General features: G+C 43.5%; 54 protein-coding genes and 2 pseudogenes (2 of these 56 cut by a window edge). 19 read left to right on the top strand and 37 right to left on the bottom strand.

Annotated elements, in window-relative coordinates; all coding sequences use genetic code 11:
• The 3 genes in view from C2M32_RS07170 to C2M32_RS07160 are tightly spaced (each overlapping or abutting the next) and all read right to left on the bottom strand, a layout consistent with a single transcriptional unit that may run on beyond the window.
• Window positions 1–389: the 5' portion of a flavodoxin gene (locus C2M32_RS07170; protein WP_105167773.1), read on the bottom strand. Its footprint begins 55 nt before the window's first position; 389 of the gene's 444 nt are visible here — the first part of the coding sequence; it begins with the start codon at window positions 387–389; its stop codon lies off the left edge, out of view.
• Complete coding sequence (gene truC / locus C2M32_RS07165) at window positions 389–1,123, bottom strand: tRNA pseudouridine(65) synthase TruC (protein ID WP_105167772.1); 735 nt, start codon at window positions 1,121–1,123, stop codon at window positions 389–391. Before truC ends, C2M32_RS07170 begins: the two co-directional genes overlap by 1 nt.
• A complete protein-coding gene (locus C2M32_RS07160) occupies window positions 1,117–1,452 on the bottom strand; it encodes a YqcC family protein (protein ID WP_234401250.1) in 336 nt (111 codons plus the stop codon). The genes truC and C2M32_RS07160 overlap by 7 nt, the downstream gene beginning before the upstream one ends.
• Window positions 1,453–1,579: 127 nt before the next feature.
• Between C2M32_RS07160 and C2M32_RS07155 the strand changes: the two genes are divergently transcribed.
• Window positions 1,580–2,608, top strand: a complete 1,029-nt coding sequence (locus tag C2M32_RS07155; protein ID WP_105167771.1) for a DUF3549 family protein — start codon at window positions 1,580–1,582, stop codon at window positions 2,606–2,608.
• A complete protein-coding gene (locus C2M32_RS07150; protein ID WP_105167770.1) occupies window positions 2,609–2,914 on the top strand; it encodes a DUF3301 domain-containing protein in 306 nt (101 codons plus the stop codon).
• Window positions 2,915–4,193: 1,279 nt separating this feature from the next.
• Here the strand turns inward: C2M32_RS07150 and C2M32_RS07145 are convergent.
• Window positions 4,194–4,844 (bottom strand): GNAT family N-acetyltransferase, encoded by a 651-nt coding sequence (locus C2M32_RS07145; protein ID WP_105167769.1) that lies wholly within the window; start codon window positions 4,842–4,844, stop codon window positions 4,194–4,196.
• 102 nt (window positions 4,845–4,946) lie between these two features.
• Here C2M32_RS07145 and C2M32_RS07140 point away from each other — a divergent pair, with 102 nt between their 5' ends.
• Genes C2M32_RS07140 through C2M32_RS07130 form a run of 3 tightly spaced genes read left to right on the top strand, consistent with a single transcriptional unit; the run spans window position 4,947 to window position 6,261 of the window.
• On the top strand, window positions 4,947–5,174 hold the full coding sequence (locus C2M32_RS07140) for a DUF2789 domain-containing protein (protein ID WP_105167768.1): 228 nt from the start codon (window positions 4,947–4,949) through the stop codon (window positions 5,172–5,174).
• Window positions 5,175–5,222: 48 nt separating this feature from the next.
• A complete protein-coding gene (locus C2M32_RS07135; protein WP_105167767.1) occupies window positions 5,223–5,486 on the top strand; it encodes a hypothetical protein in 264 nt (87 codons plus the stop codon).
• Window position 5,487: 1 nt separating this feature from the next.
• Window positions 5,488–6,261 (top strand): Zn-ribbon-containing protein, encoded by a 774-nt coding sequence (locus tag C2M32_RS07130; protein WP_105167766.1) that lies wholly within the window; start codon window positions 5,488–5,490, stop codon window positions 6,259–6,261.
• A gap of 1 nt (window position 6,262) precedes the next feature.
• On the opposite strand, the gene syd is transcribed toward C2M32_RS07130, so the two are convergent.
• Window positions 6,263–6,802: a SecY-interacting protein gene (gene syd / locus C2M32_RS07125; RefSeq protein WP_105168029.1), complete on the bottom strand. Its 540-nt coding sequence runs from the start codon at window positions 6,800–6,802 to the stop codon at window positions 6,263–6,265.
• Between the two features lie 61 nt (window positions 6,803–6,863).
• On the opposite strand from syd, the gene queF reads away from it, so the two are divergent.
• Complete coding sequence (queF, locus tag C2M32_RS07120; protein ID WP_105167765.1) at window positions 6,864–7,709, top strand: NADPH-dependent 7-cyano-7-deazaguanine reductase QueF; 846 nt, start codon at window positions 6,864–6,866, stop codon at window positions 7,707–7,709.
• On the opposite strand, the gene C2M32_RS07115 is transcribed toward queF, so the two are convergent.
• From C2M32_RS07115 to C2M32_RS07105, 3 genes are read right to left on the bottom strand one after another with little or no spacing between them, the layout of a single operon-like run.
• Window positions 7,696–8,568 (bottom strand): peptidylprolyl isomerase, encoded by an 873-nt coding sequence (locus tag C2M32_RS07115; protein WP_105167764.1) that lies wholly within the window; start codon window positions 8,566–8,568, stop codon window positions 7,696–7,698. The two genes, queF and C2M32_RS07115, sit on opposite strands and share 14 nt — an antisense overlap.
• A 55-nt stretch (window positions 8,569–8,623) precedes the next feature.
• Window positions 8,624–12,301: an autotransporter assembly complex protein TamB gene (gene tamB, locus C2M32_RS07110; RefSeq protein ID WP_105167763.1), complete on the bottom strand. Its 3,678-nt coding sequence runs from the start codon at window positions 12,299–12,301 to the stop codon at window positions 8,624–8,626.
• Window positions 12,301–14,037 carry an autotransporter assembly complex protein TamA gene (locus tag C2M32_RS07105; protein ID WP_234401249.1) on the bottom strand — a complete coding sequence of 579 codons (1,737 nt, stop codon included), beginning with the start codon at window positions 14,035–14,037 and terminating at the stop codon, window positions 12,301–12,303. The genes tamB and C2M32_RS07105 overlap by 1 nt, the downstream gene beginning before the upstream one ends.
• A gap of 163 nt (window positions 14,038–14,200) precedes the next feature.
• On the opposite strand from C2M32_RS07105, the gene C2M32_RS07100 reads away from it, so the two are divergent.
• Window positions 14,201–14,530, top strand: coding sequence for a ribonuclease E inhibitor RraB (locus C2M32_RS07100; RefSeq protein ID WP_105167762.1), 330 nt, complete (start codon window positions 14,201–14,203; stop codon window positions 14,528–14,530).
• Between the two features lie 33 nt (window positions 14,531–14,563).
• Here the strand turns inward: C2M32_RS07100 and C2M32_RS07095 are convergent, their stop codons facing one another.
• The 4 genes and pseudogenes from C2M32_RS07095 to pyrC all read right to left on the bottom strand — a co-directional run bounded on the left by C2M32_RS07095 (window position 14,564) and on the right by pyrC (window position 18,500).
• The gene (locus C2M32_RS07095; protein WP_105167761.1) at window positions 14,564–16,309 is read right to left on the bottom strand and encodes a DEAD/DEAH box helicase; all 1,746 of its coding nucleotides are present in this window, start codon (window positions 16,307–16,309) and stop codon (window positions 14,564–14,566) included.
• Between the two features lie 115 nt (window positions 16,310–16,424).
• Window positions 16,425–16,730 (bottom strand): H-NS histone family protein, encoded by a 306-nt coding sequence (locus C2M32_RS07090; RefSeq protein ID WP_105167760.1) that lies wholly within the window; start codon window positions 16,728–16,730, stop codon window positions 16,425–16,427.
• Between the two features lie 202 nt (window positions 16,731–16,932).
• Window positions 16,933–17,141 (bottom strand): annotated as a pseudogene (locus tag C2M32_RS07085) (cold-shock protein).
• Window positions 17,142–17,459: 318 nt separating this feature from the next.
• On the bottom strand, window positions 17,460–18,500 hold the full coding sequence (gene pyrC, locus C2M32_RS07080; RefSeq protein WP_105167759.1) for a dihydroorotase: 1,041 nt from the start codon (window positions 18,498–18,500) through the stop codon (window positions 17,460–17,462).
• Window positions 18,501–18,687: 187 nt separating this feature from the next.
• Between pyrC and C2M32_RS07075 the strand changes: the two genes are divergently transcribed.
• A complete protein-coding gene (locus C2M32_RS07075) occupies window positions 18,688–21,063 on the top strand; it encodes a bifunctional diguanylate cyclase/phosphodiesterase (protein ID WP_105167758.1) in 2,376 nt (791 codons plus the stop codon).
• A gap of 63 nt (window positions 21,064–21,126) precedes the next feature.
• Here C2M32_RS07075 and metE read toward each other — a convergent pair whose 3' ends face one another.
• Window positions 21,127–23,400 carry a 5-methyltetrahydropteroyltriglutamate--homocysteine S-methyltransferase gene (metE, locus tag C2M32_RS07070; protein WP_105167757.1) on the bottom strand — a complete coding sequence of 758 codons (2,274 nt, stop codon included), beginning with the start codon at window positions 23,398–23,400 and terminating at the stop codon, window positions 21,127–21,129.
• Window positions 23,401–23,687: 287 nt separating this feature from the next.
• Between metE and C2M32_RS07065 the strand changes: the two genes are divergently transcribed.
• Both C2M32_RS07065 and C2M32_RS07060 read left to right on the top strand, forming a co-directional pair.
• On the top strand, window positions 23,688–24,575 hold the full coding sequence (locus C2M32_RS07065) for a LysR substrate-binding domain-containing protein (protein ID WP_105167756.1): 888 nt from the start codon (window positions 23,688–23,690) through the stop codon (window positions 24,573–24,575).
• Window positions 24,576–24,634: 59 nt separating this feature from the next.
• Complete coding sequence (locus C2M32_RS07060) at window positions 24,635–25,384, top strand: ElyC/SanA/YdcF family protein (protein WP_105167755.1); 750 nt, start codon at window positions 24,635–24,637, stop codon at window positions 25,382–25,384.
• A 24-nt stretch (window positions 25,385–25,408) separates the two neighbouring features.
• On the opposite strand, the gene C2M32_RS07055 is transcribed toward C2M32_RS07060, so the two are convergent.
• A complete protein-coding gene (locus tag C2M32_RS07055; protein WP_105167754.1) occupies window positions 25,409–26,161 on the bottom strand; it encodes a Nif3-like dinuclear metal center hexameric protein in 753 nt (250 codons plus the stop codon).
• A gap of 154 nt (window positions 26,162–26,315) precedes the next feature.
• Here C2M32_RS07055 and C2M32_RS07050 point away from each other — a divergent pair, with 154 nt between their 5' ends.
• Window positions 26,316–26,705 carry a hypothetical protein gene (locus C2M32_RS07050; RefSeq protein ID WP_105167753.1) on the top strand — a complete coding sequence of 130 codons (390 nt, stop codon included), beginning with the start codon at window positions 26,316–26,318 and terminating at the stop codon, window positions 26,703–26,705.
• 76 nt (window positions 26,706–26,781) lie between these two features.
• Here the strand turns inward: C2M32_RS07050 and C2M32_RS07045 are convergent, their stop codons facing one another.
• From C2M32_RS07045 to C2M32_RS07030, 4 genes are all read right to left on the bottom strand, one after another.
• Window positions 26,782–27,321, bottom strand: coding sequence for an SRPBCC family protein (locus C2M32_RS07045; protein ID WP_105167752.1), 540 nt, complete (start codon window positions 27,319–27,321; stop codon window positions 26,782–26,784).
• A 178-nt stretch (window positions 27,322–27,499) separates the two neighbouring features.
• Window positions 27,500–28,108 carry a transglycosylase SLT domain-containing protein gene (locus tag C2M32_RS07040; protein ID WP_105167751.1) on the bottom strand — a complete coding sequence of 203 codons (609 nt, stop codon included), beginning with the start codon at window positions 28,106–28,108 and terminating at the stop codon, window positions 27,500–27,502.
• Between the two features lie 123 nt (window positions 28,109–28,231).
• Window positions 28,232–29,809: a glutamate--cysteine ligase gene (gene gshA, locus C2M32_RS07035; protein ID WP_105168027.1), complete on the bottom strand. Its 1,578-nt coding sequence runs from the start codon at window positions 29,807–29,809 to the stop codon at window positions 28,232–28,234.
• Between the two features lie 59 nt (window positions 29,810–29,868).
• The gene (locus tag C2M32_RS07030) at window positions 29,869–30,807 is read right to left on the bottom strand and encodes an NADP-dependent oxidoreductase (protein WP_105167750.1); all 939 of its coding nucleotides are present in this window, start codon (window positions 30,805–30,807) and stop codon (window positions 29,869–29,871) included.
• Between the two features lie 202 nt (window positions 30,808–31,009).
• Between C2M32_RS07030 and C2M32_RS07025 the strand changes: the two genes are divergently transcribed.
• Window positions 31,010–32,557 carry a methyl-accepting chemotaxis protein gene (locus C2M32_RS07025; protein WP_105167749.1) on the top strand — a complete coding sequence of 516 codons (1,548 nt, stop codon included), beginning with the start codon at window positions 31,010–31,012 and terminating at the stop codon, window positions 32,555–32,557.
• A 77-nt stretch (window positions 32,558–32,634) separates the two neighbouring features.
• Here the strand turns inward: C2M32_RS07025 and C2M32_RS07020 are convergent, their stop codons facing one another.
• The 4 genes from C2M32_RS07020 to rluD all read right to left on the bottom strand — a co-directional run bounded on the left by C2M32_RS07020 (window position 32,635) and on the right by rluD (window position 38,210).
• Window positions 32,635–33,405, bottom strand: coding sequence for a response regulator (locus C2M32_RS07020; protein WP_105167748.1), 771 nt, complete (start codon window positions 33,403–33,405; stop codon window positions 32,635–32,637).
• 429 nt (window positions 33,406–33,834) lie between these two features.
• Window positions 33,835–36,408 carry an ATP-dependent chaperone ClpB gene (gene clpB / locus C2M32_RS07015; protein ID WP_105167747.1) on the bottom strand — a complete coding sequence of 858 codons (2,574 nt, stop codon included), beginning with the start codon at window positions 36,406–36,408 and terminating at the stop codon, window positions 33,835–33,837.
• An 89-nt stretch (window positions 36,409–36,497) separates the two neighbouring features.
• Complete coding sequence (pgeF, locus tag C2M32_RS07010) at window positions 36,498–37,223, bottom strand: peptidoglycan editing factor PgeF (protein WP_105167746.1); 726 nt, start codon at window positions 37,221–37,223, stop codon at window positions 36,498–36,500.
• 9 nt (window positions 37,224–37,232) lie between these two features.
• Complete coding sequence (rluD, locus tag C2M32_RS07005; RefSeq protein WP_070992559.1) at window positions 37,233–38,210, bottom strand: 23S rRNA pseudouridine(1911/1915/1917) synthase RluD; 978 nt, start codon at window positions 38,208–38,210, stop codon at window positions 37,233–37,235.
• Window positions 38,211–38,333: 123 nt separating this feature from the next.
• On the opposite strand from rluD, the gene C2M32_RS07000 reads away from it, so the two are divergent.
• On the top strand, window positions 38,334–39,092 hold the full coding sequence (locus C2M32_RS07000; protein WP_105167745.1) for an outer membrane protein assembly factor BamD: 759 nt from the start codon (window positions 38,334–38,336) through the stop codon (window positions 39,090–39,092).
• Between the two features lie 83 nt (window positions 39,093–39,175).
• Here the strand turns inward: C2M32_RS07000 and glnB are convergent, their stop codons facing one another.
• Entirely contained in the window at window positions 39,176–39,514 is a 339-nt protein-coding gene (gene glnB / locus C2M32_RS06995; protein ID WP_070986635.1) for a nitrogen regulatory protein P-II, read from the bottom strand.
• A gap of 142 nt (window positions 39,515–39,656) precedes the next feature.
• Between glnB and C2M32_RS06990 the strand changes: the two genes are divergently transcribed.
• Window positions 39,657–40,193: a GspH/FimT family protein gene (locus tag C2M32_RS06990; RefSeq protein WP_158678157.1), complete on the top strand. Its 537-nt coding sequence runs from the start codon at window positions 39,657–39,659 to the stop codon at window positions 40,191–40,193.
• An 83-nt stretch (window positions 40,194–40,276) separates the two neighbouring features.
• On the top strand, window positions 40,277–40,795 hold the full coding sequence (locus C2M32_RS06985; RefSeq protein WP_105167743.1) for a GspH/FimT family pseudopilin: 519 nt from the start codon (window positions 40,277–40,279) through the stop codon (window positions 40,793–40,795).
• A gap of 1 nt (window position 40,796) precedes the next feature.
• Here the strand turns inward: C2M32_RS06985 and C2M32_RS06980 are convergent, their stop codons facing one another.
• The 13 genes and pseudogenes from C2M32_RS06980 to murJ all read right to left on the bottom strand — a co-directional run bounded on the left by C2M32_RS06980 (window position 40,797) and on the right by murJ (window position 55,401).
• Entirely contained in the window at window positions 40,797–41,216 is a 420-nt protein-coding gene (locus C2M32_RS06980; RefSeq protein WP_105167742.1) for a type IV pilin protein, read from the bottom strand.
• Complete coding sequence (locus C2M32_RS06975; RefSeq protein WP_105167741.1) at window positions 41,203–44,235, bottom strand: pilus assembly protein; 3,033 nt, start codon at window positions 44,233–44,235, stop codon at window positions 41,203–41,205. Before C2M32_RS06975 ends, C2M32_RS06980 begins: the two co-directional genes overlap by 14 nt.
• A gap of 1 nt (window position 44,236) precedes the next feature.
• On the bottom strand, window positions 44,237–44,710 hold the full coding sequence (locus tag C2M32_RS06970; RefSeq protein ID WP_105167740.1) for a pilus assembly protein PilX: 474 nt from the start codon (window positions 44,708–44,710) through the stop codon (window positions 44,237–44,239).
• Window positions 44,698–45,690 carry a PilW family protein gene (locus tag C2M32_RS06965; protein WP_105167739.1) on the bottom strand — a complete coding sequence of 331 codons (993 nt, stop codon included), beginning with the start codon at window positions 45,688–45,690 and terminating at the stop codon, window positions 44,698–44,700. Before C2M32_RS06965 ends, C2M32_RS06970 begins: the two co-directional genes overlap by 13 nt.
• 4 nt (window positions 45,691–45,694) lie before the next feature.
• The gene (pilV, locus tag C2M32_RS06960; RefSeq protein ID WP_105167738.1) at window positions 45,695–46,252 is read right to left on the bottom strand and encodes a type IV pilus modification protein PilV; all 558 of its coding nucleotides are present in this window, start codon (window positions 46,250–46,252) and stop codon (window positions 45,695–45,697) included.
• A 98-nt stretch (window positions 46,253–46,350) separates the two neighbouring features.
• A complete protein-coding gene (locus C2M32_RS06955) occupies window positions 46,351–47,016 on the bottom strand; it encodes a LytR/AlgR family response regulator transcription factor (protein WP_105167737.1) in 666 nt (221 codons plus the stop codon).
• Entirely contained in the window at window positions 47,013–48,038 is a 1,026-nt protein-coding gene (locus tag C2M32_RS06950) for a sensor histidine kinase (RefSeq protein ID WP_105167736.1), read from the bottom strand. Before C2M32_RS06950 ends, C2M32_RS06955 begins: the two co-directional genes overlap by 4 nt.
• An 18-nt stretch (window positions 48,039–48,056) precedes the next feature.
• Window positions 48,057–48,986 carry a 4-hydroxy-3-methylbut-2-enyl diphosphate reductase gene (ispH, locus tag C2M32_RS06945; RefSeq protein WP_105167735.1) on the bottom strand — a complete coding sequence of 310 codons (930 nt, stop codon included), beginning with the start codon at window positions 48,984–48,986 and terminating at the stop codon, window positions 48,057–48,059.
• The gene (gene fkpB / locus C2M32_RS06940; RefSeq protein WP_105167734.1) at window positions 48,986–49,426 is read right to left on the bottom strand and encodes an FKBP-type peptidyl-prolyl cis-trans isomerase; all 441 of its coding nucleotides are present in this window, start codon (window positions 49,424–49,426) and stop codon (window positions 48,986–48,988) included. Before fkpB ends, ispH begins: the two co-directional genes overlap by 1 nt.
• Window positions 49,423–49,922 (bottom strand): annotated as a pseudogene (lspA, locus tag C2M32_RS06935) (signal peptidase II). The gene fkpB and the pseudogene lspA overlap by 4 nt, the downstream one beginning before the upstream one ends.
• Window positions 49,923–49,931: 9 nt before the next feature.
• On the bottom strand, window positions 49,932–52,757 hold the full coding sequence (gene ileS / locus C2M32_RS06930) for an isoleucine--tRNA ligase (RefSeq protein WP_105167733.1): 2,826 nt from the start codon (window positions 52,755–52,757) through the stop codon (window positions 49,932–49,934).
• Between the two features lie 21 nt (window positions 52,758–52,778).
• Window positions 52,779–53,705, bottom strand: a complete 927-nt coding sequence (gene ribF, locus C2M32_RS06925) for a bifunctional riboflavin kinase/FAD synthetase (protein WP_105167732.1) — start codon at window positions 53,703–53,705, stop codon at window positions 52,779–52,781.
• A gap of 127 nt (window positions 53,706–53,832) precedes the next feature.
• Entirely contained in the window at window positions 53,833–55,401 is a 1,569-nt protein-coding gene (gene murJ, locus C2M32_RS06920) for a murein biosynthesis integral membrane protein MurJ (protein ID WP_267894524.1), read from the bottom strand.
• A gap of 373 nt (window positions 55,402–55,774) precedes the next feature.
• Here murJ and rpsT point away from each other — a divergent pair, with 373 nt between their 5' ends.
• The gene (rpsT, locus tag C2M32_RS06915) at window positions 55,775–56,035 is read left to right on the top strand and encodes a 30S ribosomal protein S20 (protein WP_070992575.1); all 261 of its coding nucleotides are present in this window, start codon (window positions 55,775–55,777) and stop codon (window positions 56,033–56,035) included.
• 64 nt (window positions 56,036–56,099) lie between these two features.
• Here rpsT and C2M32_RS06910 read toward each other — a convergent pair whose 3' ends face one another.
• A complete protein-coding gene (locus C2M32_RS06910; protein ID WP_105167731.1) occupies window positions 56,100–56,483 on the bottom strand; it encodes a response regulator in 384 nt (127 codons plus the stop codon).
• 93 nt (window positions 56,484–56,576) lie between these two features.
• Between C2M32_RS06910 and C2M32_RS06905 the strand changes: the two genes are divergently transcribed.
• The 3 genes from C2M32_RS06905 to smrA all read left to right on the top strand — a co-directional run.
• Complete coding sequence (locus C2M32_RS06905) at window positions 56,577–57,041, top strand: hypothetical protein (protein ID WP_105167730.1); 465 nt, start codon at window positions 56,577–56,579, stop codon at window positions 57,039–57,041.
• A 100-nt stretch (window positions 57,042–57,141) separates the two neighbouring features.
• Window positions 57,142–57,381, top strand: coding sequence for a hypothetical protein (locus tag C2M32_RS06900; protein WP_070992577.1), 240 nt, complete (start codon window positions 57,142–57,144; stop codon window positions 57,379–57,381).
• Window positions 57,382–57,447: 66 nt separating this feature from the next.
• Window positions 57,448–57,671, top strand: the beginning of a protein-coding gene (gene smrA / locus C2M32_RS06895) for a DNA endonuclease SmrA (protein WP_105167729.1). 358 nt of this gene lie beyond the right edge of the window; the window shows 224 of its 582 coding nt (coding positions 1–224); the start codon lies at window positions 57,448–57,450; its stop codon lies off the right edge, out of view.

Here is a 57,671-nt window from a genome sequence, read left to right as displayed (position 1 = left end):
AAATGCTCACAGGCATCTATATCTAAGCGCTCCACGGGAACTGTTGCATTCAGCTCTTGTACCAAAGCGTCAATTTGACGCCCCGCACCACAAAATGTTTCTCCGTAGCTAATATCGCCTAAGCCAATCACACCGACTTTCTTATTGGTCAGCATAGGAAATTGACTTTGCATTTGCGTAAACAAAGGCTGTAAGTTATCCGGTAAATCACCTGCCCCCGTCGTTGAAGAAATGAACAGGATATTGCTGGCATTTTGTAGCTGTTCCAGCGTCCCTCCTTCATACACAGTCGCTTCATGACCAAGGCTCTGTAATTTGTTTTTTACTTCAATTGCTAAATTATCGGCATTGCCGTACACACTACCCACAAAAATAGACACTGACGCCATTATTCATAATCCTTTTCAGTATTTGGCCAACCCAATTGTGCACAAATTGACAACATAGGTTCACCAAGGCTCGCTTTAATCGTTATGATTTTATTGGTATAGGGATGAACAAACTTAAGTGAAGTTGCGAACAACATCAACCTTTGTAAGCCAAAGTGTTCGAAAAAGAAATGGTTATGCTTGTTGTCACCATGATTCACATCACCAATAATTGGGTAAGATAAATGTTTAAGATGACGACGGATTTGATGCTTTCTCCCAGTTTTTGGAAAGCACTCCACCAGCGAATATCGAATGCTCGGGTATTTACCGAATGGAATAGGTAAACTCGCCTGATACAAGCAATTGAACTGTGTCTGAGCTTCTTGAGGCGCTTTGTTTTGATCCGCAAACTTGTCTGCTATTTTATCCAATTCTTCTTTGAGCGGCCTATCCAAATATACAGATTCTGGTGCATAGCCTCTGACCAATGCTAGATAACGTTTTTCAATATTACCTTCGATAAACACTTGATTCATATCACGCGCGGCCTCAGAACTCAGAGCAAATAGCAATACGCCTGACGTGGGTCTGTCCAAACGGTGTATAGGAAACACATGCTGGCCAAGTTGGTCTCTAAGCATTTGCATCGCAAATTGCGTTTCTCTTTTATCTAAAAAAGAACGATGTACCAGTAAGCCTGATGGCTTGTTAATCGCTACGTAATTCTCGTCTTGATATATAATCTCTAGCATATTTCACCCTGAGATAAGCTCTGATCTAATCTGGCAAGAATATGCTTTACGTCAGCAAAATGAACATGAGTATGTAATGAGACATCCGCCATCGGTGCCAATGCAATATTACTTGGTAAATCAGCTTGGTGGCTAAGCAACTCCAACATTTTAGGAATAAATACAAATTGTAGCCATTGCTCAAAACTCAATGTGTCACAACAAAATGGCTGAGTAGATTGCAACAAACTGGGGTTAATTGGCTGTACTTGCCACAACGCAGCAGACTTAAGTGTTTGTTCTAACTCTTGTACAAGTGTCATAATATGTTGATGAAACGAACTGTTCATTATCAAAACTCAATGTCGTATTAATGGCGCAATTATACCTAAACTGACAATCTTTACCCATAGCTCGCTTATCAGATCCACTAATAACGGGTATAATCTCGCGCTCTAATCATTAAGTGGGTGAATCATGACAGCGCAAATTTCTACTTTAGGCGAACTTTTGAGTGCCGCAGGCACGCAGTGGCGAGTATATGATATTGGCCGCAGGATCACGAAAATAGATAAACAGCACTTTGCGCAAATTGAAACAACACAAGCTCCCTATCCTTACCCTCTGGGTGGGCATGCATTGCTGGCTATTCAATTTTGGGACAACCAGGCAACCTTAGACCCTTATGTTTGGTTTTTAAAGTTTCCTCTAGATGAACAAAGCAAACTAATTGTCGCCAGTCGAGATCATTTTGCAAGCATGGTATTAGAGGCTTTAGGAACGGAATTAACCGGGCAGCAAGCTGATGGAAAGCTTGACAATAACCCCTATGTTTTTACCCCAAATGCCAACAAACTAGCCGCTTTCAATGCATTGCTAAAAACAGAGTTAAAGCGTCCAGCATCTCAGTACTATGAGTACAGTGAGCTGTACTTTTCTGGCAAATTACCTTTAGAAGATTGGCAAAGCCTAGCCATTCAAGGCCTAGCAGACTTTGCGTTGCGACTTAACCATGGCCAAAACAGTGAAAACTTACAAGCTATTTGGACATCACTACCTCTTGAGGTGAAACAACCACTGAGTGCTATGCTTGAGCACGTCGCTATCGACATCAGCTTCACAGAGAAGCTGAACCATGAGATAAACAATAGTATTAGAGCGCAAGAACTTGATGCTCTGATCTGTAACCTTAGGGCAATCTCTGGCACGAGTGCTCAAGGCCTGCTGGCACAAAGCGTGGATACTATACTAAGCAGTGAATACAGCAGCGAATCCGACGTATTACTTACTTTGGCCGGACGTTGTTGGGAAACGTTTTCAGACTCACAAAGACTCTTTAAATTTTTAGAGTGCGCCGCACAAAACACACAAGTTGAAGGTTTATTTGCAAGTATTTTCGCAGATTTAGTTGCAATTCCATCATTGCGCCCACATGTTTTAGGCATTCTAAGAGCAGAAAATCGCAGTGACAATTTGTCTCGCGCTATAGGTAGGTTATTTTCGTAGATGGCGACACTTTGGCTTTTTATTCTCGTAGGTGCGGTGATTGCACTATTTTGGACCAGTCGACAAGCAGCTGAAGCCGCTAAAGATCATGCCCAACATCAAACTGACAAGCTGCAAGTCCAGCTTATCAGTGTCGCGTGCCAAAAACGTCAGTTGGGCATACTCAGAAATGGCAAGCCGGGTATCAAAAGCCAGTTTATCTTCGAATTTAGTTCAGATGGAGAGACTGTCTACCAAGGCATATTACATATGGAAAATAACCGTCTGGTCAAAGCCGATATTCCACCTCACCGTATGGCATCATAGAGGCAAGAATATAGTGATTGTTAATATAGAAGCTGAGTATTTTCGTTCGCTTTTTGGTGACGTCACCTATTTACAATCTGCCCGGTCATAATCTTTTCCAATCTTGGTAAGATCAGATTTTCCACACACAGTAGGAAGCATAAAACAAGATGGAGGCGCGCAGTTTTATGACCCTTAAGTACACGCTGATGATACCTATACTGTGTTTTCAAATCTGTAGTAAACGTCACTCTTTCTTCAACTGCACTCTAAAGGCGTGTTGTACTCTAAAATACCTAGATTGATACATGCTAAGTGAAACGCCCAAGCAATAGATAGGTTACTCAGAAAAGCGTCAGCTTAACGACGCACAGGCCCCGCGCACTGTTGTCAACTGTAATGGACCATCAACAATGGTTCAAGTTCGGCCAGTAGTATGACTATGTAAAGCGCTAGCAAAGCTGTATTAAGACAGCTAAACCTCCACCTCAACTACTTGCGCATTATCCAGCTCTAGTGCCTATCATAATTCATCGACGGGAAAATGCGGATCATCTAGGGTAATACGCTTTTTTATCAAATATGAAGCCCCAGGTATCACGGCTGTTCATTACTCGATGTCAAGTTGCTCTAAACCGCAGTTTCATGGACCTAGCTTTTTTAAGAATATTGCGAAGATATTTAAAGATTAGAGAAGGATATAAAGACATTATTAGAGTATCGGACAGCAAAAAAAACTAAGGCGCAACCTTTGTCGCGCCTAGTTCTGACTACATCCATGATGGGTTTTCCGTTCCCAATGCGTGAAGCCACCTTTTTCTTCATCCCCTGAACGGGTATACATCCTAGCCATACCCCAACTTCATCCTTGCTTGCTTTCCGTGTCACTTCCTATGACTTATCCACTTGCCAGCTTGGCCTCCACTTCACTCATCCTGAGCGCTCCTTAAGCAGCACCTCTTGTGCCTGTCCTACCTTCCTTGTGTATACCTTCCTGATATACACCCACATCCTGTGAGTTCCTAAATCAATCCTTGCTCCTTTATGCTCCTTGCGATTGCAGCTTACCCTACCCTCTGCACTCCACTCCTTTTGCGATTCCTATCGCTTTGTCTTCCTGACATGATTAAGTTTACGCTGTTATTCGAACTTCAAAAGGCAGAAAATAGAACATTCTCACTGAAATATTATTGCAAAAAAAATAAAGTTAAGAAATTACAATATCTTAAATTAAAAAACACGTCGAATGACAACAAAACAAAACACCTTAGCGCACATTCATGTAGGAAAAGTCTTACAACTAACTTTCCGATCCGTCTGTTAGTTGCTTCTTAAATAACAACTCCCCCGTCACTTTCTCAAAAGAAAGCTGCTTTATCACCTGATACCCATGTCCCAAAAAGAACGCTTTCTGAGCAGTCTGAGTAATAAAAACAGCCATTCCGCTAATGTCGTGATTGCTCGAAATTAAATCGTCCAATCCGCTAAGCAAATAATGACCAAGCCCTTGCCCTTGGACGTGTGGATCGACTGCAATAAAAGCAAGAAAGTAATAATGTCCATATTCTTCTAAAGCAGCCCTGATGGTATTTTCTTTATCGATTAATTGCTGGGTCTGCAAATATCCCGCACTTAACATTAAACGCAGTCGCCAATGCCAGTATCGCGATGCCTGTAGTTCGGTCTCGGATTCTAGTACACAGGCAACCGCATATAAGTTTTCTCCCTCAAACAACCCCACCATAGGCTGGCGTCCCTGACCAAAGCTGGCGAGCTCTTCTCTAATAAAGGCTCTCAGTTTCATTTCATAGCTACTGTCATCTTTTGCGGATAATACACTGCGCAACACATCGTCATCATGATACGCCTGATACAATAGGCTGGCTGCGACACGCATGTCTTCTGGTGTTAGGTATTTTACTGTTAAGTTTTGCTGCTGTAGAACGCGCATAATTTCCCCTTATGTTGTTGTTATTAGGGCGAACGGATTGTTGTTAAGTGCACTGTCTACTATAGTTACAGAGTGTTTTTTAGGCAACTTACGGAGTGATTTATGGATACCAGCAAGCACAACCTTGCCACTTTATTTGCTCAATTAGGATTAGATAATTCACCTGATCAGATAACAAAGTTCATTAACAAGCATCGTATCGCTGACGATATGTTGCTTGCTGAAGCGCCCTTTTGGAATGAAGGTCAGCGGCATTTTATTGAAGAATCTCTGCGCGAAGATGCGGATTGGTGTGAACTGATTGACGAGCTAGATGCCATGCTACGCTAACAATTTGAGCTATGGTATGATGCGCTTTATTTGTGTGGAGTAAAGCGCATGCATCCTGCAGTACAAAAGGCGATAGCAGAGCTAATTGCAGAAGGTAAAACCCCAAGTGTGGCATTGACCAAGGCCCGATTAAGTGGCTCTGTTGCCATGCCAGTAATTATCGCAGGACTCAGTGCCTATAAAAATAACCCAGATATAGTAACACAGCCTTTGCCGCCGCATTCTGAGCAAGATACGCCCTCTCAAAAGAGCCAACTTGATCGAATTGAGCAAAAGCTTGATAGACTATTAGCCCTATTAGAGAAGCGCTAACATGTTTGTTGTAGATTTAACATTCGATTGCTATCAAGACACGACCCTTGACATGGCAGAAGTTGCTATTAACCGGGTAGTTAATGCACTTCGCTTTAATGGCCAAATAATCGGTGATGAATTCCCAACGGTGCTAAAAGATGGCTACTTTATTACTCGGGTTATGTGTCCTCTGGAAGATGCTCTACACCCACTGAATCACAGCCCATTCGTCAAGCATGCCATCGACCAATTGCAAAAAGCTGGATTGCTTGCACCCAAAGTCAAAGTCATAGGACAAGATATCCATGCGAATGGGGCTGATCAGTGTACCCAGCCCTCTAGCTACATCTTATATACTACCTATGTACATACGTGTAGTCCGTTGTATTGTGGTGATGATTTTTTACCTGTACCGCTATACAAAATTCCAGCCATTGCCAACGGCGACTACAAAGCACTCATAAAGTGGCAAGAGGATTGGCAAGCGTGCGACCAAATTCAGATCAACGGTGCAACGCGTTGCGAGTTTGCAGCATTAGAAGAAATATCTAGTATTAGCAGTGATTTATTTCGAAGAGGCATGGATCTGTCAAAACGGATCCGTTTTTTGACCCAAAAACCTGTTTACTATTACATATACCGCGTAGGCGGCGAGAGTCTTGAAACCGAAAAGCAACGTAAATGCCCTAGTTGTCACGGTGAATGGGCACTCGATGAACCTTGGTTTGGATTATTCGACTTTCGCTGTGACAACTGTGAACTGGTATCTAATATTTCTTGGGATTTTCAGTAAATTAGAAACTTACTTGTTGCAAAAAATCAGCTAAGTCTAACGCTAGCACATGGTGTGGTGGTTTACCGACATACTCGAGACACACCTCACCACTGTCTAGCTTTACACTGATCAACAAATCATCTTGCTGTGTCAAGCCTATAAATACCGTGTCTTGTTGTTTCAACTTTCTCTTCATCAAAACATGGCCGGTTATATTTTGTTGTAGCCTCTCATAGTCTTCCTGATTCCAAGCTTGTAACAACTCAACTTGGTGTCCCTCTACTTGCCCGATGATATTACCTGCAAAAAAAGTACTGTAGTACTCATCCAGCGCAACAGGAAAAGTACATTCCAGTGCCATCGCCAATTGCTGCAAATTATTTTCATTGGGCTGTGCCGATGCTTGCCATTGAATACGCTCATCATCAATAGGATCACCTACTTCACATGGACTTGGCCACTGTGGGTCATAGTACATACATGGTAAAGATAGGTGTGCTTGCTGGTAATGTGCGGCAAAGTTTTCATGTAGTTGAGATAAAATCTGGTTTATAGCCATATACTGCCAACCGTGTTGAGATCCGTTATAATGTTGCCATTGTAACCACAAATGGTGAAACATGACAGATTACACAAATGCTCCCGAGCTAAAAGCTTCTCTCTTAGGTAAGACGACTGAATATGCGTCACACTATGATGCCACTTTGCTGCACCCAATCGCACGCAAGCTCAACCGCGACCAAATAGGCGTTGATGAATCAGCTCTCCCTTTTAAAGGGGAGGATAGTTGGACTGGGTATGAGCTATCATGGTTAAACCTTAAAGGAAAACCACAAGTGGCCGTAGCAAGCTTTGTATTTCCTTGCCAAAGTTCACACATTATTGAATCAAAGTCTTTTAAACTGTATTTGAATAGCTTTAATCAAAGTAAATTTGCAAGTGCTGAAGCTGTACAAAGTATACTGACTCGGGACTTATCAAAAGCAGCCAATACACAGGTAAATGTGACACTTTATCAAGCGGATGATTACGCTTGTTTGCCATTCACGCAGATGCCTGGTGAGTGTATTGATGAACTTGATATTGAAGTAAATATATACAGCCCACAGGCAAATATTTTAAAAGGAACGGGCGTCAACAGGGTGACCGAAACGCTACATAGTCACTTATTAAAATCAAACTGCTTAATCACATCTCAGCCTGATTGGGCCAGTATCGTTATTTCCTATACTGGCACTCAGATTTGCCGTGAATCGCTGCTACGCTATCTAATTTCTTTTCGCAGTCATAACGAATTTCACGAGCAGTGTGTCGAACGCATTTATTGTGAACTGATGAATACCTTTTCGTTTGAAAAGCTAGATGTGTACGCCAGATATACACGGCGCGGCGGTTTAGATATCAACCCTTATCGTTCTAGCGAGCAAGATCAAACAGCCTTTCAGATCCGTACTAATCGACAGTAAAGCTGCGTACCGGCACTTTAATTGCGCAGACATCTGCATAATCTGGCTTGGCCACAAACCAAGCCTCCGGTCTGTTTTTTCTTGCTTCTATCAACGCTTTGAAGTCGTTTGAGTCAGTATTAAACACTTTAAACCTTAGCTTATCTTCTTTATACACATCAGCTAATACTTGCATGCGGATGATAGGGTTATACACCTTACCAGGTTCTGGCTTGCGATAGAGTCGCTGAATATGCTCCATGCCATGTAACACTTGACCAAATACCGTTGTATTTCTATCTAAATAACGCTGCGGCGTTAGCGCGATGTAGAACTCGGTGCCACCGGAATTAGAGTCATCTTCTCGTGCCATGGCAAACGCACCCGTACAATGGACTTGCCAAGTGTGCTTTGCGTTAGCATTTTGCGCAACAGCAAAGCCACCAAGAAACCCCGTTCGAGCAGCGTAGCCATCACTCATATTAAGCGCTGTGATCCTCAATGGAGCTTTACTTTTATGGATAAATTCTGCCGGTAATTGTTTTTTAGCTTTGGTAGGCAGCTTGTTACCACTTTCATCACCTCCCTGCGCAACAAACCCCTCTACAAATCGATACACAGTTAAGCCATCATAAAACTGCTCGCGGGCAAGTTGCTTGATATTCTCAACATGCAAGGGCGCAAGGAGTGGATTAAGCTCAACATAGAGCGCACCTGTCGCCAGTTGAATTTTCAAGACATTGTCAATGTCTACTTCCCGCCATGCTGATTCACTGGCTTGCGCCACTATCTCATGTGGTGCAGCTTGGCTTTCCTCAGCCTGCCCCTGTATAGCGGGCAGCGCGAGCATACAGGTTGCTAAGTAACGAACAATAGACATGATGTATTCCTTTTTATTGTTATTTTTATTATCTAAGGGTGTTTGCGATATAGTTTCAATCCAAATCAAACTTATACAGTAAATCAATACTGTCATATAAACCACTGGTTGCTTCAATGTAAAGCTTTGAAAAGACTCTATAACGTACCGCTATCTCACTTAACGAGTCAAACACTCCCACGCGATAACTAACTTGTACACTGGGGGTCAAATACCCAGACACTTCCACCTTAGTCGACTCTCCACTTCCTCTCGCACCGAGTGATACGTCACTGAATCCTAGCTTTTCTCCCGTTTTTGCCACTAGGTTTTCGCTGCGATTTAAACCCTGAGATAACAATAATTGCGTCAAAATAGCGTTGTTTGAGCTTTCCCCTTCGCCAAGCGGCTCTCCATTGAGCAAATATGCAAGCGCTTGAGATTGGTCCATTGCAGGTTGAGAATATATCGAAAAGCGCGGTGTGCTGATGCTTCCAGATAGCTCAATACCCGCCTCGACTCCGTCGGCTGTCACCTCTGGATTGCGAATAGCACGAACGTTTAAATAAGGTTTGTCTAATGCTCCATTAAAGCCAATTTGCCCGGTTTTTATAAGCAAATCCTGACCAAAGGCTCGGTAGCGTCCCTCTAGTAGAGATAGCTCTCCACTCGCAAGAAGCGCTCTGGCTGGCACTTTTGTCACATCTAGGTGGCCGGTAATATAACTGTCTAAACCCAACGCCTTTATTCTGAAATCATCGCCCACTAACACATCAACGTCTATGGAATAAGCAATCGGCGAGCGACTGACACGCTCTTTTTTAGCATCAACAATGATCTGGTCGTCAGACACCTGAATCGCTTCCGCTGGTATATCCTTGATTTCAATACGGCCATAAGGTACCAATAATTTACCGACTACCGAGGCTTGATTATTCGCATACTCAACCGTGAGATCTGGGGAGATTGTCAGTTCGATATTTGTCTCAGGTGAAAGTAAAAAATCTTGTCCCTTAGCTGTAATTCGTGCGGTTAGCTCGTTCTTCCAAGCCATAGCACCATCCAAGGTTAAGTTACCACCCTGCTCACCTTGTAATTGCCCGCTAAGGTAGCCTTGCTTACCTGCTAATTTAATACCCAATGTCGACGATACCAGAGAAATGGGAGACACAGGACTGGCTAACGCAATATCTTCGATATTGATTTCGCCTACGACTTCTGGAGTGCGCACATCACCAGATAGCGAAAGCTCACCACTAATGTTGCCCGACAATTTTACCGGTTGCTGTAGATTTTTACTTAAAATGGGAGCCAAAGGTGACAGTGACATGTGGACGATTTCTACCGTCGCACGAACTGAGTCGGTGTTCTTTGCTAACAAAGGAAACTCTAGTAATCCTTGGAGTCGTCCCAATATCGATGAATTAACCTGCCAATCCAACTTTGCTAGCTGGTTGCTACTAGTCAGTTGTGTTTGTAAATTCTCAACTGGCAAAGTATGAGTCTGCCCATCTTGTTGGCTATGCACCTTGAGTTGCTGCATTTGTAATTGACCGTCCACCTTGGTTAGTTGGCCATCTTGCCAAGCTACAGATAAACCACCATGTGCAAACCCATCTAGTCTCGCTTTATTAGCAAGCCAATGATTGGCGTCCTCAAGAATAAGCTGTTGCACGTCTGCAACTGCGCTGCCTGCACCACTGACGATATTCTGCTGCGCCCCTATACAAACCTTGCTATTGACCAGTTGCCAACAATGCTTGTCCACATTTGCAAAGCGTTTTGACACCTTGATATTCGCTGATTCCAGCAGCGTTAGCGTTTGCTGTTGATATTGCAGTATTGCATCGCTTAGTTCACCTTGCCATTGCTGGTTAAGCCAGCTTCCTTTGGCCGTCAATGAAGCTTCTAAGTCACCTACTGTGTCTATCGTTATCTTATGCTGAGACATGTCGCCTTGAAGCGCCACACGAACATTATTCAGTTGCGAAGCACCATATTGAATATAATTGGCATTCAGCTGAGCATTTGTGGCCCAATTGGCTGCACTATTGGTCTGAAGATCTAACTGCACATTTTTGACAATCAAGCTATCAACGCCAAATTGTTGAATATCTACATGCGCCTCAACTTGCGGCTCACTATGCGTGCCGCTAATCACCAAACTGCCTGTTGAGACCAAGTCCACTGGGATTATGGCATCATGCTGATGATTAACGTCTATTTCTCCAGACAGTGCCAGTTGTTGCCCAAGAGTACCGGACATCAACAATTTACTTTGTCCATATCTCAAGGTCAGCGCATTAAGCTGTCCCTGCAAATGTTGATCTAGTTTGAGTTGCGCGTGGGCACTAAGATCTTTCCCCAACAGCTGACCGGACACTTCTAATGCGTCGATATCAAATTGCCATTGTTCCCCATCTAAATTAAAGTCAGCTGTCAAATTTGCACTAAGTTCTGTATTGGCATAATCCGGTAAAAGCATTTGCATTGGCAAAGGGCTAAGCTGCGTTTCAATCTTTCCCATTATCCCTTGTTGCCAACTGAGTTGTGCTACCAACGTTGCCACAGACTCAGCCCATTTTAACTGTGCAGTGTCGATAGTCAGGCCAGTTAATGTGCCGTGAAATTTCGTCGTGAACTCAATAGGCGCTTCTGGCGATGTACTTCCTTCAACTGCCAGTTGTGCTGAATAATCGTTAACATCACCAACTAAGTTAATTGAGGCTTGCTGAAGTTGCAATTGCTGCAATGGGGCTTGCAATAGGCCCCCAAGGTCCCACGAGTGAGCGTCAAACTGCATGTAAAATGGCCAGTTCTGGCTAGTTAAGTCTATTTGCCCTTGAAGTTCACTTGGATACGTTCCACGACTTTTAAGTGCCAACTGCAATTCAGATAAAGGCCCAAACGCATCAATTTGTAGCTGGTTATCCCCCTTGTCCAACAGTAAATTCACTTGCAGCTGCCATGCATCTGACCAGTTTATTGTACCTTGTGAGTCGACGGTAATATCCATCGCTTTTACCGCAAGTGTATGCCACTTGAGCTGTTGAGAAGTCACGGCTCCTTGCAGCACAAGTTCATCAATCACAGTGGTTTTCTCGCCTTGTAAGATCTGTATTTCGCCAACTTTCAGGTCAGCTAGCCTGACATCCAAAGGCACGAACACTGGCGGCAACGCTAATCCGGCTAAACTGGTCGGTATAGTTTGAGATTTGTCTTCTGCTGCTTCAGGTAGGTTTAGGCTTATTCGATCAACAAGTAACTTACTGACATTGATGTGTGAGTCTTGCCACTGAATCGCACTTTGCAGCTTTTCAATAGAAATCTGTTGTTGGTCGAGGGCCACATCAATATGCGCTACATTAAATTCATTAACCCCAAGAGACAACGGCAAGCTGATAGAAGTTGTCGCTGATGACGGCTCCGTTGCAGCCTGTGTAGAACTGCTCGCGGCGACTTTTAGCTGCTGTGCCGATATATCTAGACAAAGCGTTGCACAACTAAACCATTCGAGCGACACGCTAAGCGCTTGCGCATTAAAAACCAATTGTTCACTGTTATAGTCCACATTTATTGGTGTACCAGATAACAACCGCCCATCAGCCAATTCTACTTTCAAATCAGGTACCGTATAGTTTGCTATCCCCACTAATAGCTGATGACCAGGCGCAGTGGCAATAATACAAAAAATAACCACCCCGATAGCCGCAAAGCCACCGAGTATTTTTTTAAAGCGTGACATAAAAGACATTAAATTTCTGGCCCTATAACAATACTTAGACGTGTACTTTTGCTTTCTTTACTCAGCCCCCACGCGTGATCAATACGAATAGGGCCGACGGGCGTAATATAGCGAATGCCGAATCCAGCCCCCACTGACCACTTCTCAGAGAAATCGTTTGTTGCCGTACCGGCATCAACAAATACAGCAGCACGCCAACTGGGCAAAAACTGATAGTTATACTCCAAGGAGCCTGTCACAAGATACTTACCCCCCACTTCCTTATCGCCTTCTTTTGGACCGATAGAACGATAAGAAAATCCACGAATACTCTGATCACCACCTGCGAAAAAGCGCATATTAAACGGCACTTCATGAATATCATCCGCAACAATAGCACCAAGATTAACGCGGCTAATCACAAAGTGCTGCTGCTGGTAATTGCGTAACCAAGCATTGTTCCAGCGTACTTTTAATAACGATGTCGATGACACCAAAGCATCACTGGCCATTTCCAATGAAAACAATCGCTCATTCGCCCAATACGGCGTCGTTCCTCCCATCGTCTGCTTTTTAGCGTAACTTATCCCAGGCAATAACATTTCAGTTTCTAAACGTTCACCATCTTGCTCAGTGGTTTCATGCTCTCGCTTAATAAAAGCAGTGCGGATCCAGTTATCACTGGTTAACCATTGTCGCTGCAATTGTACATTCCAGATTTTGCTGTTGATCCCTTGTTGAATATCATCGTTGAATTGATAACCACCCAGCACACGCCAAACATCGTTATTTGGGTCTGCTACAGGAATTGTATAGCTGCCGATAATATCTTGACGACGTTCAGAGACAGATAGATTGCTCTCTAAAAAATGACCATCGTCGGTGATCCAAGGCTTTGTCCATTTTAAACGAGCCTTTGCTCCTAAGTCTGTGCTATACCCACCACCCACTTCAAAGCTGCTATCAGGCTTATCAACTACATCTACTCGTACTGGTAATAACCCATCGTGACGGTCTTTAAGCTGCGGGTAAACTTTGGCAGAATGAAAATAAGGCGTTGCATTTAAAGCTAGTGTGTAATCCGACAACAAGGCTCCTTGAAATGGCGTCCCTTGCTCAAAGGTTGATAAAGATCGTATGTACTGCGTTGCTTTCGTATTTTGGCTCACCTGCAGTTCGCCAAATTGATAGCGCTCGCCACCATCCAGTTGCCACTTAACCCTGGCTGTGCGTTCGCTTTTATCAATGAGTAAATCACTACGTTGCCATTTAAAATCAAAATAGCCACGCTCAAGTAACAGACTCTCCAAGCTTGATTTAGCCTGTTGATATTGATCATGACGTACCGTTTGTCCAACAGCTATCGGCAAATCTGCGAGCAAGCTATTTAACGCTTTGTCGTAATGAGCAGAGCCAAGCAAATGTACTGAAACTTCGTTCCAACTGAGCGGTTGGTCCGCTTCGATATTAATCTGTAGGGTATTGTTGCTTGGTGTGGCAATGAAAGAAATCCGACTATGATAATAGCCCAGTGCTTGCATAGCTTGCTCGACCGCTTCGCGCAGTGGCTCTAATTGCCGTTGGGCAAAGGGTTGATCTAAATAGTGACCGATATAGCGACTAATATTATCTTCTACGCTACTCTCTACGCCCTCTATCTTAATATGCTGTAATTGCCAATGTTCAGGCACTTGAAGTTGCTCCTGAGCATTACACTGCATATTCACCAATGCTGCTAACAGCACAAATATAACGGCCTTAAACACTTACCATATATTCCTTATTACACACTCAGTACATTCTATCATATTCATTCACAACGCCCTATGAACATTACATGCGCTATTTGGCCGCTAATTTCTCTCCACCTCTTTTTATTTGCTTGCGAATAGCCGACAATAGTCGCAATTGAGTTACTTGGACCTAAATATGCAATTCCCAGATGATGATAACGGCCAACTTCTAGCTGAAATGGCAGAAGCAGGCATTGACCTTTCACAGTTTCACACGGTCGATTTTTTCATTCTCTTTGAGCAAAAACCTCAGGCAGAATCGTTTATAAAAGCGATTGCAGAAGATGAACTTGCGCCACATACACAACTACAACAATGTAAAGACACAGGTGTTTGGGAAGTGATCACCTCTGTGAAAATGGTGCCAGAGCATCAGTTGTTGAGCCAGACGGAGCAATACTTAGAAAGCATCGCAAATAGCCACGAAGGTTATGGCGACGGCTGGGGAATAATGGCTTCTGAATAAACGAGTTGAATCCTAGAGCCCAATGAGTGGCCTCTAGGATTTATCTGCGACTCGATACTGACCTTGATAATCAAAGATTTTTTCGCTGACCTGCCAGCCGTATTTCTTATGCTGCTTAGCCACGACGAAATCAGGTGCCTCTAGTAGGTGAGACATTTCTTCCACCTGCTGCGCATTTTGCCAACTAACTTGTACATTTCTGCCCTTCACTCGTCGGCTAAATTCACGATTAAAAACAAAGCGGCTTTTCGGGTTTGCAAAATCAAAAACTTCATCACAACTTGCACCATCCTCATCAAAGTAGGTCACTTTGAGTTGTTGGGCTTTGAGTAAGGTGACACTTAACCCACTACATCTCAGCACCATGGCATTTTTTAAATTTAATGCGGCACGTAACTTATCATCAGGATCTGCCATGATTTCGCCACATTGCAAACACTGCCTTGCTGCAATATCGTTTTCACAGCCACATGCTTGGCATTCTTTAAAACGGAAACGATAGTCACACTGTTGTTGCTCAGGAGGCTCTCCTAGTAGGCCCTGACATCGACGACCATAGTGCTCAAGCAACTCCCCTTGTTCGTTAAGTTGCCCCCAAAAAATGTTTGCAAAGCCGCAGCCAGGACAAATAACTTGTACAGGCTCGCTCTGTGAGTTTGGCTTTTTACTGCCAACTTCGGGATGAAATAAATTAAAATCGTTACCCGCGTAATCAAGTACCAAACAATCTTTTTTCCCCGGTGATAAACGCAACCCTCTCCCAACTATTTGCTGATATAAACTCACCGACTCCGTTGGACGTAAAATCGCAATAAGATCAACATGAGGTGCATCAAACCCCGTAGTTAACACCGACACATTTACTAAATATTTTAACGTCTTATTTTTAAAATCTTTAATTATATTATCTCTGTTAACAGTTTCTGTTTCGCCAATAATTAATGCCGCACTACCTTGGGGTAAATAACTAAATATTTCTTTTGCATGCATTACTGTTGCTGCAAATATCATCACCCCACTACGCTGTTTACTCTGTTCAATAATATGAGAAACAATACTAAAAGTTGCACGAGTCTGAGCGGATAGCAAAGTATTCATATCTTCCTGAGAATACCTTCCATATTGGTCACTGTTTAGAGAAGAAAAATCATAATGACTAACGGCTGGGTTAACTTCTTTTGGGGGAGTTAAATAGCCATTTTTGATCATATAACGTAAAGGCAGTTCATAAATACAGCGTTTAAAAGGACTCTCGGACGTTCCTCTAGCAAAGCCGTGATAATGATATTGGTATATCCACCCTGTTGTAAGTCGATAAGGCGTGGCGCTAAGGCCCAGTACCTTTAAGTTTGGATTATGGACTTTTAACGCGTTAATTACTTTACCGTATTGGCTTTCATCCTCACCACTTACACGGTGACACTCATCAATTATGAGCAATGAATAATAGTGAGTAAGTTGATCTAAGTTTCGCGCTATTGACTGAACACTCGCAAATGTGACTTGCTCAGATAAACTCTTTTGCCCTAATCCCGCTGAGAATACGCTAGCTGATAAGCCAAAACTGGTATACTTTTGCGCGTTCTGCTCTACCAACTCTTTCACGTGAGCTAAAACAAGAATTTTGTGACGTGCGAGCCGAGCCAACTCGGCGATGACTAAACTCTTCCCCGCCCCCGTTGGTAATACGATCACCGCTGGATCATCATTCAGTCGAAAATGGGCAATGGTATTTTGTACGGCTTCTTTTTGATAAGGTCTTAGCGTGTAAATACGCACCTCTCAATATTGGGGACTGAGAAACGATTACACGATTATACACATAATAAAATTAGGCTTCGAGACAAAAGGCCCATAAGGGCCTTTAGAAAAATATGATTGTTTAATTTTTCGACTAGATGGTGTAGTCGTCTAAATTAACACCTACGAATGCTTTTGGTGTTTTACCACGGCCAGTCCATTCAAATACTTCACCATCTTTTTCAATTCTATATTTAGGTTTAACTTTTGCGCGTTTATCAACTGGTACGCCAGCTACAAGATCATCAAGGGTTAAACCTTTTTCCTTGATCAGTGCTAATACTTCCTCTTTTACTTGCTGCTGCTCACGCTGAGATTCAATTGCGTCATTTATTAATTCAGCTGCTTTCTCTAAGTCATTAAAACTTGCAGATTTGATAAAAGATTTAATTTCTCGCATTGACTGTTCTCTTAAATTATCAGGTTAATACCTAAAAAAGGTATATTATAATCAAACTTTAAAAAGTGTGTACTCTTATACAATTACTATATTTTTACATATAAATATAATAAAGCAAATAATATAAGATGGTTCTGATAAAATAATGAGGAATTTTATAAAAATAGGAGCAACAGAACGTTACTCCTCAGGTATAGTGAAGTTATAACGCAACTACATTTTCCGCTTCAGGACCTTTTTTACCTTGCTTAATATCAAACGACACGGCTTGACCGTCAGTCAAAGTGCGAAAACCTTCACCAGAAATGGCACTAAAGTGTACAAACACGTCAGGACATTCTCTTGCTCAATAAAGCCGAAGCCTTTTGATTCGTTAAAAAACTTTACTTTACCTGTTTTAGAATTAGACATACCTATTATTCCTGTAAGTCAGATCAATTTAACACTCGCCTTAGAGGCTTCCTCCCTGAGTTCACGCCGCAACCCGTCGGAATAATAAATACAGCAAAAAACACCTTACGCTCACTAACCCAAAGCTAATGAAGCTTCCTTACCGCAACTCTTACATCCATAGAACAGCAAAAACTCAAAGCATTCTAAGCCTAACATATAAAATGACCAACAGTACAAATTCCAATCAAAATTAATATTTAAATAATATGCTTAAATAAAAAAAGCGCACCTAAATGTGCGCTTTTCATATTTAATTCAAACTGTTACTGAATGCTGCTAGACGACTTTCCAAGCAATTGTTGCACCTGCTTTAATTGGCACAACGTGACTATCTCCCAACGGGTAGCTCTGTGGAACAGTCCAGCTATCTCGTTTTAACGTCACAGTATCTGAATTACGAGGTAAGCCATAAAAGTCTGGACCAAAATGACTAGCAAACCCTTCTAACTTATCCAACGCTCCTGCGTCTTCAAACGCTTCGGCATATAATTCTAATGCCGCATGTGCAGTGTACGCACCTGCGCAGCCACATGCGGCTTCTTTTTTGTCTTTCGCATGAGGGGCTGAGTCAGTACCTAAGAAGAACTTTTTGTTACCACTGGTTGCTGCCGCTATCAATGCCTGCTGGTGAATATTACGTTTTAATATTGGTAAACAATAATAATGTGGTCGAATGCCACCGGCTAACATATGATTGCGATTATACAACAAGTGGTGCGCCGTAATTGTTGCCGCTACATTATCTGAAGCACTCTCAACAAATTCTACAGCATCCTTAGTCGTGATGTGTTCGAGTACGATTTTGAGCTTTGGAAAAGCAGCAACCACTTTAGCAAGCTTAGTCTCAATGAATACCTTCTCTCTATCGAAAATATCAATCGCTGAATCTGTTACCTCACCATGAACCAGTAGCAACATCCCAACCTCTTGCATTGCTTCAAGAACAGGATAAATATTCTCAATATCTGTTACACCAGAATCAGAGTTTGTCGTGGCACCAGCGGGGTATAACTTTGCAGCAACAATATGGCCACTCGCTTTGGCTTTTTTAATTTCTTCTGGTGTGGTGTTATCTGTCAGATAAAGTACCATCAGAGGTGAAAAATTCCCCTGTGGCTGAGCAGCCATAATACGTTCTCTGTACGATAACGCAGTTTGTGTACAAGTAGCCGGAGGCACTAAATTAGGCATGATAATAGCGCGACCCATGTAACGGCTAATGTCTTTAACCGTATCTTTGAGTTGTACACCGTCACGTAAGTGAACGTGCCAGTCATCAGGTCGAGTAATCGTAAGGGTGTCTACTGTACTTGTCATTGCTCTTTTTTCCATGGCTGAATTTGCCCGATCATAGGCAGTTAACAACCCAGAGTAAAGTTTTTGCGTTCACTCTCGCCGTATAAATAGCTTATTTGTTTCTAAAATGCTTTTTTTTGCGCAATAATGTGTCGTTTGTCTTACAAGTAAGTTAAATTGTTCCTAATTGCATATATGAGTGATGTGAATGCTTCCAAACAACAAACTAGAATCAAAAACTGAGCAGCTTAGCATCATAAATCAATTTTCTTCATCCTTGTTGCAGATCACTCAACTTGATGAATTATTTGATTATGTTACATCTCAGGTGGTAAGCCGTCTGGGTTTTGTTGATTGTGTGATCTACCTCGCTGACGAGCAGGATGAGTTCTTAGAAGAAGTCGCCAGCATGGGCGTTGCACACCAAAGTAATGACTACAAAGTTGCACAAACCAAAATACCCATCGAACAGGGGATCACGGGGCACGTTGCCAGAACCAGACAAGCCTTTGTATCTGGAGATGTGTCAGTTGAGCCTATGTATATCGCAGACTCACGACCCGCTCTGTCTGAGATCTGTGTACCTCTCGTATACGAAGAAACCTTGCTTGGCGTCATAGATTGTGAACACCCACAGCGAGATTACTTTACTGAAGGACATCTACAAATTCTCTCAACGGTTGCGCATTTATTAAGTGCTAAAATTAATCAGGTAAAAACCCTTAACAATCTGACTAAAACAATTGAACAGCTCAATCAGGCACAGCAACTTGAACAGTGTCTGTTAAAAATTGCGAATATCACCTACCGCTCATTGGATTTGGAAGCATTTTATGACGAGCTATATCGAATTATTAACAGTCAGTTACCTGCTGAGAATTTCTTTATAGGTTTGTATGACAGGTACAGTGATATTCTCGAAATTGACTATTTGATTGAGGGCAAAGTAAAGTGTAACGCACACCAACGGGTAACCAAGGCACAAATAAAGCATACAGCCTCTTATTTTACCCTGACATCTGGCAAACCTCTGCTATGTAATACCCGAGAATTTGAGCGCCATATTGAGTTAGGTAACTTCCAAATGGTAGGCCAGTCACCCAAGTCTTGGCTCGGGGTACCATTTGCTGTGAATGACCAATATCAAGGTGTCATCGTGATCCAAAGCTATACACAGGATAAAGCGTTCAATCATCACCATTTGTCTATTTTGACCTACATTAGTCGCCAAGTAAGTATGGCGATTGACCGGCAACTATCACGTCAAGCCCTTGAACACAGAGCACTGCATGACGAGTTAACTGGGCTTGCCAACCGCTACTTGCTACTTGAACGTGTTAAACATGCCATTTTGAGTTTAGAGCGAGATGATGATGATAACTTGCACTGCCTACTTTATTTAGATTTTGATCGCTTTAAGAGTATTAATGATGCGTTAGGACACGATGTGGGTGATCGCTTTTTAGTCGCCATTGTTAATATGATTAAGGACTGTATCCGTCGCACCGACACCTTTGCGAGACTTGGCGGTGACGAGTTCGCGATTTTCATTGAAAATGTCAAAGACAAGGAGCAAGTTTCCTTAGCGCTTGAACGTATAAATGAAGCCATCGCAAAACCATTATATATTGATGGCCACATACTCCAAGCATCCACCAGTATTGGTGTCGCATTTACAGACAGCGCCACAGATAATGCCATTACCTTACTACAACAGGCTGATGCTGCAATGTATGAGGCTAAGTCACGAGGACGCGGCCAAGTGTGTTATTTCAATAATGCCATGCGCAAAAAACTCAAGCGTCAGGCAGACATAGAGAACGACTTGCAACATGGGATTAAAAACAACGAATTTGAACTCTACTTCCAGCCCATTTTCGCGTTAAATGACCCTCATGTAGTAAGCTTCGAAGCGCTAGTACGCTGGCATCACCCCAAGAATGGTCTAGTTCCACCAAATGACTTTATCGTTATTGCTGAGCAAACCGGACAAATCATTGAACTCGATTTGCACTTACTAAAACTGGCAGCCCAACAACTAAAACTCTGGCGCCAAGAAGGCAGCCCAATGATTAGGATCACGGTTAATGTGTCATCTCGTCATTTTGCTAGCCTCGATTTTGTTACTTATATGCAGCAACTCTATATTGACTACCAGCTCCCAAATGGAGCCTTATGTTTGGAAATCACCGAGTCTGGTTTAATTGAAAACCTAAAACTTGCCACCAAAATAATCCAAGGCTTAGAGCCACTGGGCGTAAAGCTTTATTTGGACGATTTTGGTACTGGTTATTCAGCCTTAGGATACCTACACCAGCTACCCATTCACGTTCTAAAACTGGACAAGAGCTTTGTAGATCAATTGACCCATAAGGAGAACCCCTTAGTGGACGCTATTTTATCACTCGCCCGTTCGTTGGACTTAAAGGTCGTTGCTGAAGGCATAGAAAACCCGAAACAATGGGCATTGTTAAAACGTAAAGGCTGTCAATTTGGTCAAGGTTTTATGGTCTCAAAACCTCTGCCTGCCAAAGAGGCGATGCAGTTTTTAATTGATAATACCCAAATGACTTTGTCGATTTAAAAGTAGCCATATATTTAGGTTATAAAAAAGCCCATTCCCTATGGGCTTTTTATGTTAATTCGACTAACTAAGCTCTTTACGCAACTCTTTGGTAGCAAGAACCATATTGGCTAATGCCTGACGAGTTTCATGCCATGCCCGCGTTTTAAGGCCACAATCGGGATTAACCCATAGACGTTGCACCGGAATTTTTTGTGCCGCCTTGTGGATCAGCGCTTTAATCCAATCGACTTCCGGTACATTGGGGCTATGGATATCATACACTCCCGGTCCAATGTCATTGGGGTAATCAAAATTCTCAAACGCGGCTAACAACTCCATATTGGACCGAGACGTTTCAATGGTGATAACGTCGGCATCCATCTGTGCTAGTGCAGCGATAATGTCATTAAACTCGGCGTAGCACATATGAGTATGGATCTGAGTTTTATCTGCAACACCACTGGCTGATACTCTGAACGCGTACGCAGCCCAATCCAGATAGTTTTGCCACTGACTCGCCTTTAATGGCATCCCTTCTCTAAATGCAGGTTCATCAATCTGGATAATATCAATCCCAGCATTTTGCAAATCAACCGCCTCATCTCTGAGCGCCAATGCAATTTGGTTTGCTATATTCGGTTTATCCAAATCGTCACGCACAAAAGACCAAAACAATATTGTCACTGGGCCAGTTAACATGCCTTTCATTTTTTTCTCAGTGAGTGACTGCGCATACTTAGTCCACTCAACAGTCATCGGCTTACAACGGGATACATCTCCCCAAATAACGGGTGGCTTTACGCAGCGAGAGCCATAACTTTGCACCCAACCAAATTGCGTCAATGCGAATCCTTCTAATAATTCACCAAAGTACTCAACCATGTCGTTACGCTCAGCTTCACCATGTACCAGTACATCCAAGTCAAGGGCTTCTTGTTCTTCGACAACATAGCGAATTTCAGCCTCCATCTGAGCCTTATACTGTTCAAGTGACAGATTACCTGCTTTGAAATCGCGCCTTGCTGCACGAATCGCTTTGGTCTGTGGAAACGACCCGATTGTTGTAGTTGGTAATAAAGGAAGAGATAAAGACGCTTGCTGTGATTGAATACGCGTCGCAAACTCACTATTTCTTTGCCCATCACGCACAGTCAAGGCTGCCACACGTTTCTGCACAGCTAAGTTGTTAACGCGCGGAGAAGTTTGACGAGCTTTAATAGGTGCACAATATGCCTCAAGTATACGTTCATCCTGATGCGTAAGAGCCTTCTTGAGTAGTGCCAACTCCTGCCCTTTTTGTGTCGCAAATGCCAACCATGAACGTAGCTCACTATCGATGTTAGTTTCTTGCTCAAGATCAACGGGCGTGTGCAACAGTGAACAGGATGGCGCAAGCCAAAGCTGTTCTTTTCGCTTCTCTGCAAGCTCCCGAAGATTCTGATAAACCGTTTGTAAGTCTGTGCGCCAAATATTGCGACCATTTACTACGCCCAATGACAGCACTTGCTCCGGACGTAGTGCAGCATCAAGCTGAGCCAGATCATACTGACCTGCAACGCAATCAAAATGAACACCATCAACCGGATAACTGCAAATATTTTGTAAGTGATCACTCACAGACTCAAAATAAGTGGCCAACAATAGTTTAACGCCTTGACCTGATAATAAACTGAAGCTCTTGCTAAGTGCTGCTCGGTAGTCATCATTGATCTCTAGTGCGAGAACGGGTTCGTCAATTTGCACCCACTCAACACCAAGCGCCGCAAGCTTATACAAAACTTGTTGATATACCGGCAAAATACGATCTAGTAACGTTAGTTTATCAAATGGCTCGTTGGCACATTTAGACAAATACAGGTATGTAACAGGACCAACAAGTACAGGTTTGACTTTGTGTCCCAATGCCAAAGCTTCTTCGACATGCTCAAATAGCTCTGTCCAAGCGAGTGTAAAACTTTGGTCTTGTGATAGTTCAGGGACAATATAGTGATAATTTGTATTGAACCACTTAGTCATTTCACTGGCAGCACACGCACACCCCGTTGGCGCTTTACCCCGCCCAATACGAAACAGCGTGTCTAGATTGATTTCTCCACTTTGACTACGGTGACGCTCCGGTACCGCACCAAGTAATAAACTTGTACTTAAGACATGGTCGTACCAAGCAAAATCTCCCACTGGTAGCAGTTCAACCCCAGCCTGAGCCTGCAACTGCCAGTTTTGGGCTCTAATTTCACGCCCTTTTTTAATGAGCTCTTCCTGCGATAGCTTACCTGCCCAATACGCCTCTATGGCAAATTTCAGTTCACGTTTCTTACCTATTCTGGGAAAACCCAAGTTATGTATCTGTATCATGCCCCTCTCCTTTAGATGTATAGACGTCCAAAACATTATTCCTTAACTAGTGTGGATACAAATGATGCTTTCTCAGCAGGAAGTTGAATAAAATTAATTTGTATTTTTTGAAAAAAAGTTAAATAAATAATGACAACGCTGTCAAAAATAATGTTATAGTGATTTTGTTAAAAATTAATCATCGATTGCTGGTTTTGCAGACGTCTAGACGTTACTATTAGGTAATGACTGAGATTCAAGTAGAGCAATCTGAGTTTAACTCACACTAATAATGAGATTTATTAAAGATGATCGACATAAAGCATTTGAAAACCATCGCAACCCTTAAAGACACTGGTTCACTTGTTAATACGGCCCGTGAGTTGTTCTTGACGCAATCAGCTTTGTCACATCAAATTAAAGACTTAGAAAACAAACTTGATTGCCAGTTGTTCGAAAGAAAAACCCAGCCTGTGCGCTTTACACCACAAGGTATGCTGCTGCTGGAACTTGCCAATGATATTTTGCCCAGAGTAGAAGCAACAAAATGTCGTTTAAAAGAGAGCCTAAATCAGCCAATTTCTCAACTTAGACTCAGTGTTGAATGTCATGCGTGTTTTCATTGGTTATTGCCAACAATAAAAGAATTCAATAACTTTTGGCCTGATATCAAAGTCGACTACGAACGAGGCTTTAGCTATGACGCTATTCCTGAATTACTTGATGACGAGCTGGATTTAGTGCTGACGTCAGATATGCGCGACCAAGATAAACTTGAATATGCACACCTGTTTGATTTTAAACTCAAACTGATCGTCGCCCCTGATCATGAATTGGCTAAAAAGGCCTATGTCACCGCATTGGACCTTAAGGATGAAACCATCATCTCATACCCTATTCCACGCGAGCGACAAGATATCTTCAAACACTTTATTCAAAACGCACGTTTTGATGGCACCCTTAAAACAGTTGATCAAGGGTTACTCATTTTTCAACTTGTAAGCGCGGGAATGGGCGTTGCGGCGTTGCCTGATTGGCTAGTCACGCCTTATGAAAGCCAGGGTCTTATTAAGTCTATTCCATTGGGTGCACTTGGTCTTAACCGCCCAATGTACTTAGCGATGAAGAAAACCATGAAAGATAACCCGGTTTACAGGCATTTCCTTAATACCTGTAAACAGAACAATTCTCGTTAAGCTATTATTTTTGTAAGATATTAACTAAACTGAACCCAGTCGAATTGATTGGGTTTTTTATGTTTCTGTTTAAAAAAGTGTTCGGTGGCTTACTGATGCCGCTACCGCTTACATTGATTGTCGCTGCAATGTGTTTGTTATTTGTAAGCAAAACCAACATAAAGTCATATATTATCCTTTGGCTTACGTTAATTTTTCTATGGTTTATCAGCACCCCGTTTTTCGCAAGCAAGTTGCTCAGCTCTACTGAATCACAATTACACACCTTTGATGTGAGCAAATACCCAAAAATAGACAAAATAGTGGTACTTGGATGCGGGGCACATCTTAACCGTCAACACATCCCTAATGCACAGCTAACAGCTTGTTCGTCCACGAGACTGACGGAAGGATTGAGGCTGGCACATCACTATAAAAACGCTGAATTAATAGTTTCAGGTCATAACAGCGCCCCGCTTATGAAGCAAACAGCGATAGCCATGGGGATTTCTAGTACACGAGTTAGAGCAAACCCAACCGCTATGGATACCAAAGACGAAGCAAAACTATTAGCACCTTACCTAGTTGATAGACAAGTCGCTTTAGTAACCTCCGCCAGTCATATGGCACGCGCAAAAGATTTATTCTGGGCGCAAGGAGTCGACACAATTGCCGCCCCCACTGAGTTTTATAACCTGCATAATGAACCCAGCTATAAGCAGTTTATTCCACAAATATTTGTGCTTGAAGCTGTCACTGCTCATTATCACGAAATGTTAGGAACGCTTTGGATAAAGCTCAGGCGTACTATTGACCCAGAGGCGCTGTAAGGCGCCTTCAATAAATAACGAGTCTCAGACTGGATTATCAATGTCGACAAAGGTGACATCAAAACCATATTGCTCAGCCAAATACTCTCCGAGTGCTTTGATACCATAACGCTCTGTGGCATGGTGCCCAGCTGCAAAAAAGTCAATACCTTGTTCATTAGAGCTATGAATGGTTTGTTCTGATGCCTCACCCGTCAAATAGGCATCGATGCCTCTGCTTGCAGCCAAATCAATGTAGCCTTGTCCGCCCCCCGTGCACCAAGCTATGGTTTCTATGGGCTTGTTTCGAACCGAATTAATCAGTGGCTTGCGATTGAGCACGGTTGCAACCTTTTCGGCAAATACCTCAGCAGACATCGGACTTTTAAGTCGGCCATGAACCGGCACACTACTAGGCCCGCTTTCTAATCCACCTAAGATTTCAATATCCAGTAGCTTTGCCAACTGCGCGTTGTTTCCAAGCTCTGGATGAATGTCTAATGGCAGATGATAACCATACAAATTAATATCGTTTGCTAATAAGGTGGCGATACGGCGCTTTTTCATACCCGTAATAACCTGTGCTTCACCTTTCCAAAAATAGCCATGATGAACCAAAATCGTATCGGCCTGTAGCTCTACCGCTGTATCAACTAATGCCTGACTAGCCGTCACCCCAGTTACGATTTTGCGAATATTTTCAGCACCTTCAACTTGCAGACCATTCGGTGCAAAATCTCGGATCGCATCGGGTTTTAACAACTCCGTTAGAGTGTGTGTAAATTCTGAACGCTTCATGAAATTACCAGTATTTGTTCTAAAAATTTTACAAATTTTGGCGTTTATACAGCCAAAATGGAAGCAAAACCCTTAAAAAATTGAAAAATAGCGCAAATATGGGTATAACTATTCATTAATCTTAATCCCGCGTATAAAACGACTAGGATCTACGATGAGTAAACTAGATAAAAATGAAGTATTAAGCGCTTTTGAAGCTGCTTACGAAGCTGCCCACGGCAAAAAGCCTGAGATCACAACCAAACCGGGTTGGTACAGCATTGACGGCGGGAAAAACCTGCGTCTTGCTGATGTAGCAGCACTGACAGAAGAGCTTACTTCTGGTTCTTCAACAAAGAATGAAGCGCCAAAGGCAGCACCTGCTAAAAAAGCAGCGCCTGCTAAAAAAGCAAAAACAAGCAAAGCTGCACCTGCAAAAGCGCAAAAGAAAGCGTCTTTTAAAGTAGTTAAAGAAAACGCTGATGGCTACACTGCAGAAGAGCTATGGATTGCTGAGCTTGCTGGCAAAGACCATGATTGTCGCTTACCTCGTGGTGTTGTATAACACTGACGTTTGTAACGACATAAAAAAAACCGCAGTGTGCGGTTTTTTTTATGTCTGCGATCTGGTTTTATTGCCATTATTCAACGGGATGTTCGAGCACTTCCTTGAGATTTTCCAACCCCATTTGCAAGTCATCACCTAACATTTGTTCAAAGTCCACCACCAGCAACATCAAATTCATTGGGTAGTCCATATGGCCGCTAAATCCCCATTTTACTCTGGTGCCCTCGGGTGCTTGTTCGGTGATCATATAAGCTGGGTCTATGGATTGAAACGGCTCTTTAAAGCGTAATTCAAAATCAATGCGTTGGTTTTCGTCAATTTTGATAATCTCTTGCTCGCCCACCCCCACTTCAGGGTGTTTACTTCGCCAAGCTGAGACAAAACCCACCGTACCGTCTTCACCGCGATATTCGGTTTCCATCGCGGGATCCATTTGTGCCCAGGTGCTGTAATTACCCTGATTTTTTAGCAGCTTAATATACGAAAACACCTGTTCGACGGGTTGCTCAATCACCACTTCACGCTCCACATGGTAACTGTCGGCCACAAACAGCGCGAGAATAAATGGCGAAGCGATGATCAGCAGCAATATGATTATTATTTTTTTAAACATGCTTGGGTTCCTGTGTTTTAGTTATTTGTTATCAAGCATAGACGATTTTTCAAAAGCAATACACGATTAAGCATAGCGACGAACAATAGTAGCGATATTACATGAAAAACCTAAACCAGAACTTGCAGCCCGTGCGCTACAATTAAATTCACAGCGCTATTTGCGTAACAGGCAAGTTCTATCCAAACAAACGTTCAAACCAATTTTTATCTAGGTCTTCTTCACAACGTTTGAGCTGTGCGCCATAGCGGCTAGCGCGATGTTTGACCTTATTGGCCACGGCCATCAACCATTTTTTCTTACGATAGGTGCCGCGTTTATATCCGCCCCAACCTTCATGATAATTGAGATATTGTGCATAGGCATCCCACTTAGAAACACCATTGATTTTATGGGTTTTATAAACAAACCACGCCATAAAATCGATAGCATCTTCAAAATCGTCTCTATCGGCACCTGAGTTACCAGTTTCGCGAATATAATCGCTCCAAGTAGGTGTTTTAGCTTGAGAATACCCGTAGGCCGAGCTCGCCCGCCCGATTGGTATAAACCATAAGAAGTACTCCATTGGTGGCGCTGCGTCGTGTTTGAAGGAGCTTTCTTGGTACATCATGGCCATTAATACGTGCTTTGGTGATCCCCATTTATCTTGAGCATCGCGAGCATCATAGTACCAATCTTCTTTTTCTTGGAAAATTTTACAAATATCATTGGGTTGCTTGGGGGGAGCCGTTGCACAACTCGCTAGCAACATCAGTACAGGCAATAAAATTATAATTTTTTGCATTTTTTTACGAACCCGTTGAACTTTTATAAATAATGCCTGTCTTAACCTATGAATGCAGCAGTTTAGCATTGTTTCATCCCTGAAATTTATTTGCGCAGCCTTTGGAGCTGCGCTTTTTTTTGCCTAGGCTTTAGCAAAATAATCACGTAAGAACGTCACAAAATCCTTATTGTCGTTTTCCTTAATTGAAATTGCCGCTTGTTCAGACTCTGCCGCCGCAAGGTCAAGCCCCTGTTGACTATATTCCACATAGCCAACATTCTGATACGATGCCTTATACTTAGCTGCTAAATCAAGCGCAAATACACCGCCATCCTGCTGTCTCTGTTTAAGTGATGATATCAAACGACCTGAGTAGGTTTTCTCTGGCTGCGTCACCCATGTCTTTAATTCATTGATAGTATTAACATACTTATCGGTTCCATAGGCTTCATCCATCCATTTTGCCACATCTTCTAATTCTGAGAAGATACGCTTTGCCCATGCTCTTAATGTGATGTTATTACTACCTTGCAGTAAAGTAACCTCTGGGTCTCTACCTTGGTTGACCACAGTTGTTAGATTGTCTTGACTGAGTTTTTGCTCATCCCAACTCATCTGAGACGATGGTTTTAGCAAACAATACGTCAAAAACACATCAAGAAAATTAATTTGCTCGATGCTAATCCCTGTATCTACAAATGGATTAACATCTAAGGCACGAATTTCTACATACTCAATCCCACCACGCTCTAAAGCATGTGTGGGTGGCTCACCACTAAGCGCATTGCGTTTTGGTCTGATAGGAGAATAGAATTCATTCTCGATTTGCAATATATTTTTGTTGAGCTGCTTAGGTGTTTCACTGGTGTAATCATCTAATTCACCGTAAAGATCTGAGTGACAGCGGATTGCCTCGCGTAGGCCCGCGATGTACTCATCTAAGCTGTTATACGTTACTTTCAACGATGACTGAGCACTGTTGGTATAACCAAGATCACCAAGACGTAGCGCCGTTCCGTGCTCAAGATACAATGTACCGATACCTAACTGTTTAAACGGCAAATGGCTTTCTTTACCCTGAAGAAAAGACGAACATAATGCTGGAGATGCGCCAAATAAGTAGCTGATCAGCCACAACTCACGCTTGAAGTTACGGATCAGACCCAAATACTTGTCCGACACAAAATGCTGTAACGGCAAAGTATTGCTTTCTAGCGTTTGTAAACTGTGCCACAGTGACTCTGGGTAAGAAATGTTAAAATGCACACCCGCTATCGCCTGCATCATGCTTCCATAGCGGTTTTTTAGGCCTTCACGATACAGCGTTTTCATTCGACCAATATTTGAATCGCCAAACTGTGCCAACGCGATGTCGCTTTGATCATTGATAAAGCACGGCATGCTCATCGGCCAAAGCAGCTCATCACCCATTTTCGACAAAGTGAATTTTTGCAATTCTTTCAACTGAGTCAATGTCTGCTCTGGAAACTCACTAACTGGAGTAATAAACTCCAACAACGACTCCGAAAAGTCCGTAGTAATACTGCTGTGTGTTAATGGATGTCCCGCGCCTTTTGGATGAGGGGTTTGAGCTATCGTGCCATCCTTTTCAATTCTTAAGGCCTCTCGCTCTATTCCGCGCTTAATACCTCTGATGGCATGTTTATGCTCAGGCATCGACAATGCTGAAAGTATTGTCTGTAAATCTGTTGTTATCAAAAAAATATCCTCGGCCAAAAAAGGCAATGCCAAAGTTATGGGGGCTAAACTCGTAATACTCAAGCCAAAATTATGACTTTTCCACTATGCCCGCCGTTTTGCATGTAACGGTGTGCGTCAGCAACCTCAGACAGTGCAAACTGTTTATCCATATGCACTGTCAGTTTGCCACTTCTATACGCTCGATACAATTTATTGAGATCATCACAGTTTGCTGTAACAACCATCCCCTGTGCATTGATTTGTTTACGCTTTGCATGCTCACATAGCTGTTCTTTACTGATTGTTGGCACCGTGACCACATCACTACCAGCCGTTAAGTTGTCAACTAACTCGATAGCCTTGTCTCCACCAACTAAATCGAGCAACTGGCCTGCTCTTCGCGTACTTAGAAACCTAGCATAGTCCATGACTTCGACATCTTGTCGTGCCAACAACTCATGATTGGGTCTTGTGGTCAGCGCAACAACCTTTCTACCCTCAAGTTGAGCAAGTTGTAAGGCTAAATGGCCTACCCCGCCGGTAGGTGCATTGATATATATCGGCACATCAAGATCGGCTGGTACACACTGCAATGCTTGAAGCGCGGTTAAACCACTCAAACAAAGACCTGCGATTGCAGGGTTTTCTTTCTGTATTAAAGGAATTATTTCACTGCAATGGGCATCAACTTGCTGCGCATAACAACCAGGGTGATGCGCAAACCCCACCATACCAATGACATACTGATCCACCGTAAAACCCGTCACTTTGCTACCCACAGCCGTTACTCGGCCATATACATCATAGCCAAGACCCATAAAGTCATTGGCCTTTTTTTGTGCTGCAACAAAACCAAGCCCCATACGTGTTTTAATATCAATAGGATTAACACTGGTGGCCAGCACCTCAATGCGCACGTCCTGTTCACCTAACGCTTTTACGATATGTTGTCGTGCTACAATTTGGTCAGCATCCCCAAATTGTTCAATTCCATACAGATAGTTTAACTCTGTCATTGATATCCGCCTTGTTGCTATGCTCTATAACTCGCTATAATCTAACACAATTAAAGCAAATCTTAATGGTATGATTACAACTATCGCTCAGTACCGCTAAGACTAATGTAACTGAATAAAATCATGGAGCTTGGTGATTTTATCAAGTGGTGAACGAGCTAAGCACTGAAATAGCTTAACTCGTTATCCATAGGGAGAGATTATGCGTCGTGGACAAAATATAATTAATGAAGAAGTTACTTTTGATGATAGCCAACAGCTAGTATCAACCACCGACCTTCGTGGAATAACCACCTACGCCAACGATGCATTCTGCTCGGTATCTGGGTTCTCACGCGAAGAGTTAGTCGGCAAAAATCACAACATCGTTCGCCATCCAGACATGCCCAAAGCGGCTTTTAAAGAACTTTGGGACAAACTCAAAGCTGGCCATTCATGGCGTGGGGTAGTGAAAAATCGCTGTAAAGATGGTCGGTATTATTGGGTTGACGCGTTTGTTACCCCTATTTTCGAACATGGACAGCTAACGGGTTACCAATCTGTGCGTGTACGCCCTGACATGGGGCTCAAGCAGCGTGCGCAAAAATTATATGACGCGATTAATCAGGGAAAAAGTATTTGGCATTGGAGCGAGCAATACAGTCTACGCAGAACACTGAGCTTAATGATTGCCATTTCGGCAACTATAGCGACATTTTGGTCTATGGATACAATGGCTGCGTTATTTTTGCTGCTTACCTTTGTTTTGCTGGTCGTAATTAATTATGACGAGCTCATTAGAACCCCTCAGGCGTTACGTGCCCAACAAGCACAATTCGACTCAGTATCAAGGTATGTATACAACGGCCATCATCCATTTAGCGTTGCACAGTATAGCCAAGGTATGTTGCAAGCAAAACTGCGTACTGTATTAGGACGCATGAAAGACGCAACGTTAACCTTTAAAAACATCGCCACAGGTTTGGATGAGAAATCCAGTAGCACAGAGCACGGGATACAGGCACAAAGTCAGCGTCTTAATTCAATCGCTACGGCCATGTCGCAAATGAGCAGTACCATTGGCGAGATCTCACATAATACAAGTGCCACTGCCGAGAAAGTAGAAGTAACTCAGCAGCATTGTAAAGACATTAAGTCCTCTATGGCTGACAATGCACACATGGTTAATACATTGGCAGGTCAGGTAGATGAAGCAGCGCAAACTGCCACCTCTTTAGCAAGTGAAGCGGAAAAGATTGGCAAGGTCATGACTGAAATCGAGGGTATTGCCGAGCAGACTAATTTGCTCGCGCTCAACGCTGCCATTGAAGCGGCTCGTGCCGGAGAGCATGGTCGAGGATTTGCCGTGGTTGCTGACGAGGTCAGAGCTTTGTCTTCAAGAACACAAAATGCAACCAGCCATATCTATACATCAATCAAAGAAATTCAAGATACTTTGTTTAGTTGGTCACAGGTAATGCAAAGTACCAAAGACAGAGCCGATAACTGCGCGCAAGCCAGTCAACAAAGCCAACAAGCGTTAGAGACAATTTTCACACAAATTAGTGAAATCGCCCAATCAGCCCAAGAGATCTCAGCTGCGGCTGAGCAACAACAAGTGGTAAGCTGCGAAATAAATAATAATATCGGTAATATTAGCGAGCATGGTAACGATAACCTGCAACTAAGCTACAAGGTTGCAGAAGATGCAGCCAAGCTGGTCGAAAGCGCCAATAAAATATCCGGTATGATTCTGACTTTTAGAACTTAAACAGCTATCGAAGCACCAATATTAAAAAGCCTGCATCTTGCAGGCTTTTTAATATCAAAACTGATTGTACTTTATGGTTAGTTATCTTGGATCAGATCACCGCTATCTTGGCCTAGATTCTTAAGTAGATAATCCAACTTGCCCTTAACGGTTTCGTGGAGCATTTCTCTGTTAAAACGGATCCCCATTTGACACACCTTTGTAGCACTGGTGTTGGACTCCAATGCACTAAGTCGAACAGGTACGCCATAAAGTGGCTCAATCAACATATTACCTTCATGATTTAAATCGAAAATATCTAGTTCTATAGAGTAGTTAGTGAACAGGTTAAGCTCGCGGCTATATGTCAACTCAATCAACATTCCCGTGTGGCTAATGTTTTTTACCACGCCAGCAAGCTTACGATTGCTGGTTTGAATTCGCACTCTATGTTCGGGTAAGCTGGACAAACGCACGGCACCACGACGATTCGCCGAATTCCAAGACTTTTGAATCGCATCTTCCAACTTATCTGCACTGAACGGTTTCATTACATATTGCGATACGCCATTTTGGATAGCAGCCAGCACGTGTTCTTTGTCGCCCAGCGAGCTCATCATGATAAAAGGCGTGAACTTATGCTTTTCTGATTTACGAACTGTACGAAGTAACTCGTCTCCATCCATTAGCGGCATTTGCCAATCAGCAATAATGATATCAATATGTCTTGCATTAAGCAGTTCAAGCGCTTCCTTGCCATTGGTGGCGGTATAGACATTCTCCGCACCCAAACGATTTTCTAGAGTGTTCCGTACTAGATTACGTACCAATTGACAATCGTCAACGACCAAAAAGCTCACATCTTGCATTTAATGCTCCGTAAATAGGGAAGAGAGAGACACGGTATTCATAAAACGCGAACATGATACAACAACGTTAGCGATTCCTTCATAACTTAGTTGTAGCACACCCTCAGCCGATAACAACAATTACATTGCTGTGGCTTTATAAACAATCTGTGCATTCTCATAGAAATTATTTGGTAGGTTAACCTACAAGTTCGTCTTCGCCACCAAGTAGCAAAACAGCGACTTAAACTTAGGTCCTTCAAGATTGGGGGGCTGCTATCACCAACCCCGCGCGCAGAGGCATTATACTCATTTTTGCGTACAAAAAAACAACTTCAATAGAAAAAAGCATGAGATTTTAAAGTGGTTGGAGCAGTCGCTGCGTAAACGCCATCACCCAGTAACGCATCGCAGGCCTAGAGCAACCATTGCCTAGACCTGCTCAAGTGACTATTTTATAAACACAATTTCATCGTCTTGCACATCCACCGTGATGCTGTCTCCGCTGACGAACTCGCCAGACAACAAACGCTGAGCAAGTGGGTTTTCGATGTACTGCTGTACTGCCCGTTTCAATGGTCTTGCGCCAAACACAGGGTCGAAACCGCTGGCGGCAATTCTCTCAAGCGCCGCAGGCGTTAAACTAAACTGATAGCCCTTATCCGTAAGCCTTGAGGTTAGTTTTTCCAACTGAATACTCGCAATTTGTTTGATATGCTCGTTGATTAAGGGGTGGAAAACCACAGTTTCATCGATACGATTGATAAACTCAGGTCTAAACTGACTTGCTAAAACACCCATCACCAGTTCTTTGAGCGTCACATAATCGTTATTTCCTGCCTGTTCTTGAATGATATCTGAGCCTAGGTTAGAGGTCATGATTATCACCGTATTTTTAAAATCTACCGTACGCCCTTGGCCATCCGTTAAACGGCCATCATCCAACACTTGTAATAAAATATTGAATACATCAGGGTGTGCTTTTTCAACCTCATCAAGCAATACCACTGAATATGGTCGACGGCGGACCGCTTCTGTCAAATATCCCCCTTCTTCATAGCCAACATAGCCAGGAGGCGCACCAACTAGACGTGCAACTGAATGTTTTTCCATAAATTCTGACATATCGATGCGCACCATCGCATCTTCGGTATCAAACATAAAATGCGCCAGCGCTTTGGTCAGCTCTGTTTTACCGACGCCAGTTGGGCCCAAGAACAAGAATGAGCCAATAGGACGATTAGGATCAGCCAATCCCGCGCGCGAACGACGAATCGCATTAGCAACCGCATTCACAGCCTCATCTTGACCAATCACCTTTTTGTGTAGTTCGTCTTCCATTTGTAACAATTTCTCACGCTCACCTTGGAGCATTTTTGCAACAGGAATACCGGTCCAACGGGATAAAATTTCTGCGATTTCATCTTCTCCTACCTGATTTTTCAGCAGACTCATTTCCTGCATTTCTGCCTGCGACGCGAGGTCTAGCTTACGCTCCAGTTCTGGAATACGACCATACTGCAACTCTGACATACGCTGCAAGTCACTCGCCCGACGAGCAACTTCCAAGTCCAAACGAGCTTGCTCTAGTTCCGCTTTGATTACTTGAGTACCTTGTAATGACGCTTTTTCAGCATTCCATACTTCGTCTAGCTCTTTGTATTCGGCTTCTAGGTCACTGATCAATGACTGCATCTCACTTCGACGCTTTTGGCTGGCCTCATCCTTTTCTTTCGCCAAGGCGTTGTCTTCCAGCTTTAACTGAATGATGCGGCGTTCCAACTTATCTAATTGCTCTGGCTTAGAATCAATTTGCAAGCGAATAGAGCTACCAGCTTCATCAATCAAGTCAATTGCTTTGTCAGGGAGTTGTCTATCACTGATATAACGATGCGATAGATTCGCCGCTGCGACAATGGCTGGGTCAGTAATATCCACCGAGTGATGTAACTCATAGCGCTCTTTTAAACCACGTAGTATCGCTATGGTATCTTCCACGGTTGGTTCACTAACGAATACTTTCTGGAAACGACGCTCAAGCGCGGCGTCTTTTTCGATGTACTGACGATACTCGTCAAGGGTTGTGGCCCCGACGCAATGTAGTTCACCACGCGCCAGTGCAGGTTTTAACATGTTGCCAGCGTCCATAGCACCATCTGTTTTACCGGCACCAACCATGGTGTGGATCTCATCAATAAACAAGATGACCTGACCTTCTTCTTTAGCCAGTTCATTGAGTACAGATTTGAGTCGTTCCTCAAACTCACCACGATACTTTGCACCGGCAACCAAAGCGCCTAAATCTAACGACAGTACCCGCTTACTCTTCAAGCCTTCAGGCACTTCACCATTGATAATGCGCTGTGCAAGCCCTTCAACAATCGCCGTTTTACCTACCCCAGGCTCACCAATCAATACTGGATTATTCTTGGTGCGACGTTGTAATACCTGAATGGTACGACGAATTTCATCATCACGCCCGATCACAGGGTCCAATTTACCTTGCTCAGCACGCTCAGTTAAGTCAATGGTGTATTTTTCTAGAGATTGGCGCGTGTCTTCTGCATTGGGGCTATCGACTTTTTGTCCACCACGAATGGCTTTGATAGCGGCCTCGATTTTTGGTTGAGTGATATTCAAAGCTTTGAAAATATCACCCAACGGCCCCTTATCTTCACAGGCTGCAAACACGAACAATTCGCTGGAAATATATTGGTCTTTACGCTTTTGTGCATACTTGTCGCACAGGTTAATAAGAGAAACAAGGTTATTGGACAGCTGTACATCACCGCCAATTCCTTCAACTTTAAACACTTTTTCAATTGCTTGAGAAAGCTTACTGTTAAGCTCATCTGCGCTCACACCTGCCTGAGCAAGTAGCGCGCGAACACTAGAACCATTTTGCTGTAACAACGCATACATAAGGTGTACAGGCTCAATAAACTGGTGATCTCTGCCCAGAGCTAGGGACTGCGCATCTGAAAGCGCGGCCTGAAATTTACTGGTAAATCTGTCTAAACGCATTGTGCATCTACCTATCAAAAACTATTAACTAGTTAATTAATGGGTATTGTTATGCGAATGTTCAAGTAACGAGTGTGTGGAAAATAAGATTAATTGCGCCAGATCAAACTGGCCATCCTTCCTGTTTGGCCGTCACGGCGATAAGAAAAAAACAACTCACTTTGACTCACGGTGCAAAATTGACCACCAAACACCTGAACAACACCAGAGCGTGCCAATTGCCGGCGCGCAATACTGTAGATGTCAGCAAGATATTTACCATTTTTCTGCGGATAAAAATCATTTTGATGCGCTGCGTTTTGCGCACAAAACTGCGCCTTCACTTCACTGCCAACTTCAAACATAGATGGTCCAATAGCAGGTCCGAGCCACGCATACAGTTGTTCGGCTGAACTGTCGAACAGACGCAAAGTATTAGCAATTACACCCTGTACTAAAGGTCGCCAGCCCCCATGAATAGCCGCCACTTCTGTACCTTGTTCATTGGCTAGCAATATAGGTAAGCAGTCTGCCGTCATCACAGCGAGTGGCTGCTGCGCTATACGTGTGTATAAAGCATCGGCTTTGGGCCAAGGAGTACAGACCGTACGGTGAGTCACCGAAAACACCTGTGCGCCATGTACTTGCTCAAGCCACTGAGCGGGTCGAGGCAAGTACTCACGTAACCGCTGGTGATTACTGTCAACCGCAGCGATTGAATCACCTACATGATAACCTAAGTTAAAACTGTCAAAAGGCCCTGCTGAATAGCCCTCAAGGCGCGTTGTAGACAACGCACTAACTCGGTGCTGAATGGGCCAGTTGGGCAGTATCATCATCTGTCCTTACAATGATAAGTCTGGGTTAACCTTGGTATCTTCACGCAACGCCTGAGTTAGGATTTGCATGTCTTCAGGTACTGGTGCTTCCCAGGTCATCATTTCACCCGTTATCGGATGAGCAATACTCAATTTTATCGCATGAAGTGCTTGTCGCTTAAAGTCTCGCAACTGTGCAAACAACTCGGGCGTAGCATTGCGAGGTGGACGTGGACGACCACCGTATAGCTGATCACCAATCAGAGGATGGTTTAAATACGCCATATGAACACGAATTTGGTGCGTACGACCCGTTTCAAGACGCAAACGCAAGCGCGTATGGGCACGAAACTTTTCCGCAACACGGTAATGCGTGATAGCAGGTTTACCCATTTCGTGAATGGCCATATGGGTGCGCTTTGTTGCATGGCGACCAATGGGCTTCTCAACCATACCACCCGCTGTCATGGTGCCATTACATATGGCTTCATACTCACGAGTAAAGTTTTCTCGAGCCTGTAGATTCTTCACTAAATGGGTTTGCGCTTGAATGGTTTTAGCAACAACCATCAACCCTGTGGTGTCTTTATCCAAACGGTGCACTATTCCTGCTCGAGGCACATTAATAATGTCTGGATGATGATGTAATAACGCGTTCAACACCGTACCATCTGGATTACCTGCACCTGGGTGCACTACCAAACCCATGGGCTTGTTGATCACTAGAATATCATCGTCTTCGTACACAATGTCTAGTGCGATATCTTGCGCTTCATATTCGCGCGGGGCTTCAATCTGGGTTTCAATTGCAACCACTTCTCCACCGAGTAGTTTTTCTCTAGGTGTATTGAACACGGCGCCATCTACGGTGACTTTATCATCTAAAATCCAAGTTTTTATTCTTGAACGTGAAAAATCAGGGAACAATTGCGCCAAAATTTGGTCTAGACGTTTACCACCTAATTCGGTTGGGACTTCAGCTTGAAGGGAAATTTGCTCTGACATCTGTAACTTTACCTAATTTACCAGTGCAAGCTGTGCTCGACTGGGTTAGAATCGCATAAATGCATAGTTTACTCGGTTTTACCGACTTGGCCTAGCCGAAGACAACAAAGGTAGTAAAATAAAATGATAAATAACTTAAGGACGCGCGCCTTTGCCATTGTACTTAGCGCCTCATTTTTAGGCTTAGCAGCCTGCTCTTCAGCGCCAGAACAAGATGAAATAGAACGCGTACCAAATAAATCAGCCCAAGCATTATATGAAGATGCAAAGCAAACCTTGGACTCAGGTTTATACGCTCGCGCCATTGAACTATTGAGTGCAATTAATGCTCGATACCCGTTTGGTCCTTATTCTCGTCAAGTGCAGATGGATTTAATATTTGCTTATTACCAAACTGGTAACACTGATCAAGCACTGGCAAGTATCGACCGTTTTATTCGTTTAAATCCGAACCACAAAAATCTTGACTACATGTACTACATGCGTGGATTGGTCAACATTAAAGCGGATGAGAACGCGTTCCAAGACTATTTTGGCGTTGATAGAGCCGATCGAGATGCCAACCGCACGCGTGTCGCTTTCCAAGATTTGTCGACCCTGATCAAAAGCTACCCAGATAGCGCTTATGTGCCAGAAGCCAAAAAGCGTCTCGTTTGGTTGCTTAACAAGATGGCACGCTATGAGTTAAAAGTGGCTCAGTATTACTTTGAGCGAGAAGCTTACTTGGCCGCCGCTAACCGTGGCAAATATGTTGTGGAGCATTACTCACAAAGCAGCTACCTCAACAATGCGCTAGAGATCATGGAAAAAAGTTACGATAAACTTGGCTTAAGTGACCTCAGCGAACATGCCCGCCAAACCAGAGAACTAAACAAACGCTAGCCTCATGAGAGAATAGTGCAGATATAAAAAATCCCTGCAACGCCGCGGGGATTTTTTTGAACTTTGCTGTTCTAAAACGAGGGTTAAATAGCGTCTTCGTCTTCTTCGCCGGTACGAATTCGTACTACGCGTTCAACTTCAGTCACAAAGATTTTACCATCGCCTATCTTTCCGGTTTGAGCGGTTTTTAAAATCACATCAATCGCGCGCTCTACATCTTCATCAGCCAACACGATATCAAGCTTTACCTTTGGCAAAAAATCCACCATATATTCCGCGCCACGATATAGCTCAGTGTGACCCTTTTGACGGCCAAAGCCCTTTACTTCACACACGGTCATACCCGTAATACCAACGTCCGACAAAGCTTCCCTTACGTCATCTAACTTGAATGGTTTAATTATCGCTTCTATTTTTTTCATGGTTTTGCACTTTACTGTGATGGTGCGTCGATTTTAATCAATCCTAAAAACGTTAGCAAACAAAGTCATTGCGTTGAGGTAAAAAACCACGCCATAATGAAGAAAACTAAAGTTGGACCCACTGTTGAATATGCACCCCCATGTGTTTAAGTCTCGCGGACTCACTCTGATTGAATTGCTCATCGCCCTTATCATTTTAGCCACTTTAGCGTCGCTTGCTTTTTATGGCAATAAAGGCATCTTGAATAGCAATCGAGCTGAGTCATACTTAATTGAACTTAAACGTAATATCACATACGCACGCGCCAAAGCAGCCGCAGATGATCAGGTTGTGATCTTATGTCCAGTTCCCCAAGCGAAGCTTACCGATAATGCGAGTTTCAACTGCCAATCGAGTTGGTCAGGTAATTCACTGGTGACATTTGTTGACCTAAACGGCAATGGTCGCTTTGATAGTGATAGTGACAACATCATACGAGTATTAGATCCAGTAAGTGGTAACGATACTCTGAGCTTTAGCACTGCCTTTATCCGTTTTGATGGTAGCGGCCAAATTACCAGCAATGTGGGTAGATTTGTGTATTGTCCAGATACCGAAGAAGCTGAAAATCAAATGCTTACAGTGACACTTTCTGGTAACGCATTGTTCAACGGTACAAGCCAAGATAAATGTAACTAACAAACGAAGCTTCTCTTGCATTTGCCCATTGATGCACTAGCTTTAATCTACAATCGATCTAAAAGTCCAAGGATGGACATAGAATGCATACCAAAGAAGCAGGGCTAACCCTATTTGAAATGCTTATCGCGATGACAATCATGGCTGTTTTGTTGATGCTCGCCCTATCCAGCTATGGTGAAATCATCTCTGAGCACAGACCAGAATATACTCTTAAACGTATTAAACATGCTTTAAGTCTCGCCAAAGCACACGCTAGCGCTTCGGGCCTTCAAGCCACAATATGTCATCTAGAGCACAACCGCTGTAGCGATAATCAATGGCATAAGTCTATTACCGTCTTTATTGACGTCGGTGAGCCAACCGTATTTGATGCAGATGATAAACGCCTTTTTGAGCTTGAGCCAATACACGCTGCGGATATATTGGTTTACCCTCGTCGTGCGATTGTGTTTACCCGCGATGGCTCCATTAAAGGTTTTACCAATGGCACCTTTGTCTACTGTTTGCCTGAGCAACAAGGCCTTTCAAGTGGCCTAGAAATGAGTATTAGCAACTCTGGACGAGCACGCCTAAGAGACACACAAAAGTGCCCCCTATAAATTACTTTTGATTCCAGCATTGCTGTGTCGTGGCACTTCCTGAACTCAGCTTTTGTCCAAGTTCATTGATTTTCAGCTCGGTGCATTGTTCATCGTTCGCCACAGGTCCTGCGATAGGTGATGCCTTCACCACAAACTCATTATCTTTTACCTCAAGTGAAATTGTATAATAGCCATTAGCTGTTGTTTCAGGCACACCTATATCTGACAACGTGTCCGTATAGGCATGATTATCAACATAATATTGCTCTTGCCTATTGGCGGCATCGAGCAACAAAACCATAGCCTCTGCTCTAGCTGCTTTCACTAGATGCGCTTGATAGCTGGGATAAGCAATGGATGTAACGATTCCTAAAATGACTAATACAATCAATGCTTCAAGCAATGTAAATCCGTTGATACTGGTGTTACTTTTCATCATTTTGCTCTTTTTTATAGATGAACATCTGTTGTGTTGTTAAGCCAAAATCCAAACCTGGGTTGACCAAGGACACTTTGCCATTAACCAACACAGGTACTGGATCGTCCACCAGCGTAGAAGGCGTCCACGGAGTCCCTGCAGAAGGCCCATCATCTTGGCTATTGAGGGTGGTATCTAAGGCTGGGCCAACCATACGCACCACAGTTTTGCAGCCATCCGTTTCCGTACCACCTTCACAGCTAAAGTAAACTTTCGGCGTATCTGGTACCGTATGAGTGGTTTCATATTTCAACTGCCCATATACCTGTGTTCCGTAATGGAGATGGAAAGCGTATAAGTTGCCTGTTCCTGTCGACACCTCACAACGGCTAACATTAGCGGGCGGTGTAAAAGATGTGAAATAGGCAATACCTCCAGCGACCACAGGGGCCGCTAGAGATTTTTCATTACCCGAGAGCGCATACTTCCATCCCCTAAATGAACCCAATGTTACTTCAACATTGGTGAACTCTTCTAGATTGCTGCGCTGTGTCGCGAATGGATCCCCTGTTATGTCCATTAAATCACTAATTGTTATTGCTTCTGGAACATTCGTTTGAAATGACTGAGTGACCGTGTGCTCATCTCTGATCATAAACAGGTAGTCATTAACCCCTGTTAATGTGGGCCGTGAGCGGTTGCCTGAGCCTAAAATCACTGCTTCATATGGCGTGTCTTTGCGCGTTTTTACCTTTCCATCTGAGGTAGAGGTAACAGTCACCTTACTGAAAAATGTTCTCACCACTGCGGGCTTATAGAAGAAACGGCGGTCTCCACTGGCGCTACCTTGAGCCAACTGGGCCAGCTTATAATGAGTCCATGCTTTATCGCTACTGTAAGGATCTGCTCCTGGTATATCAACACGCCAGACATCTCCCCCCGTGTCCGCAAAATAGAGCCTATCAGTATATCCATCATAGTTTGAATCAAGCATGGCGACGTCCCCTGCAACACTATGTACTCCCTTGTAACCTTTTTGTGGCGTCAATGACCAAACAAGTCCACCCGTTGCTGCATCTATGACAAAAATACCACGGCCCACCTGATCAGTGGTTTTGGTATAGTTGTCTTTACCTGTATCGTAGCCAGCCCCAAAGATCAGTACCGGCGAAGCACCCTTTGCTTCGATATAGGTTACTTCTGGCTTTGACCAACTTTGTCCTAGCTCTACAAAGTCTCCTTGACCGCCTATCAAAGGTCCTCCCCACATCAGTTTTGGATTATCTGGAGAGGTGATATCGAAGGCATAGTAACGTGTCCCACCACGGCGCATTCCAGCAAACAGCCAGACCTTATCATTGCCATCTACTACGCCATTTTTTTGCGTATCATGAAAGTAAATGGTTAATGGCCCATCCATGCCATACAGCTTTGTATCGGGTTTGCTATAGCGTATATTGGTGACATTTTTGAACAAATACTCTGGCATAAACGCCCAGCTTTCTTGAACGGTATCTCCACTGTCTTTAAACATGTGTAAAAAGCCCGCATTGGTCCCCACAACAACGCGAATATCGCCATTACCATAGTCCATGGATACAGGCTTCGAATGCAGAGGATCGCCAAAAATGGTTTCACGGCGCTCTAGTGTATTGTTATCTTGATCTTCATCGTCTACATCCTTGCCATACAGCCAGTCCATGGTGTTTTGTAATTGCGAGGCATTGGTACCAAACTTTCGAGCAAACTTGTTTCTATTTTTATACCTTGATACCCCCTCATTAATGGTCAAAGGGAGCAATGAGCTAGTACCAAAATCAGAATAAATTGTACGTGTGATTTGCTGACTTAGCTGATAGTTTACCCCTCCTCTTTTTACACTGTTGCCATCTTGAGAGCCACTTTGCGACCAAAAAGTGGTCGCACTTGCTTTAATGAGGCCTTTTCCATCTAACGCCGCAGCACCGTGCATATCAACAACTTTGTCGTTTGAGAACTTGAGCTTTTTAAGGTTTCCTTGCCAACGAGTATGGCTTTCAGGATAAAACATGGTGTAATAAAGTGACTCTCCACTTCGGGTATGATCCGAGCTACTGGTTGACACAGATGGCGATGAGAAACTGTCGTTGAGCTGGCGAATATTATCGATTTGGTTTTTTAAAGCTTCTGACAGCTCATGCGGGGTATTCGCCTGTGTATAAATACCGCCTCCCAAATCCGCCGTTTTTTGCAATATTTCAGTGCCTTCATCGCTCATACCTCGACCAAAGCCTATGGTATACACCCGCCCTCTGTCTTCAACACTGCCCGCTTGCGTGTACAAATCAGATTTATGACGAATAATTTCAGCAAGTGCTGGCATATAATTATCATGGACAGTCGTCGCACTTTTAGAAAATGTATTCCAGTATTCTGTGGCTATATTCCAATTACTTTGGCTATCGTTGGATGGGTCGCCATCGGTCATCACAATAACATTGGCCGAGCTGCTACAAATATTTGGATCATTTGCGATAGACTCAAATGGTGATATATAGTTGCTGTAGCGCTCTACATTACGGTCACGATGAGATGATGGCCAATACCAAGAATAGTAACGACTCCCTCCCGTTAAATATAAATATGCTTCCCATAAGGTTTCACTCAAAGGTGTAGCCCCATTGGCTTCAAGTGCGTTTATCTGGTTTTTAATTTTGCTCGAGCTCGAGCCTAGACCCGCCAGTATGTAGCCACCGTTACTGTCGTTGAAGCGCATCAGTCCAAAGTCAATATCTGGATTATCGTTCACTAGGGTTGTGATCGCGGTTTTAGCCACCCCTAAACGATTATCTGCGCATAAAATGTATCTATCGTAAAAATAGTCATAGCCACAGTCATCACCTGTGGTACTAGAAAATGCCATACTCCCCGAAGTATCAAACACTACCATGACTCTAGGTTTTTGAGTGACATCAGCACTGCGCTTTATGTAGAGCTCGATATCCTCTGCTATCGCTTGATTCGCTATTAAGCCGAGTAAACATAGCCACCACTTTATCATATTAACGTCCCTCTCTGACGCTGAGCATCTCTTGGCCCACCCCTGTGACCACTGTGATTGTGTACTGATCTTTACTACCATAAGTGATAGTGGTTTCAAGCTGAGTCATATTGCATATCACGCCGTTAGTCGCACTATATGAGCGAGGGCAGCTAATTTCCATTGGGCCATGATTTAGACTCGTCACTTTGTTTTTAGCGCCATTCAATCCATCAAATGTATTATTGCCTTGCTCTAGTTGCTCCTTACTAAGCGTAAATAAACTCTGTTCTCCAAGCGCAGCTTGTTGCGCTACAGCCCTTTGCACTTCACCCATTAACAAGCTTTCGGCCTGTTCGCGCTCTTGCGCTGCATGGGTAATTTTTAAATCTATACTGCTGGAGCTCATCAAAGTCACTGCTATGGCTGTCACCGCGACTATCATGATCATAGCACTGATCAAAACGATGCCTCTTTGCTGCCTTATAGACGCCATAATATTGACCCCATATTGTTAAGCCTTATTGTGGTAGAAAACACGGTACGACGAAAATTGTCGTTGAACGTATGTACGCGTTTGTCTGGATCTGACCCTAAGGTATAGGTTTGGTTTGCAAGCTTTAAGTCAGAGTCTGGTTCTAATGCCCTGACTAAAATAAATACCTGCACCGTTAGAATTCCGTTGAGTCTTTCCCAATCAGATGCGGTCATATCCTCCGTGCTACGATACGTATCTACGCGATTATCCGCATTGGTATCAAGTCCAAATACCAACCTTAAATCCTCCACCCCTTCCATCACCGTTTCGCTAATCATGCCACCATTGACCGTTAAGCGACGACGTGACAGTACTGGAATAGTGATAGTTTGGCCTCGCAAGGTGACCTGTTGCTCACTCACATAATAAACATGATGGCTATATGGCCAAAGAGTGGAGTTTACAGTGGGTAATGCCGTGCGCTGCTGACCTGAGGTGAATATGGCTTGCTCCTGATCAGCAATAAAATAATAGCGATTGGTTTGCATGGCTGTACTATTGGGTAACTGCTTACCTTCTAGGAACTTGAGCTGCACAGCTTCGGTGTTTTTCTTCGCATTTGAAATACAGTTAAGCGTATTATCCGTTGCTACAGCAGCATAAATGGAACGAAAATTTGCGGGTGCTGTATCTGGAAAACTACCGTTGTTGATACCACCAAAGCAATCTCCTCTGGGGTTACCTACTGAGTCGGCCATGGTTACGTTTTCTTCGCTAAACCCAGCCTCATAAAAGGTGCCCCAAAACCCAACCTGCTCAATATCTCGAGCTAGAATAGACAACGCCAAGCGCCCTGTTTCTTGCATTTCACCAATAGCGAGCGTGTCTCTGGTCGTCACCTTCATACTAACATACGTTGCCACTACACCGCCGAGTATCAACGCCCCGATAAACAGGGCAATCAACAGCTCAACAATGGAAAACCCTCTCTCTCGCATCTGCTTATGCCCTCACAAGTACATAGCTGTTGATCACGACCAATCTGCGCTTGTCATTTTTTTCGCCACAGTCAATTGCTTGATTTTCCGTACTGGCTTTCATCGCTTGTTTACCTTGCCAAGCGACCACAACCTCGACATTGTACCCTCTATTGCGCGTGCCACCGACCACAGAAGGCGTAATGCACACCGTGGTATTATCTAGTGAACCGGTGTTTTCTCTGGCGCGAATTGCCTGGCGCCAATGCTCTATGTCCATAGCGGCAATGCTGGCTGAATCACATTGTTGGCTAAAGCATCGATTAACGGGGCTAAGCGCGGAAGAACTATTGAACACCAATTTATAGTTACTACTTAGCGCCTGAGTATCATTTACTCTCAGTCGTTGCACTATGTCTTTCGCCAAGGCAATTGCTGCTGCTCTTTGCATTGCATCAAAGCTGGCTTGTTTGGCCTTAGCTTGCAATGCTACTGCACCGAGTAGGCCGAAACTCAGTACCATAAATGCAATCAGTACCTCAAGTAATGTAAAACCTTTACTGTGTGGCAATATTCTTCGCATAACAAAACAAAAAAAGGAACTTCATTAGGTTAGCCTATAACTTTGCAACAGATAAGCAAGTGGTTTGGTGGTGAACGGCTTACTGGACCGATAAACGGTTATTGTCCTGATTTAAGCGCTTGCGCTGCTCGACGACTAACTGGGATAGTCTCAGAGTAACCATTTACCCGAACATAATAACAACCGCTTTCGTAACTAAGCGATTGCATCTGGCTGCGTTTCACCAAGGTATTCCTATGTACCTGTACGAAATGCTCCGGATAAAGTGCTAACAACTGTTTAAGACTCATATCAACAACGGCTTCTGCGTCTGTAAAGATCAACTGCGTATATTTATCATCAGCGCGGGCAACCAATACTTCAGACACTTCCAGCCAGCGGATGTGATTACCAACTGAGTATTTAATTCTGGGTGGAAATAAATGCCTTAACAAAGTATGCAGCTCGCTTTGCTGCACGGGCTTAACCAAATAGCCACTGGCAAATACCCCAAACGCCTCTAAAGCATATTCAGGATGAGCACTAATAAAAATCACTTTGGGTGGGTTAACCAGTTCACTAAGCAACTTAGCAACTTCCAACCCATCCATATCTGGCATACTAATGTCTAGTAATACCACCTGTGGTTGATGGTGCTCAACCAAAGAAATAACTTCCTGGGCTCTACCCGTTTGTGCACAACACTCGTAGTCTGATAAAGAAGATAGCAGCCGTATAATTCGCTGGCGTGCCAATGGCTCATCGTCCACCACTAAATACTTCATGTCAGGTGCCCCGTTGGCACAGTCAAGGTAACCGTGTAGACAAACTCGCTCTGTGCAATCTTTAAACTCGCTCGTCCACCATAATGAAGCGCTAATCTGGCTCGAATATTGTCTTGAGCAATGCCTTGACCTCGATGAGAAGTCTTGCCTGTGCGGTCATAACTATTATTGATCGTGAGCACGACATACTGTGGCTGTATTTGCAAACGCACATTTATCTCAGTGCTCTTACTGACCGGCTCTACGCCATAAATCACTGCGTTTTCCAACAGTGGCTGTATCGTCAATACGGGTAATTGCACCTTAGGAAGCGACTCAGGTAGGTGCCAGTTGACCGTCAGCCGCTCGCCAAAGCGCCAATGCTCTAGCGCTAAATATTGCTTTGCTAATTGTAACTCATCACTCAGCCAAGTTAACTGCTGTGCGCGCATGGTAGCTTTGCACAACTGCGCCAATGTCAAAACCGCTTGTTCCGCGTCCTGTGCATTGCTATGAGCAAGCTCTGCTATCGTATTTAAGCTGTTATACAAAAAGTGTGGCCGAATACGCGCACTCAAGGCTTCAAACTCAATTCTAGAGAGGGTTTCAACGGTTTGCAGCTTGTCTAAGAAAATGGTCATTGAGTGAATAAATAATAACGATACAAACAGGCATATCGCCATATTTTTCAAAACAAATGTCCACTCTAAATCTCCTTGATACAGAGGAGAAAAGTAGCTGACCGCTATACTTATCAGCGCAGTTACACACTGGAATATAACGAGAATTAAAACAACTTGGCTAAGCAAACCATAGCAGCTTACTCGCTTGCGCACGCAATAAAGTGTACTGAAGCCAATGGCACACACGCAGTGAATAAAAAGACTGAATATGCCTAGTCTAACCCAAACATCTTCATAACTAAGAGGTGCGAATGCAAGCACACAAGCGAGGATTTGAGAGGTGATTAGCATCGCCAATACACCTCTGGCGGTCATAATGGTGGGTAGCAGCTGTGAAGTTAAATCACTCGACTTAAGCATGACATGCCGCGTCGTCTATTATCTGAGCTCAACTGGCACAGCAAAGACTACGTTTTCTTCTTCGCCTGGGTTTTCCACTACCGTCTGTCCACCTAGCTCTTTTAAGCGAGAGATGACTTGCTGTACTAGTATCTCCGGTGCTGATGCCCCTGCGGTGACGCCGACTTTTTGTACACCGGCGAACCAATCAGGTTCAACGCTGTTCGAGTCATCGATAAGATAGGCACACGTCCCCATTTTATCGGCAAGCTCTCGTAAGCGGTTAGAATTAGAGCTATTTTTAGCCCCAACCACTAATAGCACATCTACCTTATCGGCCAAGTCTCTTACCGCATCCTGACGGTTTTGTGTGGCATAACAAATATCATCTTTACGCGGGCCATGAATTTTCGGAAATTTTTCACGCAGTGCATCAATGACATCCGCCGTATCATCAACCGATAAAGTCGTTTGGCTACAGTAGAACAGATTGGCATCGTCCTTTACCTGCAACTTAGCCACATCATCAGGCGTCTCAACCAGGTAAATTCCTCCATTGGGGTTGTCATACTGCCCCATAGTGCCTTCAACCTCTGGGTGTCCTTGGTGTCCAATCAATACACACTCAGTACCCTTGCGACTTGCGCGCGTCACTTCCATATGTACCTTAGTGACCAATGGGCAAGTGGCATCAAACACTTTAAGCTCACGACGCTTTGCTTCTTGACGAACCTGCTGTGATACACCGTGTGCGCTAAAAATAACAATACTGTCATCTGGCACCTGTTGAAGTTCTTCAACAAACACCGCACCGCGTTTACGCAAGCCATCGACCACATACTTATTATGTACTACTTCGTGACGCACATAGATAGGCTTTTCAAAGATATCTAACGCACGCTCCACAATGCTAATCGCACGGTCAACGCCAGCACAAAATCCTCGCGGGTTTGCCAGTAAAATATCCATTAGTTTTTCACCTCTAGAATGTCAACTTCAAAGGTCACAGGTTGACCCGCCAGTGGATGATTAAAATCAACGGTCACCGAGTCGCCCGCTACGTCGCGAATGAGTCCCGGTAACTCAGTGCCATCAGGCTGAGTAAAGGCAATAATATTACCGACCTTAGCTGGCGCATCTGCGCCGAATTTGCTGCGGTCAAGGTAATAGATATTATCTGGGTTTGGTTGGCCAAATGCATCTTCTGGTTGCAAATCAAATGACTTACTATCCCCAGCCTTTAGACCTAGTAAGCATTTCTCAAAGTTTTCTGTCAGGCTACCATCGCCCATAAACAGCTTTGCAGGTTTATTATGAACCTTAGTGGAATCCGCGGCAGAACCATCTTCTAGCTTAATAGAAAAGTGAAACACTACTTCAGATTGTGGGCCAATCACTTGCTCACTCATACTTTTTTCTCCTGCGTCTTGTCACCTTTAAAGGCATCAAAAATTAACAGTGCAGCACCACCAACAATTGCCATGTCCGCAACATTAAACGCTGGGTAATGCCAAGTCTGGTAATAAAAGTGAAGAAAGTCAATCACATAACCATGGATCAACCTATCCACCAAATTACCCAATGCGCCTGCTAATACCATTGAGTAAGCACAGCACAACACCCAGCTTCGCGCTGGCAGCTTTTTAAGCCAATACAGCAATAAAACACTAATACCTATGGCAATAGCACTCAAAAAATAACGTTGCCATCCCCCAGCATCACTTAAGAAACTGAAGGCAGCACCGTAATTGTGCATGTAGGTAAAATTAAAAAATGGTAACAGCTTTATCGACTCATAAAGCTCCATTTAGCAACCACGACAGCCTTGGTTACGTAGTCTACTGCAAAAAGCAGTAGACTCAGCCATAACCAGACTAAACCACTTCTTTGGGGAGTGTTAGTCACTTAATGCTCCTATGCAAATTGACGCTGTTCGCCATCACCTTCTACGTTACTCACACAACGTCCACATAAGTCGTCATGCTCTTCATGCTGACCAACATCATCACAATAATGCCAGCAGCGCTCACATTTAGCGGCTTCTGTTGCATTGATAGCGATGTATAAGCCATCAATTTCCGTAGAGATTGCATTGTCTGGTTTGCTATTAACTACTTCCACTTTCGCTTTTGACGTCAATAACACGAAACGTAGTTCATCGCCAATTTGTTGTAAAGATTGTGCTAAATCACCACCCGTGTACAACGTCACCTCTGCTTGCAATGTTGCGCCGATAAGTTCTTCTTTACGAGCATTTTCAAGTACGCGGTTTACCTCATCACGTACCGCTAGCAAGTTCTGCCAATACTCATTGTTTAGCGTCCCTTCCGTCACATTCTCAAGGCCTGAGTACCATACATCAGTGAACACAAACTGACCGCGCTCACCAGGTAGAACTTCCCAGATTTCTTGAGCGGTGAAACTCATGATTGGTGCCATCCAACGTGTCATCGCCTCAGCAATATGGTACAGCGCTGATTGACATGAACGACGGGCGTGGCTGTCTGTCTTTGCTGTGTACTGACGGTCTTTAATCACGTCTAGGTAGAATGAGCCTAGCTCACCAGTACAGAAATTCATCAGCTTCTGGGTAACCACCAACATGTGGTAATGGTCATAAGCATGAATGATTTCTTTTTGTAACTGCGCAGCACGCGCCACTATCCAACGGTCCAACTCAACCATGTCCTCTACCGCAACCAAATCAGTTGCAGGGTTGAAACCACTTAGGTTTGCCAACAAGTAACGGCTTGTATTACGGATACGGCGGTAGCGATCTGCTGAACGCTTAAAAATCTCATCCGATACCGTCATTTCTGCGGTGTAATCTGTTGACGCCACCCATAAACGCAGAATATCAGCACCGAGCTTGTTCATCACATTTTGCGGTGAAATCACATTGCCCAATGACTTTGACATCTTGCGACCGTTTTCATCAACCGTAAAACCATGGGTCAATACTTGGCGATAAGGGGCGTGGCCATTAATCGCTACTGACGTCATCATGGAAGACATAAACCAACCACGGTGTTGATCTGAACCTTCAAGGTATAAGTCGGCAGGACCCGTTAACTCTTCTCTTGCGTCAACCACACAAGCATGTGTTACACCCGAGTCGAACCAGACATCTAATGTGTCTTGAACTTTTACAAACTGCTCCGCGTCATCGCCTAGTAAACTAGCGGGTTCTAGGTCGTACCAAGCTTGAATGCCTTTTTGTTCAACCAACTTAGCAACTTGCTCAATCAATTCATTGGTATTTGGATGCAATGCACCTGTATCTTTATCAACGAATAAAGCAATCGGTACACCCCACGTACGCTGACGAGAAATACACCAATCTGGGCGTCCTTCTACCATGTTTGCAATACGGTTTTCGCCCCATTCAGGGATCCACTGCGTTTTAGCTATTTCAGCTAATGAATCTTGACGCAAGTTTGCTTGGTCCATGCTAACGAACCACTGAGGTGTGGCACGGAAAATAATCGGTGTCTTGTGACGCCAACAATGTGGATAGCTATGCTGCAAGGCGTGATGATGCATTAGCGTGCCATTCTCTGCTAGCAATTCAACAATGCTGGCATTGGCTTTAAATACGTGTTGCCCTGCAAAGATGGGCGTATCTGGTAAGAACACACCATTTGCGCCAACAGGGTTAGCAACCTCTAAACCATATGCAAGACCTGCCGAGAAATCTTCAGGACCATGGCCAGGTGCGGTGTGCACGATACCCGTACCAGAGTCAGTTGTAACGTGATCACCTAAAATAACGGGTACATCAATTTCAAGGAAAGGGTGTGCCACTCGCAGATTTTCAAGCGCTTGACCATTTACATAACCTAATACGTGGAAATGTTTAAAGCCAAAGCGGTCCATAGCGTCTTTTACCAACTCTGAACCCAAGATGATACGCTGCTCTTTCCCTTCATCTTCAACTTGTACCAGTGCGTATTCAAGCTTAGCATGAACAGCAACAGCGCGGTTCGCTGGTAAAGTCCATGGTGTGGTCGTCCAGATCACAGTGCTAACGCTGCCCTGACCTTCGTGTCCATCTGCTAGATTAAATGCGCTAACTACCGCTTGCTGATCAACAAAATCAAAACGCACATCAATAGCTGGTGACTGTTTGTCTTGATATTCAACTTCTGCTTCCGCCAAGGCTGAACCACAGTCCGTACACCAATGAACAGGCTTTGCACCTTTGTGCAAATGTCCATTATTAATGATGCGACCCAGTACTCTGATAGCATTCGCTTCAAAATCAAAGTTCATGGTTAAATAAGGCTTGTCCCAATCCCCAAGTACACCAAGACGTTTAAAGTCGGTTTTTTGACCTTCTACCTGTTTAGCGGCATATTCACGACACTTTTCACGAAACTCTGCGGCCGTTACTTTTTGACCCGGCTTGCCAACTTTCTTTTCTACTTGTAGCTCAATAGGTAGCCCGTGGCAGTCCCAACCTGGAACATACGGCGCGTCAAAATCAGATAGCGTCTTAGATTTTACAATGATGTCTTTTAGGATTTTGTTAACTGAGTGACCCAAATGAATATCACCATTGGCGTACGGAGGGCCATCATGCAAAATAAATGGCTTCTTACCTTTTTTCGCGTTACGAATCTGACCATATAAGTCTTGTTCATACCAAGCATTAAGCATTTTTGGCTCGCGTTGCGCTAAGTTACCGCGCATTGGAAACTCAGTTTCCGGTAGATTTAAAGTATGTTTGTAGTCGCTCATTTATCCTAGTTTCCGTATCGGCTACTTAAAATTAAAACATTGTTTAGCAGCAGCAACATCTTCGCTGATTTGCGCCGTTAATTGTTCCAATGTATCGAATTTTTGCTCATTGCGAAGCTTTTTGATCAGCTCCACCTGCATAAAATGTCCATAGACATCTTGGTTAAAATCAAATAAATGCACTTCTAAGAGTGCTTTGGTACCATTTAGCGTGGGCTTATTACCTACATTAGCAACGCCGTTGTACTGTTTTCCAGCCACGGTTGCCCGTACTGCAAATACACCTCGAACGGGATTTACTTGTCGCTTCAACGCTATATTAGCGGTGCGAAACCCAAGCTCTCGCCCTTTCTTCCAGCCATGTATTACACGCCCAGAGATAGAATACGTATGCCCCAACATTTGATGCGCTTTATCAAGCTCACCTTCACTGAGCGCCTGCCTGATCAACGTGCTACTCACTCGGTGATCGTCTCTTCGAAAGCTCTCTGTACTTTTGACATGCATATCGTGCACTTTGCCAAGGCGCTGCAACATCGCAAAGTCACCTTGTCTAGCGCGACCAAAGCGAAAATCATCACCAACCGTTAACGCTTTAACACCCAGCTTGTTTATCAGCACCTGCTCAATAAAACCTTCGGCATCCTGACTGGCAAATTTAGCATTAAAACTGACACAGATAACACGATCTATGCCTAGCTTAGACAGTAAAACCAGCTTATCTCTTAGGCGAGTCAGTCTCGCAGGAGCCTTTGCCTTTGCAAAAAACTCTTGCGGCTGGGGCTCAAATAACATCACCGTGCTGGGTAAGCCATATAGCAGTGCGTCCTGCTGTAGCCCCTTAAGAACCTCGACATGCCCAAGATGCACTCCATCAAAGTTACCAATAGTCAACACACAGCCAAAATGATGTGGCCGGATGTTATGGATACCCCTGATCAGCTGCATAGTTTCAATGCCTTATTTACGCAATAGTTGAAAGTGAGCGATTATACCCAAGTTACCTAAAAATGCGAACATCTAGATACCTTAAGGCAAGCGGAGCTTCACGATAGGCTTGGCCGCTCCCATGCTATCAATCTCGCAGGTCTTTGATTGTGGTCAGCCTAACACCCAATATCAGCATCAAACCAAAATATACAGTCATTGCCATCAACAATAACATCAATAATAAAGCGATTTGCTCCATCAACAGCCAGCTTTGCCATGAATATAAGGTGGCAACATAACCAACACTGACCGCCATCAGGGCCGCCGCTACGATGCATTTAACCGCAAAAGTCCATGTAAAGCCAGACACGCGATAAACCCCATCACTGTTAAGACGACGATATAACAACAGAGCATTACATGTAGCGGAAAGAGACGTTGCCAATGCGAGTCCCAGATAGCCAATAAATGGCGCGAGTATGATGTTAAACACCATGTTTAGCACCAAAGTTATAATGCCTATTCGTACTGGTGTTTTAGTGTCTTGACGGGCATAAAATCCTGGCGCTAATACCTTGATCAACATGAAACTGACCAGCCCCACCGAATAAGCCGCTACGCCATAACTGACTGCTTGCACATGGTCTACCTCAGCGGAAGAAAAAGCGCCGTGATCAAACAAAACAGTGATGATAAGCGGGCTAATTGCCATCAACCCAAACATCGCAGGAAATCCGAGGAACAAAATGAAGCGTACGCCCCAGTCCAAGGTTTTTTGAAAATCTTCTAACTTATCTCCGGCATGCAGTTTAGATAGCGCAGGTAAAATCACAGTCGCAATACCAATACCAAACAGCCCAAGTGGAAACTCAATCAATCTATCTGAATAATACAGCCATGATATGGAACCTGTAACTAACAAGGACGCAATCACAGTATCTAATAGCAAGTTAATTTGGCTAATTGAAACACCAAACATGGCTGGCAGCATTAGCTTGCGTACCTTACTTACTTGCGGTGAGTACCACGCAAACGTTGGCCGACTTAATACCCCTAGACGCAACAAGAAAGGTAACTGAAACGCTAATTGCACCACGCCACCAACAAACACACCAACCGCTAGCGCATACGCACTGACAGAAAACGCGTCGTGCAAGAATATGGCACAACTGATAATTGAAATGTTTAACAGCACGGGCGTAAATGCAGCAACCGCGAATCGGTTGTAAACGTTAAGAATGGCGCCACTGAGCGCGACCAAACTGATAAAAAATAGATATGGAAAGGTCAACTTCAATAAACTGCTGGCTAATACAAATTTTTCTGCATTTGGGCCACCTTGCCACCAGTCGATAAACCAACCGGTACCAAAAAGAGCCGCAATAACAGGAGAACCAATCACCCCTAAAATTGTGACACACATCAATATTGTACCCAAAGTACCCACTGCTTGTGCGACAAACAAACGCACGTCATCATCACCATGCTTTTCTTTTATTTCTGAAAGCACAGGCACAAATGCTTGAGCAAAAGCTCCTTCAGCAAATAGACGACGTAAAAAATTAGGGATCCTATTGGCAAATAAAAAGACATCCGCAGCTAACCCTGCTCCTAGCAAGTTCGCGACAACCGCATCACGTACCAACCCCATTACACGCGATACCATAGTCATTGCACTGACTATCATGCCGGACCTGAATAACCCTTTGGCCACTTTTCCCCCAAAATTTAAACCATCGTTAAAACCTATCAATTATGCCATAGGATCATGATTCTATGACAATCTAATTGCCTCCCATCAACTGCAGAATAAAATTTCTTAGCCTAACACTATGTGAACGAAGTAAGGTTTGATACAATGCGCTCCATTAATCGCAACAGCCGAGGAATTTCTTTGGCATTGATGTGATTCAAAGGTCTGAGAATACTTTATAGCTAGCTTTTTGCTTACTGTTTTGTAAGGTCGGGCCACCAATGAGAAAGAAACAAAGGCCGCAGTTGTCAAATTTTATTGACTTTTGCGATTAAAACAGGCATATTCCTCGGCCTTTAAATTAAGCTTATTTTAAGATTGTTAGGAGCAAACCTTGGCTAACATCAAGTCTGCAAAAAAACGCGCTATTACTAGCGAAAAACGCCGCCAGCACAACGCAAGCCGTCGTTCAATGATGCGCACTTACTTCAAAAAAGTAGTAGCTGCTATTGAAGCTGGTGACAAAGAAGCTGCAACTCAAGCATTCGCTGTTGCAACACCTATCCTAGACCGTTACGCAACTAAGGGTCTAATCCACAAAAACAAAGCTGCTCGTCATAAGAGCCGTTTAGCTGCTAAAATCAAAGCACTATAATTTGTTTTTGATTAAAAAAACCGACGAAAGTCGGTTTTTTTATGTCCTAAATTCACTCCACAGCCTAACTTATCTCCAATTCTGGATAGAATTTTTTCAACATTGCTGCAATTTTCTTTGGTGAAAACGGTTTTACCACAAAGCCCTTGGCACCTAATTCAATCGCATCTTTTACATTTTCTACCGTTGAGTGTGCTGACACCATCACAACATTAAGATCCGGATTAATATCATTAAGTTGCGCAATGATTTCTTTACCATCCCCATCCGGTAGTTCTATATCCAGAAACACGATATCAAAATGTTGTTCCTCACACGCGTTTATGCATTGACGAACAGTTGAAGCTTCTCTGACATGCTCAATTCCTAGGTGCATTAAGGTTTGGTGTAAAAAACTACGCACTGTTCCCACATCATCGACGATTAATATTGAGATTTGCTGGTCCATAATCCTTTCCCATAGGCTGCGACATAAAAGTACGCTATTATTAAGATGATAGATCTATTATAGAGTGCTGCAACTAAAAGGCTACATCTAAGCATGGCAAACAATTTAAATAAGCAAAAAAAACAAAAAAAAGCTCAGTTACTTGGACAAGTAAAAGGAAAGCACAAGGCTCGCATCAAAAGAACTCCACATCAAGGTAATTTGACGTTTGAAAAGTCAGCCACTGAGTCAACAGCCCAAAGCCCTCAAGTAAAAGCAAGAAAAAGCCCAACCAAATGGATTGTCTTGGGAGTAATCATGCTAATTGTATTACTCTTCCCCAAGCCTAAGCTCATAACTTATGAAAAGTTAGGACTAGTCTCACAAAGTGTTTACTGGGCTGGACTGCCTGGCATTGACCCTGTTTTGTTTGATTCTCACTTGCACCCTCGTCCCGCTTTGGATAGAGATACGCTTTATTTATGCGCTGATTTGAACAATCCTGAGAGCTGTCAGAAATATCAAATCATTGAGCAAAACGGTTTTATTTCTGCCTTGAAGAAATTGATTTTAGATTAGAAAAACTAATCTGAAAATCACAAAAATACTCGCTTGAAGCATGGTTAAATGATCACCATAATGGCGCTCCTTTAATCAACTACGGAAGACCAAACAGACCATGCTCAACGAGTTCAACTGGCTCATTAATATTGTATTGTTAGCACTAGGCTTAGGCGCATTTTTTATCAATCAGATCACGCTGTTGCGTGCCGCAGCTATCGCTGCTTGTAGTCTGTTGTTTCTATCGTTCAGTTTGGACTTTGTGAATACCACGGTTGTTTCCAACCTTAGTTTGATCTTAATTAATACTTTTTATTTATTTAAAGTCTACACGTTCGGACAAATCGAACTAAGCTAGTAGTCATCGTCGTCTGACTAAGCTAGAATCTCAGCCATACTCTACAGTGGTTTTTACAGGTGCAGTATGGCTATGACAGACGAAGAACTATTTTTAGCATCAATGGGGGATGTCACTCCATTGGCTCAGTCCAATCAAATAGAGCTTTCCCGCCTTAAGCACTCTCCCACGTTAGCTCAACTCGAAAAGCGACGAGCTGCACAGCAAGAAATCGATTTTGACGCCAACTTCCTTTCCACCGAATATGTTGATTTGCTCGATCCCCATGATCTTTTGCAATACAAAAAGTC

It is taken from the genome of Pseudoalteromonas sp. T1lg23B (assembly GCF_002964665.1).
GTDB lineage: Bacteria > Pseudomonadota > Gammaproteobacteria > Enterobacterales > Alteromonadaceae > Pseudoalteromonas.
The sequence above is the reverse complement of the archived record's forward strand: the minus strand, read 5'-3'. Positions and strand labels throughout refer to the sequence as shown.

Bases quoted from the DNA above. Each gene is read 5' to 3' on its own strand.
- C2M32_RS07075 (WP_105167758.1), top strand. From the start codon at position 18,688: ATGCTTCCAAACAACAAACTAGAATCAAAAACTGAGCAGCTTAGCATC.
- C2M32_RS07065 (WP_105167756.1), top strand. From the start codon at position 23,688: ATGATCGACATAAAGCATTTGAAAACCATCGCAACCCTTAAAGACACT.
- C2M32_RS07130 (WP_105167766.1), top strand. From the start codon at position 5,488: ATGTTTGTTGTAGATTTAACATTCGATTGCTATCAAGACACGACCCTT.
- C2M32_RS06950 (WP_105167736.1), bottom strand. From the start codon at position 48,038: ATGCTTAAGTCGAGTGATTTAACTTCACAGCTGCTACCCACCATTATG.
- C2M32_RS06955 (WP_105167737.1), bottom strand. From the start codon at position 47,016: ATGAAGTATTTAGTGGTGGACGATGAGCCATTGGCACGCCAGCGAATT.
- C2M32_RS07050 (WP_105167753.1), top strand. From the start codon at position 26,316: ATGAGTAAACTAGATAAAAATGAAGTATTAAGCGCTTTTGAAGCTGCT.
- C2M32_RS07045 (WP_105167752.1), bottom strand. From the start codon at position 27,321: ATGTTTAAAAAAATAATAATCATATTGCTGCTGATCATCGCTTCGCCA.
- rluD (WP_070992559.1), bottom strand. From the start codon at position 38,210: ATGTCAGAGCAAATTTCCCTTCAAGCTGAAGTCCCAACCGAATTAGGT.
- pilV (WP_105167738.1), bottom strand. From the start codon at position 46,252: ATGCGAAGAATATTGCCACACAGTAAAGGTTTTACATTACTTGAGGTA.
- truC (WP_105167772.1), bottom strand. From the start codon at position 1,123: ATGCTAGAGATTATATATCAAGACGAGAATTACGTAGCGATTAACAAG.
- C2M32_RS07115 (WP_105167764.1), bottom strand. From the start codon at position 8,568: ATGTCTATTGTTCGTTACTTAGCAACCTGTATGCTCGCGCTGCCCGCT.
- C2M32_RS07100 (WP_105167762.1), top strand. From the start codon at position 14,201: ATGCAATTCCCAGATGATGATAACGGCCAACTTCTAGCTGAAATGGCA.
- C2M32_RS06970 (WP_105167740.1), bottom strand. From the start codon at position 44,710: ATGGCGTCTATAAGGCAGCAAAGAGGCATCGTTTTGATCAGTGCTATG.
- pyrC (WP_105167759.1), bottom strand. From the start codon at position 18,500: ATGACAAGTACAGTAGACACCCTTACGATTACTCGACCTGATGACTGG.
- pgeF (WP_105167746.1), bottom strand. From the start codon at position 37,223: ATGATACTGCCCAACTGGCCCATTCAGCACCGAGTTAGTGCGTTGTCT.
- C2M32_RS06985 (WP_105167743.1), top strand. From the start codon at position 40,277: ATGCATACCAAAGAAGCAGGGCTAACCCTATTTGAAATGCTTATCGCG.
- C2M32_RS07000 (WP_105167745.1), top strand. From the start codon at position 38,334: ATGATAAATAACTTAAGGACGCGCGCCTTTGCCATTGTACTTAGCGCC.
- clpB (WP_105167747.1), bottom strand. From the start codon at position 36,408: ATGCGTTTAGACAGATTTACCAGTAAATTTCAGGCCGCGCTTTCAGAT.
- C2M32_RS07150 (WP_105167770.1), top strand. From the start codon at position 2,609: ATGGCGACACTTTGGCTTTTTATTCTCGTAGGTGCGGTGATTGCACTA.
- C2M32_RS06965 (WP_105167739.1), bottom strand. From the start codon at position 45,690: ATGCGAGAGAGAGGGTTTTCCATTGTTGAGCTGTTGATTGCCCTGTTT.
- C2M32_RS06975 (WP_105167741.1), bottom strand. From the start codon at position 44,235: ATGATAAAGTGGTGGCTATGTTTACTCGGCTTAATAGCGAATCAAGCG.
- C2M32_RS07090 (WP_105167760.1), bottom strand. From the start codon at position 16,730: ATGCGAGAAATTAAATCTTTTATCAAATCTGCAAGTTTTAATGACTTA.
- fkpB (WP_105167734.1), bottom strand. From the start codon at position 49,426: ATGAGTGAGCAAGTGATTGGCCCACAATCTGAAGTAGTGTTTCACTTT.
- tamB (WP_105167763.1), bottom strand. From the start codon at position 12,301: ATGTCTTTTATGTCACGCTTTAAAAAAATACTCGGTGGCTTTGCGGCT.
- C2M32_RS07060 (WP_105167755.1), top strand. From the start codon at position 24,635: ATGTTTCTGTTTAAAAAAGTGTTCGGTGGCTTACTGATGCCGCTACCG.
- ispH (WP_105167735.1), bottom strand. From the start codon at position 48,986: ATGGATATTTTACTGGCAAACCCGCGAGGATTTTGTGCTGGCGTTGAC.
- queF (WP_105167765.1), top strand. From the start codon at position 6,864: ATGACAGATTACACAAATGCTCCCGAGCTAAAAGCTTCTCTCTTAGGT.
- C2M32_RS06980 (WP_105167742.1), bottom strand. From the start codon at position 41,216: ATGATGAAAAGTAACACCAGTATCAACGGATTTACATTGCTTGAAGCA.
- ribF (WP_105167732.1), bottom strand. From the start codon at position 53,705: ATGCAGCTGATCAGGGGTATCCATAACATCCGGCCACATCATTTTGGC.
- C2M32_RS06910 (WP_105167731.1), bottom strand. From the start codon at position 56,483: ATGGACCAGCAAATCTCAATATTAATCGTCGATGATGTGGGAACAGTG.
- C2M32_RS07055 (WP_105167754.1), bottom strand. From the start codon at position 26,161: ATGAAGCGTTCAGAATTTACACACACTCTAACGGAGTTGTTAAAACCC.
- ileS (WP_105167733.1), bottom strand. From the start codon at position 52,757: ATGAGCGACTACAAACATACTTTAAATCTACCGGAAACTGAGTTTCCA.
- C2M32_RS07020 (WP_105167748.1), bottom strand. From the start codon at position 33,405: ATGCAAGATGTGAGCTTTTTGGTCGTTGACGATTGTCAATTGGTACGT.
- C2M32_RS06900 (WP_070992577.1), top strand. From the start codon at position 57,142: ATGCTCAACGAGTTCAACTGGCTCATTAATATTGTATTGTTAGCACTA.
- C2M32_RS07140 (WP_105167768.1), top strand. From the start codon at position 4,947: ATGGATACCAGCAAGCACAACCTTGCCACTTTATTTGCTCAATTAGGA.
- C2M32_RS07030 (WP_105167750.1), bottom strand. From the start codon at position 30,807: ATGACAGAGTTAAACTATCTGTATGGAATTGAACAATTTGGGGATGCT.
- metE (WP_105167757.1), bottom strand. From the start codon at position 23,400: ATGATACAGATACATAACTTGGGTTTTCCCAGAATAGGTAAGAAACGT.
- syd (WP_105168029.1), bottom strand. From the start codon at position 6,802: ATGGCTATAAACCAGATTTTATCTCAACTACATGAAAACTTTGCCGCA.
- C2M32_RS07135 (WP_105167767.1), top strand. From the start codon at position 5,223: ATGCATCCTGCAGTACAAAAGGCGATAGCAGAGCTAATTGCAGAAGGT.
- C2M32_RS06905 (WP_105167730.1), top strand. From the start codon at position 56,577: ATGGCAAACAATTTAAATAAGCAAAAAAAACAAAAAAAAGCTCAGTTA.
- C2M32_RS07145 (WP_105167769.1), bottom strand. From the start codon at position 4,844: ATGCGCGTTCTACAGCAGCAAAACTTAACAGTAAAATACCTAACACCA.
- glnB (WP_070986635.1), bottom strand. From the start codon at position 39,514: ATGAAAAAAATAGAAGCGATAATTAAACCATTCAAGTTAGATGACGTA.
- C2M32_RS07040 (WP_105167751.1), bottom strand. From the start codon at position 28,108: ATGCAAAAAATTATAATTTTATTGCCTGTACTGATGTTGCTAGCGAGT.
- C2M32_RS07025 (WP_105167749.1), top strand. From the start codon at position 31,010: ATGCGTCGTGGACAAAATATAATTAATGAAGAAGTTACTTTTGATGAT.
- C2M32_RS07155 (WP_105167771.1), top strand. From the start codon at position 1,580: ATGACAGCGCAAATTTCTACTTTAGGCGAACTTTTGAGTGCCGCAGGC.
- C2M32_RS07160 (WP_234401250.1), bottom strand. From the start codon at position 1,452: ATGAACAGTTCGTTTCATCAACATATTATGACACTTGTACAAGAGTTA.